Source organism: Microbacterium sp. KNMS (genome assembly GCF_053851835.1).
The window spans coordinates 1-51,872 of record NZ_JBSQBP010000016.1; the positions used below are offsets into that span (position 1 = coordinate 1).

76 protein-coding genes and 1 tRNA gene (1 of these 77 running past the window's edge) are annotated in these 51,872 nt (G+C 70.8%); 69 read left to right on the forward strand and 8 right to left on the reverse strand.

The genetic code is table 11. From position 1 onward, the window contains the following. Positions 1-95: 95 nt before the first annotated feature. Positions 96-785, reverse strand: a complete 690-nt coding sequence (gene phoU, locus ACWXWW_RS10915) for a phosphate signaling complex protein PhoU (protein WP_271173589.1) — start codon at positions 783-785, stop codon at positions 96-98. 190 nt (positions 786-975) lie between these two features. Here phoU and ACWXWW_RS10920 point away from each other — a divergent pair, with 190 nt between their 5' ends. Next, positions 976-2,166 (forward strand): sensor histidine kinase, encoded by a 1,191-nt coding sequence (locus ACWXWW_RS10920; protein WP_324014127.1) that lies wholly within the window; start codon positions 976-978, stop codon positions 2,164-2,166. Positions 2,167-2,194: 28 nt separating this feature from the next. Further along, the gene (locus ACWXWW_RS10925) at positions 2,195-2,878 is read left to right on the forward strand and encodes a response regulator transcription factor (protein WP_271173587.1); all 684 of its coding nucleotides are present in this window, start codon (positions 2,195-2,197) and stop codon (positions 2,876-2,878) included. A 70-nt stretch (positions 2,879-2,948) separates the two neighbouring features. Here the strand turns inward: ACWXWW_RS10925 and ACWXWW_RS10930 are convergent, their stop codons facing one another. Continuing rightward, complete coding sequence (locus tag ACWXWW_RS10930) at positions 2,949-3,476, reverse strand: DNA modification methylase (protein ID WP_271173586.1); 528 nt, start codon at positions 3,474-3,476, stop codon at positions 2,949-2,951. Between the two features lie 174 nt (positions 3,477-3,650). Here ACWXWW_RS10930 and ACWXWW_RS10935 point away from each other — a divergent pair, with 174 nt between their 5' ends. Both ACWXWW_RS10935 and ispD read left to right on the forward strand, forming a co-directional pair. Further along, positions 3,651-4,136 carry a CarD family transcriptional regulator gene (locus tag ACWXWW_RS10935; RefSeq protein WP_271173585.1) on the forward strand — a complete coding sequence of 162 codons (486 nt, stop codon included), beginning with the start codon at positions 3,651-3,653 and terminating at the stop codon, positions 4,134-4,136. A gap of 76 nt (positions 4,137-4,212) precedes the next feature. Next, positions 4,213-5,394, forward strand: coding sequence for a 2-C-methyl-D-erythritol 4-phosphate cytidylyltransferase (gene ispD, locus ACWXWW_RS10940; RefSeq protein WP_421075447.1), 1,182 nt, complete (start codon positions 4,213-4,215; stop codon positions 5,392-5,394). A 10-nt stretch (positions 5,395-5,404) separates the two neighbouring features. Here the strand turns inward: ispD and ACWXWW_RS10945 are convergent, their stop codons facing one another. Together ACWXWW_RS10945 and ACWXWW_RS10950 are read right to left on the reverse strand one after the other, a co-directional pair. Continuing rightward, a complete protein-coding gene (locus tag ACWXWW_RS10945; RefSeq protein ID WP_282979420.1) occupies positions 5,405-5,866 on the reverse strand; it encodes a GNAT family N-acetyltransferase in 462 nt (153 codons plus the stop codon). Between the two features lies 1 nt (position 5,867). Continuing rightward, positions 5,868-6,779 (reverse strand): DMT family transporter, encoded by a 912-nt coding sequence (locus tag ACWXWW_RS10950; protein WP_455970000.1) that lies wholly within the window; start codon positions 6,777-6,779, stop codon positions 5,868-5,870. 86 nt (positions 6,780-6,865) lie between these two features. Between ACWXWW_RS10950 and cysS the strand changes: the two genes are divergently transcribed. Both cysS and rlmB read left to right on the forward strand, forming a co-directional pair. Continuing rightward, positions 6,866-8,257 carry a cysteine--tRNA ligase gene (cysS, locus tag ACWXWW_RS10955; protein WP_455969904.1) on the forward strand — a complete coding sequence of 464 codons (1,392 nt, stop codon included), beginning with the start codon at positions 6,866-6,868 and terminating at the stop codon, positions 8,255-8,257. Beyond that, positions 8,250-9,224, forward strand: coding sequence for a 23S rRNA (guanosine(2251)-2'-O)-methyltransferase RlmB (rlmB, locus tag ACWXWW_RS10960; protein WP_271173581.1), 975 nt, complete (start codon positions 8,250-8,252; stop codon positions 9,222-9,224). The genes cysS and rlmB overlap by 8 nt, the downstream gene beginning before the upstream one ends. Positions 9,225-9,289: 65 nt before the next feature. Here rlmB and ACWXWW_RS10965 read toward each other — a convergent pair whose 3' ends face one another. Both ACWXWW_RS10965 and ACWXWW_RS10970 read right to left on the reverse strand, forming a co-directional pair. Continuing rightward, positions 9,290-10,573 carry a DUF4032 domain-containing protein gene (locus ACWXWW_RS10965; RefSeq protein WP_455969905.1) on the reverse strand — a complete coding sequence of 428 codons (1,284 nt, stop codon included), beginning with the start codon at positions 10,571-10,573 and terminating at the stop codon, positions 9,290-9,292. A 78-nt stretch (positions 10,574-10,651) separates the two neighbouring features. Then, a complete protein-coding gene (locus tag ACWXWW_RS10970) occupies positions 10,652-11,749 on the reverse strand; it encodes an ABC transporter ATP-binding protein (protein ID WP_455969906.1) in 1,098 nt (365 codons plus the stop codon). Positions 11,750-12,019: 270 nt separating this feature from the next. Here ACWXWW_RS10970 and ACWXWW_RS10975 point away from each other — a divergent pair, with 270 nt between their 5' ends. From ACWXWW_RS10975 to ACWXWW_RS10990, 4 genes are all read left to right on the forward strand, one after another. Then, on the forward strand, positions 12,020-13,009 hold the full coding sequence (locus ACWXWW_RS10975) for a DsbA family protein (RefSeq protein WP_455969907.1): 990 nt from the start codon (positions 12,020-12,022) through the stop codon (positions 13,007-13,009). Positions 13,010-13,062: 53 nt separating this feature from the next. Next, a tRNA-Thr gene (locus ACWXWW_RS10980) sits at positions 13,063-13,135 on the forward strand. Between the two features lie 171 nt (positions 13,136-13,306). Continuing rightward, entirely contained in the window at positions 13,307-14,068 is a 762-nt protein-coding gene (locus ACWXWW_RS10985; protein ID WP_455969908.1) for a RelA/SpoT domain-containing protein, read from the forward strand. Continuing rightward, positions 14,068-14,313 (forward strand): hypothetical protein, encoded by a 246-nt coding sequence (locus ACWXWW_RS10990; protein ID WP_455969909.1) that lies wholly within the window; start codon positions 14,068-14,070, stop codon positions 14,311-14,313. The genes ACWXWW_RS10985 and ACWXWW_RS10990 overlap by 1 nt, the downstream gene beginning before the upstream one ends. A gap of 87 nt (positions 14,314-14,400) precedes the next feature. On the opposite strand, the gene ACWXWW_RS10995 is transcribed toward ACWXWW_RS10990, so the two are convergent. Together ACWXWW_RS10995 and ACWXWW_RS11000 are read right to left on the reverse strand one after the other, a co-directional pair. Next, the gene (locus tag ACWXWW_RS10995) at positions 14,401-15,705 is read right to left on the reverse strand and encodes a tyrosine-type recombinase/integrase (protein WP_455969910.1); all 1,305 of its coding nucleotides are present in this window, start codon (positions 15,703-15,705) and stop codon (positions 14,401-14,403) included. Between the two features lie 224 nt (positions 15,706-15,929). Further along, the gene (locus ACWXWW_RS11000) at positions 15,930-16,166 is read right to left on the reverse strand and encodes a hypothetical protein (RefSeq protein WP_455969911.1); all 237 of its coding nucleotides are present in this window, start codon (positions 16,164-16,166) and stop codon (positions 15,930-15,932) included. A gap of 96 nt (positions 16,167-16,262) precedes the next feature. Here ACWXWW_RS11000 and ACWXWW_RS11005 point away from each other — a divergent pair, with 96 nt between their 5' ends. The 59 genes from ACWXWW_RS11005 to ACWXWW_RS11295 all read left to right on the forward strand — a co-directional run. After that, positions 16,263-16,517 (forward strand): helix-turn-helix domain-containing protein, encoded by a 255-nt coding sequence (locus ACWXWW_RS11005; protein WP_455969912.1) that lies wholly within the window; start codon positions 16,263-16,265, stop codon positions 16,515-16,517. Beyond that, a complete protein-coding gene (locus ACWXWW_RS11010; RefSeq protein WP_455969913.1) occupies positions 16,514-16,777 on the forward strand; it encodes a hypothetical protein in 264 nt (87 codons plus the stop codon). Before ACWXWW_RS11005 ends, ACWXWW_RS11010 begins: the two co-directional genes overlap by 4 nt. After that, complete coding sequence (locus ACWXWW_RS11015; protein ID WP_455969914.1) at positions 16,774-17,058, forward strand: helix-turn-helix transcriptional regulator; 285 nt, start codon at positions 16,774-16,776, stop codon at positions 17,056-17,058. Before ACWXWW_RS11010 ends, ACWXWW_RS11015 begins: the two co-directional genes overlap by 4 nt. Beyond that, positions 17,058-17,435 carry a hypothetical protein gene (locus ACWXWW_RS11020; protein WP_455969915.1) on the forward strand — a complete coding sequence of 126 codons (378 nt, stop codon included), beginning with the start codon at positions 17,058-17,060 and terminating at the stop codon, positions 17,433-17,435. Before ACWXWW_RS11015 ends, ACWXWW_RS11020 begins: the two co-directional genes overlap by 1 nt. After that, positions 17,432-18,082, forward strand: coding sequence for a hypothetical protein (locus ACWXWW_RS11025; protein WP_455969916.1), 651 nt, complete (start codon positions 17,432-17,434; stop codon positions 18,080-18,082). The genes ACWXWW_RS11020 and ACWXWW_RS11025 overlap by 4 nt, the downstream gene beginning before the upstream one ends. A 21-nt stretch (positions 18,083-18,103) precedes the next feature. After that, positions 18,104-18,367, forward strand: a complete 264-nt coding sequence (locus tag ACWXWW_RS11030) for a hypothetical protein (RefSeq protein WP_455969917.1) — start codon at positions 18,104-18,106, stop codon at positions 18,365-18,367. Then, positions 18,364-19,302: a hypothetical protein gene (locus tag ACWXWW_RS11035; protein ID WP_455969918.1), complete on the forward strand. Its 939-nt coding sequence runs from the start codon at positions 18,364-18,366 to the stop codon at positions 19,300-19,302. Before ACWXWW_RS11030 ends, ACWXWW_RS11035 begins: the two co-directional genes overlap by 4 nt. Next, positions 19,299-19,757 (forward strand): hypothetical protein, encoded by a 459-nt coding sequence (locus tag ACWXWW_RS11040; protein WP_455969919.1) that lies wholly within the window; start codon positions 19,299-19,301, stop codon positions 19,755-19,757. The genes ACWXWW_RS11035 and ACWXWW_RS11040 overlap by 4 nt, the downstream gene beginning before the upstream one ends. Then, positions 19,754-20,206, forward strand: coding sequence for a hypothetical protein (locus ACWXWW_RS11045; protein WP_455969920.1), 453 nt, complete (start codon positions 19,754-19,756; stop codon positions 20,204-20,206). The genes ACWXWW_RS11040 and ACWXWW_RS11045 overlap by 4 nt, the downstream gene beginning before the upstream one ends. After that, positions 20,203-20,367, forward strand: coding sequence for a hypothetical protein (locus ACWXWW_RS11050; RefSeq protein WP_455969921.1), 165 nt, complete (start codon positions 20,203-20,205; stop codon positions 20,365-20,367). Before ACWXWW_RS11045 ends, ACWXWW_RS11050 begins: the two co-directional genes overlap by 4 nt. Before the next feature lie 23 nt (positions 20,368-20,390). Continuing rightward, positions 20,391-20,609, forward strand: coding sequence for a hypothetical protein (locus ACWXWW_RS11055; protein WP_455969922.1), 219 nt, complete (start codon positions 20,391-20,393; stop codon positions 20,607-20,609). Continuing rightward, positions 20,606-20,815, forward strand: coding sequence for a hypothetical protein (locus ACWXWW_RS11060; RefSeq protein WP_455969923.1), 210 nt, complete (start codon positions 20,606-20,608; stop codon positions 20,813-20,815). The genes ACWXWW_RS11055 and ACWXWW_RS11060 overlap by 4 nt, the downstream gene beginning before the upstream one ends. Before the next feature lie 5 nt (positions 20,816-20,820). Continuing rightward, positions 20,821-21,318 carry a hypothetical protein gene (locus ACWXWW_RS11065; protein ID WP_455969924.1) on the forward strand — a complete coding sequence of 166 codons (498 nt, stop codon included), beginning with the start codon at positions 20,821-20,823 and terminating at the stop codon, positions 21,316-21,318. Beyond that, positions 21,315-21,587, forward strand: coding sequence for a DUF3263 domain-containing protein (locus tag ACWXWW_RS11070; RefSeq protein WP_455969925.1), 273 nt, complete (start codon positions 21,315-21,317; stop codon positions 21,585-21,587). The genes ACWXWW_RS11065 and ACWXWW_RS11070 overlap by 4 nt, the downstream gene beginning before the upstream one ends. Next, the gene (locus tag ACWXWW_RS11075) at positions 21,584-23,083 is read left to right on the forward strand and encodes a ParB/RepB/Spo0J family partition protein (protein ID WP_455969926.1); all 1,500 of its coding nucleotides are present in this window, start codon (positions 21,584-21,586) and stop codon (positions 23,081-23,083) included. The genes ACWXWW_RS11070 and ACWXWW_RS11075 overlap by 4 nt, the downstream gene beginning before the upstream one ends. Continuing rightward, positions 23,080-23,283 (forward strand): hypothetical protein, encoded by a 204-nt coding sequence (locus ACWXWW_RS11080; RefSeq protein WP_455969927.1) that lies wholly within the window; start codon positions 23,080-23,082, stop codon positions 23,281-23,283. Before ACWXWW_RS11075 ends, ACWXWW_RS11080 begins: the two co-directional genes overlap by 4 nt. Next, positions 23,280-24,791, forward strand: a complete 1,512-nt coding sequence (locus tag ACWXWW_RS11085; protein WP_455969928.1) for an Lsr2 family DNA-binding protein — start codon at positions 23,280-23,282, stop codon at positions 24,789-24,791. Before ACWXWW_RS11080 ends, ACWXWW_RS11085 begins: the two co-directional genes overlap by 4 nt. Further along, positions 24,791-25,099 carry a hypothetical protein gene (locus ACWXWW_RS11090; RefSeq protein ID WP_455969929.1) on the forward strand — a complete coding sequence of 103 codons (309 nt, stop codon included), beginning with the start codon at positions 24,791-24,793 and terminating at the stop codon, positions 25,097-25,099. Before ACWXWW_RS11085 ends, ACWXWW_RS11090 begins: the two co-directional genes overlap by 1 nt. Beyond that, a complete protein-coding gene (locus tag ACWXWW_RS11095; protein WP_455969930.1) occupies positions 25,089-25,370 on the forward strand; it encodes a hypothetical protein in 282 nt (93 codons plus the stop codon). The genes ACWXWW_RS11090 and ACWXWW_RS11095 overlap by 11 nt, the downstream gene beginning before the upstream one ends. Before the next feature lie 429 nt (positions 25,371-25,799). Then, on the forward strand, positions 25,800-26,504 hold the full coding sequence (locus ACWXWW_RS11100; protein ID WP_455969931.1) for a hypothetical protein: 705 nt from the start codon (positions 25,800-25,802) through the stop codon (positions 26,502-26,504). A 25-nt stretch (positions 26,505-26,529) separates the two neighbouring features. After that, a complete protein-coding gene (locus tag ACWXWW_RS11105; protein WP_455969932.1) occupies positions 26,530-27,507 on the forward strand; it encodes a hypothetical protein in 978 nt (325 codons plus the stop codon). Beyond that, positions 27,504-27,728 (forward strand): hypothetical protein, encoded by a 225-nt coding sequence (locus tag ACWXWW_RS11110; protein ID WP_455969933.1) that lies wholly within the window; start codon positions 27,504-27,506, stop codon positions 27,726-27,728. Before ACWXWW_RS11105 ends, ACWXWW_RS11110 begins: the two co-directional genes overlap by 4 nt. Before the next feature lie 5 nt (positions 27,729-27,733). Beyond that, positions 27,734-28,039 (forward strand): hypothetical protein, encoded by a 306-nt coding sequence (locus ACWXWW_RS11115; RefSeq protein WP_455969934.1) that lies wholly within the window; start codon positions 27,734-27,736, stop codon positions 28,037-28,039. Beyond that, the gene (locus tag ACWXWW_RS11120) at positions 28,036-28,449 is read left to right on the forward strand and encodes a hypothetical protein (RefSeq protein WP_455969935.1); all 414 of its coding nucleotides are present in this window, start codon (positions 28,036-28,038) and stop codon (positions 28,447-28,449) included. The genes ACWXWW_RS11115 and ACWXWW_RS11120 overlap by 4 nt, the downstream gene beginning before the upstream one ends. Next, positions 28,446-28,886 carry a hypothetical protein gene (locus ACWXWW_RS11125; RefSeq protein ID WP_455969936.1) on the forward strand — a complete coding sequence of 147 codons (441 nt, stop codon included), beginning with the start codon at positions 28,446-28,448 and terminating at the stop codon, positions 28,884-28,886. Before ACWXWW_RS11120 ends, ACWXWW_RS11125 begins: the two co-directional genes overlap by 4 nt. Beyond that, on the forward strand, positions 28,883-29,257 hold the full coding sequence (locus tag ACWXWW_RS11130; RefSeq protein WP_455969937.1) for a hypothetical protein: 375 nt from the start codon (positions 28,883-28,885) through the stop codon (positions 29,255-29,257). Before ACWXWW_RS11125 ends, ACWXWW_RS11130 begins: the two co-directional genes overlap by 4 nt. Positions 29,258-29,701: 444 nt before the next feature. Then, positions 29,702-30,184, forward strand: a complete 483-nt coding sequence (locus ACWXWW_RS11135) for a hypothetical protein (RefSeq protein WP_455969938.1) — start codon at positions 29,702-29,704, stop codon at positions 30,182-30,184. Between the two features lie 243 nt (positions 30,185-30,427). After that, entirely contained in the window at positions 30,428-30,694 is a 267-nt protein-coding gene (locus tag ACWXWW_RS11140) for a hypothetical protein (RefSeq protein ID WP_455969939.1), read from the forward strand. Positions 30,695-30,696: 2 nt separating this feature from the next. After that, positions 30,697-31,158 carry a hypothetical protein gene (locus ACWXWW_RS11145; protein ID WP_455969940.1) on the forward strand — a complete coding sequence of 154 codons (462 nt, stop codon included), beginning with the start codon at positions 30,697-30,699 and terminating at the stop codon, positions 31,156-31,158. Continuing rightward, a complete protein-coding gene (locus ACWXWW_RS11150; protein WP_455969941.1) occupies positions 31,136-32,764 on the forward strand; it encodes a hypothetical protein in 1,629 nt (542 codons plus the stop codon). Before ACWXWW_RS11145 ends, ACWXWW_RS11150 begins: the two co-directional genes overlap by 23 nt. 19 nt (positions 32,765-32,783) lie before the next feature. Beyond that, a complete protein-coding gene (locus tag ACWXWW_RS11155) occupies positions 32,784-34,124 on the forward strand; it encodes a phage portal protein family protein (protein ID WP_455969942.1) in 1,341 nt (446 codons plus the stop codon). 13 nt (positions 34,125-34,137) lie between these two features. After that, positions 34,138-35,343 (forward strand): head maturation protease, ClpP-related, encoded by a 1,206-nt coding sequence (locus tag ACWXWW_RS11160; protein ID WP_455969943.1) that lies wholly within the window; start codon positions 34,138-34,140, stop codon positions 35,341-35,343. Positions 35,344-35,345: 2 nt separating this feature from the next. Further along, positions 35,346-35,708 (forward strand): capsid cement protein, encoded by a 363-nt coding sequence (locus tag ACWXWW_RS11165; RefSeq protein WP_455969944.1) that lies wholly within the window; start codon positions 35,346-35,348, stop codon positions 35,706-35,708. A gap of 13 nt (positions 35,709-35,721) precedes the next feature. Beyond that, complete coding sequence (locus tag ACWXWW_RS11170) at positions 35,722-36,636, forward strand: phage major capsid protein (RefSeq protein WP_455969945.1); 915 nt, start codon at positions 35,722-35,724, stop codon at positions 36,634-36,636. After that, positions 36,636-37,019, forward strand: a complete 384-nt coding sequence (locus tag ACWXWW_RS11175) for a hypothetical protein (protein ID WP_455969946.1) — start codon at positions 36,636-36,638, stop codon at positions 37,017-37,019. The genes ACWXWW_RS11170 and ACWXWW_RS11175 overlap by 1 nt, the downstream gene beginning before the upstream one ends. Then, on the forward strand, positions 37,016-37,288 hold the full coding sequence (locus tag ACWXWW_RS11180) for a hypothetical protein (RefSeq protein WP_455969947.1): 273 nt from the start codon (positions 37,016-37,018) through the stop codon (positions 37,286-37,288). The genes ACWXWW_RS11175 and ACWXWW_RS11180 overlap by 4 nt, the downstream gene beginning before the upstream one ends. A 3-nt stretch (positions 37,289-37,291) precedes the next feature. Next, positions 37,292-37,708 carry a hypothetical protein gene (locus ACWXWW_RS11185; protein ID WP_455969948.1) on the forward strand — a complete coding sequence of 139 codons (417 nt, stop codon included), beginning with the start codon at positions 37,292-37,294 and terminating at the stop codon, positions 37,706-37,708. A gap of 41 nt (positions 37,709-37,749) precedes the next feature. Then, positions 37,750-38,250, forward strand: a complete 501-nt coding sequence (locus tag ACWXWW_RS11190) for a hypothetical protein (protein ID WP_455969949.1) — start codon at positions 37,750-37,752, stop codon at positions 38,248-38,250. Further along, positions 38,247-38,804 carry a hypothetical protein gene (locus tag ACWXWW_RS11195; RefSeq protein ID WP_455969950.1) on the forward strand — a complete coding sequence of 186 codons (558 nt, stop codon included), beginning with the start codon at positions 38,247-38,249 and terminating at the stop codon, positions 38,802-38,804. Before ACWXWW_RS11190 ends, ACWXWW_RS11195 begins: the two co-directional genes overlap by 4 nt. Further along, complete coding sequence (locus tag ACWXWW_RS11200; RefSeq protein WP_455969951.1) at positions 38,804-39,910, forward strand: phage tail sheath subtilisin-like domain-containing protein; 1,107 nt, start codon at positions 38,804-38,806, stop codon at positions 39,908-39,910. Before ACWXWW_RS11195 ends, ACWXWW_RS11200 begins: the two co-directional genes overlap by 1 nt. Before the next feature lie 22 nt (positions 39,911-39,932). Next, the gene (locus ACWXWW_RS11205) at positions 39,933-40,340 is read left to right on the forward strand and encodes a hypothetical protein (RefSeq protein ID WP_455969952.1); all 408 of its coding nucleotides are present in this window, start codon (positions 39,933-39,935) and stop codon (positions 40,338-40,340) included. Next, on the forward strand, positions 40,337-40,855 hold the full coding sequence (locus ACWXWW_RS11210) for a hypothetical protein (protein ID WP_455969953.1): 519 nt from the start codon (positions 40,337-40,339) through the stop codon (positions 40,853-40,855). The genes ACWXWW_RS11205 and ACWXWW_RS11210 overlap by 4 nt, the downstream gene beginning before the upstream one ends. 29 nt (positions 40,856-40,884) lie before the next feature. Further along, positions 40,885-41,103, forward strand: a complete 219-nt coding sequence (locus tag ACWXWW_RS11215; RefSeq protein ID WP_455969954.1) for a hypothetical protein — start codon at positions 40,885-40,887, stop codon at positions 41,101-41,103. Between the two features lie 15 nt (positions 41,104-41,118). Further along, positions 41,119-44,361: a phage tail tape measure protein gene (locus tag ACWXWW_RS11220; protein ID WP_455969955.1), complete on the forward strand. Its 3,243-nt coding sequence runs from the start codon at positions 41,119-41,121 to the stop codon at positions 44,359-44,361. Beyond that, entirely contained in the window at positions 44,358-44,852 is a 495-nt protein-coding gene (locus tag ACWXWW_RS11225; RefSeq protein WP_455969956.1) for a hypothetical protein, read from the forward strand. The genes ACWXWW_RS11220 and ACWXWW_RS11225 overlap by 4 nt, the downstream gene beginning before the upstream one ends. A 13-nt stretch (positions 44,853-44,865) precedes the next feature. After that, complete coding sequence (locus tag ACWXWW_RS11230; RefSeq protein ID WP_455969957.1) at positions 44,866-45,645, forward strand: hypothetical protein; 780 nt, start codon at positions 44,866-44,868, stop codon at positions 45,643-45,645. A gap of 3 nt (positions 45,646-45,648) precedes the next feature. Further along, positions 45,649-46,833 (forward strand): baseplate J/gp47 family protein, encoded by a 1,185-nt coding sequence (locus tag ACWXWW_RS11235; RefSeq protein WP_455969958.1) that lies wholly within the window; start codon positions 45,649-45,651, stop codon positions 46,831-46,833. Continuing rightward, positions 46,830-47,405 carry a hypothetical protein gene (locus ACWXWW_RS11240; protein ID WP_455969959.1) on the forward strand — a complete coding sequence of 192 codons (576 nt, stop codon included), beginning with the start codon at positions 46,830-46,832 and terminating at the stop codon, positions 47,403-47,405. Before ACWXWW_RS11235 ends, ACWXWW_RS11240 begins: the two co-directional genes overlap by 4 nt. A 2-nt stretch (positions 47,406-47,407) precedes the next feature. After that, the gene (locus tag ACWXWW_RS11245; protein ID WP_455969960.1) at positions 47,408-47,929 is read left to right on the forward strand and encodes a hypothetical protein; all 522 of its coding nucleotides are present in this window, start codon (positions 47,408-47,410) and stop codon (positions 47,927-47,929) included. Beyond that, positions 47,926-48,168, forward strand: a complete 243-nt coding sequence (locus ACWXWW_RS11250; RefSeq protein WP_455969961.1) for a hypothetical protein — start codon at positions 47,926-47,928, stop codon at positions 48,166-48,168. Before ACWXWW_RS11245 ends, ACWXWW_RS11250 begins: the two co-directional genes overlap by 4 nt. A 9-nt stretch (positions 48,169-48,177) precedes the next feature. Next, positions 48,178-48,483: a GPW/gp25 family protein gene (locus ACWXWW_RS11255; protein ID WP_455969962.1), complete on the forward strand. Its 306-nt coding sequence runs from the start codon at positions 48,178-48,180 to the stop codon at positions 48,481-48,483. A 138-nt stretch (positions 48,484-48,621) separates the two neighbouring features. Continuing rightward, on the forward strand, positions 48,622-48,999 hold the full coding sequence (locus ACWXWW_RS11260) for a hypothetical protein (protein ID WP_455969963.1): 378 nt from the start codon (positions 48,622-48,624) through the stop codon (positions 48,997-48,999). A 99-nt stretch (positions 49,000-49,098) separates the two neighbouring features. Beyond that, complete coding sequence (locus ACWXWW_RS11265) at positions 49,099-49,473, forward strand: hypothetical protein (protein ID WP_455969964.1); 375 nt, start codon at positions 49,099-49,101, stop codon at positions 49,471-49,473. An 85-nt stretch (positions 49,474-49,558) separates the two neighbouring features. Then, on the forward strand, positions 49,559-49,912 hold the full coding sequence (locus ACWXWW_RS11270; RefSeq protein WP_455969965.1) for a hypothetical protein: 354 nt from the start codon (positions 49,559-49,561) through the stop codon (positions 49,910-49,912). 25 nt (positions 49,913-49,937) lie between these two features. Further along, entirely contained in the window at positions 49,938-50,420 is a 483-nt protein-coding gene (locus tag ACWXWW_RS11275; protein ID WP_455969966.1) for a hypothetical protein, read from the forward strand. Positions 50,421-50,512: 92 nt separating this feature from the next. After that, positions 50,513-50,728 carry a hypothetical protein gene (locus ACWXWW_RS11280; protein WP_455969967.1) on the forward strand — a complete coding sequence of 72 codons (216 nt, stop codon included), beginning with the start codon at positions 50,513-50,515 and terminating at the stop codon, positions 50,726-50,728. Continuing rightward, complete coding sequence (locus tag ACWXWW_RS11285; RefSeq protein WP_455969968.1) at positions 50,728-51,582, forward strand: M23 family metallopeptidase; 855 nt, start codon at positions 50,728-50,730, stop codon at positions 51,580-51,582. Before ACWXWW_RS11280 ends, ACWXWW_RS11285 begins: the two co-directional genes overlap by 1 nt. A gap of 3 nt (positions 51,583-51,585) precedes the next feature. Continuing rightward, complete coding sequence (locus ACWXWW_RS11290; RefSeq protein WP_455969969.1) at positions 51,586-51,711, forward strand: hypothetical protein; 126 nt, start codon at positions 51,586-51,588, stop codon at positions 51,709-51,711. After that, positions 51,708-51,872, forward strand: partial view of a hypothetical protein gene (locus ACWXWW_RS11295; protein WP_455969970.1) — the start only. The gene runs 249 nt beyond the window's last position; 165 of the gene's 414 nt are visible here — the first part of the coding sequence; the start codon lies at positions 51,708-51,710; the stop codon falls past the right edge of the window. Before ACWXWW_RS11290 ends, ACWXWW_RS11295 begins: the two co-directional genes overlap by 4 nt.

A 51,872-nucleotide genomic window follows, 5' to 3' on the forward strand; every position in this document is an offset into this window, starting at 1 on the left:
TGGTCGGCGCCGACGTGGTCGCCACCAAGGGAAAGAATGAGCCAGAAAACGACAAAACCCCCCGCCGACCGGCGGGGCGCTTCGTCGTTCTCGGGTCAGACGCCCGGCGTGCGGTCCACGACCTCGATCTCGGGGTCGGCGGAGCCGGTCCAGTCGCCCGTGGCGAGGTAGACGATCTTCTTCGCGATCGAGACCGCGTGGTCGCCGAAGCGCTCGTGGTAGCGGCTTGCGAGAGCGGCGTCGATGACGTGGCTCGCGTCGCCCGCGAACGCCTCGCTGAGCACCTTCTCGTAGACGGTCGCGTGGAGCTCGTCGATGACGTCGTCGGCGTCGCGGATCTGCGCGGCGTAGGCGAGGTCCTGCGTGCGCAGGAGCTCGACGAGCGTGCGCGCGACCTCGACGTCGAGCTTGCCCATCTTCACGAACGTGCTCTTGAGGCCCTTGGGGATGGCGCGCTCGGGGAAGCGGGAGCGGGCGAGCTGCGCGATGTGCTCGGCGAGGTCGCCCATGCGCTCGAGCGACGCGCTCGTGCGCAGCGCGCTCACGATGATGCGGAGGTCGCGGGCGACGGGCTGCTGCATCGCGAGCGTGTCGATCGCGAGCTCGTCGACCGAGAGGGCCAGCTCGTCGATGCGGACGTCATCGGCGATGACCTCCTCGGCGAGGGCGACGTCGCCGTTCTCGAAGGCGATGGTGGCCTTGTCGATGGCCACCGTGACCAGCTCGGCGATCTCGACCAGCCGGTTCTGGATGTCCTCGAGGGCCTGGTGGAAGACTTCGCGCATCTGGCGAACCTTTCGTCGGTTTCGGGTCTCGGCCGCGCAGCGGCGGCTTCTCACACTGGCCTGTGCGCCTCGCGATTGTCATGCGCGAAGGTGAACGGCCGGTGCCCGGTCGGTGAACAGTGCGTCGGGGCGGCGCCCCGACGAGCCCATTCGTCCAGAGGGGCTCTCGGCTGCACTCTACTCTGGAGACATGGACTCCACGCAGCTCGCGCTGCTCGCGCTCGCCGCAGGGATCATCCTCGGCGTCGGCGTGACCCTGATCGTGGTGCTCGCGTTCCGCGCCAGGGAGCGGGCGCTGCGCGAGCAGAGCCTCGCGCTTCCGCCGGCGCTCACGGCCGCGCTCGACGCGATCGACGACGCGACGGCCGTGATCGACTCCTCGGGCGCCGTCGTCTCGGTCTCGGCATCGGCGACGTGGCTCGGCCTGACTCCGGGGCAGGGGCTCGAGCAGCCCGAGCTCCGCGAGCTCGTGAAGGCCGCACGCGGGCTCGGCTCCTCGACCGAGTCGCAGACGCTGCGCATCCGCCGTGGCCGGATCTCCGACGACACCCGCCTCGTCGTCGCGCGCGCGACAGCGATCGCCGACCGGCTCACGCTGCTCATCGTGCGCGACATCTCGGAGCAGGAGCGCCTCCAGCAGATGCGGCAGGACTTCATCGCGAACACGAGCCACGAGCTGAAGACGCCGGTCGGGGCGATCGGCCTCCTCGCCGAGGCGATGGAGTCGGCCTCTGACGATCCCGAGCAGGTGCGCCGCTTCGCCGCGCGGATGTCGGCGGAGGCGCAGCGCCTCGGCCAGCTCACGGGGCGCATCATGAACCTGTCCAAGCTGCAGGCCGCGGACGAGCTCACCGAGGTCGGCGACGTCGCGATCGACGAGGTCGTCGCCGCTGCCCTCGAGCAGTACCAGGTGCAGGCCGAGTCGGCGGATGTCGCGCTCGTGCGCGGCGGCGACCGCGGGCTCTTCGTGCGCGGCTCGGCGACCATCCTCGTCGAGGCGCTCGGCAACCTCGTCGCGAACGCCATCGCGTACTCCCCGCGCGGCTCGCGCGTGGGCATCGGCGTGCGCGGAACCGCGGAGGCCGTCGAGATCGCCGTGACCGACCAGGGCATCGGCATCGCGGAGGCCGACCAGCAGCGCGTGTTCGAGCGCTTCTACCGCGCCGACCAGGCGCGCTCGCGCCGCACGGGAGGCACCGGCCTCGGCCTCTCGATCGTGAAGCACGCGGTGAATCGGCACGGCGGCGAGGTGCGGCTCTGGTCGCAGCCCGATCGCGGGTCGACGTTCACCATCAGGCTCCCGCGCACGGAGGCCCCGCTCGTCGGTGCCGAGTCCGCGAAACGCAAGAGGAAGGGCGCCCGCGCGGTCGACGCCGCGTGACGAGGCGCCACGGAAGGAAAGAGAACGAATGACGCGTGTTCTGCTCGTGGAGGACGAACCCGACCTCGCCGACCCGCTCGCCTACCTGCTGCGGCGCGAGGGCTACGAGGTCGAGATCGCCGAGGACGGAGACGCCGCGCTCGCGGCGTTCCGGGACCAGGAGCCCGACGTCATCCTGCTCGACCTCATGCTCCCCGGGATGCCGGGCACCGAGGTCTGCCGCCAGGTGCGCACGACGTCGGCCGTGCCGATCATCATGCTGACGGCCAAGGACTCCGAGGTGGACATCGTCGTCGGGCTCGAGCTCGGCGCCGACGACTACGTCACGAAGCCGTACTCGGCGCGCGAGCTGCTCGCGCGCATGCGGGCGGTCATGCGCCGCTCGCTGCAGGCGGAGGCCGACCTCGACGAGCGCGTGCTCGAAGGCGGCCGCGTGACGCTCGACATCGACCGTCACACGGTGTCGGTCGACGGCGAGCAGATCAACATGCCGCTCAAGGAGTTCGAGCTGCTCGAGGTGCTCATGCGCAACGCGGGCCGTGTGCTCACGCGCGGCCAGCTCATCGACCGCGTGTGGGGCAGCGACTACTTCGGCGACACCAAGACGCTCGACGTGCACATCAAGCGCATCCGCTCGCGCATCGAGAAGGTGCCCAGCGAGCCGGTCATGCTCGTGACCGTGCGCGGCCTCGGCTACCGCTTCGAGGGCTGACCCCAGGACGCGAAGAAGGGCCGAGCGGGAGGATCTCCGCTCGGCCCTTCTTACGCCATCGGGCGTCGGGTCAGTGGCCCTCTTCGCCGTGCTCGGCGGGGGCTTCCTTCTCGCAGTCGCTCGCGCCGCCGCCGGGCACGAGGTCGGCGAACTGCTCGAGGCAGCCGTCGAGCACCGGGACCTCGGTGAGGACGCCCTCGGCGTCGCCGGACTGGAAGTAGACGGGGAGCGTCGAGCCCGCGGGGGAGTCGATCGCGTCGAGCAGCAGCGGCTCGGTCTCCTCGGTGCCGAGGCTCACGACGCTCTCGGCCGGGATCCGCACCGTCTCGCTCTCGTCGCCCCACTCGAGCGTGAGGGTCGCGGCGCTGTCGGTGCGGTTGACGAGCGCGGCGGCGAGGTTGCCCTGGTCGCCGTCCTCGTCGGCGATGATGACCGCGTTGCGGATCTCGACGGGCGCGCCCTCGGCATCGGGGACGTTCACGCCGTCCGACGCGGAGTACTTGATCGTCGTCGCCTGCGACGTGATGGCCTGGCAGCCCGTGGCTCCCAGGATGACGAGGCCGGCAAGGGCGGCGGACGCGAGTGCGCGCGTGTTCACGGATCCTCCAGATGCTGCGGCGTCGCCCGTCGGCAGACGCTCCCACGCCATTCTAAAGGGATGGCGTGCGGGCCCGTGATCACGCGGATGGCGTGGCATGCGGGCCGATGCCGCGCGAACCTTAGTGCATCGCGAGCTGTGATATCCTTGAGATCGCCGAAAGGACACAATTCTATGCTTTTTGAGGTTGGCGAGACGGTCGTGTACCCCCATCACGGGGCGGCGACGATCACCGAAGTCAAGACTCGCGTCATCAAGGGCGAGGAGAAGATCTACCTCAAGCTGAACGTCACGCAGGGCGACCTCGTCATCGAGGTCCCCGCAGAGAACGTCGACCTCGTCGGCGTGCGCGACGTCATCGGCCAGGAGGGGCTGGACAAGGTGTTCGAGGTGCTGCGCGCCCCGTTCACCGAGGAGCCGACGAACTGGTCACGCCGCTACAAGGCGAACCTTGAGAAGCTCGCCTCGGGCGACGTCATCAAGGTCAGCGAGGTCGTGCGCGACCTGTGGCGCCGCGACCAGGACCGCGGGCTCTCCGCCGGCGAGAAGCGGATGCTCGCCAAGGCCCGCCAGATCCTCGTCTCCGAGCTCGCGCTCGCGGAGAAGGTCGAAGAGGAGAAGGCCGCAGAGCTCCTCGACGAGGTCCTCGCGAGCAGCTGACGCGCGATCGATCAGAACGGCCCGGTTCACCTGAGGTGAACCGGGCCGTTCCGCGTCCGGCGGGTACCGTGGGGGTGTGAGCACCGTCACGCCGTCGCCCCGTGTCGCCGTCATCGTCGTCGCCGCCGGATCCGGCACGCGCCTCGGCGCCGGCGCGCCCAAGGCCTTCGTCGGGATCGACGACCACACGATCCTCCGGCACTGCCTGGACCGCGTCTTCGCCGCGCGGCCCGCGCAGGTCGTCGTCGTCGCGCCCGAGGAGCGGGTCGGCGAGGCGCTGACCGACGCGCAGGAGGCAGCAGGCGCGCGCCGTGAGCTCGTCTCGGTCGTGGCGGGCGGGAGCACCCGCCAGCAGTCCGTCGCGGCGGGTCTCGCCGCGGTCTGGCCCGACGTCGAGATCGTGCTCGTGCACGACGCGGCGCGCGCGCTCGCGCCGGCCGAGCTCATCGACCGGGTCGTCGACGCCGTCGAGCGGACCGGATGGGGCGTCGTGCCCGTTCTCCCGGTCGTCGACACCATCAAGCGAGTCGACGGCGAGCTGATCACGGGGGTCGTCGACCGCTCGGAGCTCGCGTCCGCGCAGACGCCGCAGGGCTTCCGACGCGACATCCTCGAGACGGCCTACCGCGTGGCGGGCGAGGAGCACACCGACGACTCGGCGCTCGTCGCGGCCGCCGGCCATCCGATCGCGTCGGTCGAGGGCGACGCGCGCGCGTTCAAGATCACGACGCCGGCCGACCTGCAGCGCGCGCGGACTCTCATCAGCCCGGCCCCAGCCGGCCCCGCCCTGCCCCGCATCGGCGTCGGGACGGACGTGCACGCATTCGGCGGCGAGGGCGCGCTCTGGCTCGCGGGCCTCGAGTGGCCGGGCGAGCCCGCCCTCTCCGGCCACTCCGACGGGGATGCCGTCGCGCACGCGATCGTCGACGCGCTGCTCTCCGCTGCAGGCCTCGGCGACATCGGCTCGCGCTTCGGGACCGACCGCCCCGAGTTCGCCGGCGCGCACGCCGCCGCGTTCCTCGAGGACACCCGCGCCTACCTGGCGGCCGAGGGGTGGACCATCGGCAACGTCTCGGTGCAGGTGCAGGCCGCACGGCCGCGCTTCGCGCCGCGGCGAGCGGAGGCCGAGGCGGCACTGTCCGCCGCGCTCGGCGGCGCGCCCGTGACGGTGTCGGCGACGACGACGGACGGCCTCGGGTTCACGGGCGCCGCGGAGGGCGTGCAGGCGTTCGCGGTCGCCCTCGTGCACCGCGCGTGAGCCGCGCGCGTCAGAGCGTGCGCGTCATGAAGGTCGAGAGCGGGTCGAGGACGTAGTCGTCGAACGGCCCGCATTCGACGAAGCCCTCGCTCGCATACAGGCCGCGCGCCGGGGCGAACGCGGCGTCGCTGCCGGTCTCGAGCCACAGCGACGCCATCCCGCGCATTCGCGCCTCGGCGATGATGTGCCGCAGAACGGCGCGGGCGACGCCGCGGCCCAGGTGCGTCTCGGCGGTGCGGAACGACTTGAGCTCGCCGCGCTCGTCGTCGAGGCGCTTGAGCGCGCCGATCCCGGCGATCTGATCGTCGATCCACGCCGACCACAGCGTGACCGACGGATGCCGCAGCCCGTCGAGATCGAGCGCGTGGACGCTCTCGGCGGGTGTGCCGGCGTGCATGCCCGCGAGGTGGATGGCCGCGAGCGCCTGGGTCGCGGGGTGGGTCAGGTCGTCGACGCGGATGTCGATGGTCATGTCAGGCCTCCAGGGCGTAGGGGCGGATGGGGCGCCGCGCGCCCCTGGCGAGCAGGACGAGTCCGATGGCGAGGGCCGCGAGCCCCGCGATGCCCAGCGGCGCGAGGCGCTCGCCGAGCACGATCACGCCGAGCAGCGCGGCCGTCAGCGGCTCCGCGAGCGTGAGGGTCGCGGCGGTCGGCGCGGGCACACGTCGCAGGCCCCACGTGAACGAGGCATAGGCGAGCGTCGTCGCGCCGAGGCCGAGCCACAGCGCCATCGCGGCGCCGTCAGGGCGGGCGAGCCATGCCAGGTCCTGAAAGGGCAGCAGTGCGGCGGCGAGCACGGCCGCGACGCCACCCGCGACGCCCATCACGGTGAGGGGCTGCCAGCCGCCGTCGAGAAGGCGCCGTTGCGCGACGGCGAACACGGCGAAGGACGCGCCGGCTCCGACAGAGGCGGCCACGCCGAGGGGCGCGGTCGCCGCGCCCTCCTGACCGCCCAGGGCGAGCAGGGCCACGCCGCCGGTCGCGATGAGGGTCGCGACCATCCAGGTGCGCCCCGGCGCGCGGCGTGTGAGCGCTCCCTCGATCGCGCCGGCGAGCACGGGGGAGGAGCCGAGGGCGATGACCGTGCCGACCGCGACGCCGTTCACCGAGGCGCCGAGGAAGAACAGCGGCTGGTACGCGAACAGGCACACGCCCGCGATCGCCATGAGGAGCAGCGGGCGCGCCTCGGGCCGCGGAGACCGGACGCCGCCCGTGCGTCGCGCCCACGCGCCGGCGACCGCCGCGAGTGCGGCGAGGGCGAGACCGCCGACCGCGACGCGGACGGCTCCCACCGCGAGGGGCGTCGTGCCGACGGGGCCGAGGGCCTGCGCCGTCCCCGTCGTCCCGAACAGGACGGCCGCGGCGAGCACGGCGAGGACGGACATCACCCTTCGGTTCTACACGCTCCGGATGACGTCCGAGTGACGCGGGCCGCCGGGGCGGGGCGGACGGCGGCCAGTAGTCTGAGGGGGTGACTCTCCGGCTGTACGACACCCGCGCTCAGACGCTGCGCGACTTCGCGCCTCTCGACCCGGAGAACGTGACGATGTACGTGTGCGGCCCGACGGTGCAGTCCGGCCCGCACATCGGGCACCTGCGGGGCGCCCTCGCCTTCGACCTGCTGAGGCGATGGCTCGCGCACCGCTACCCGCGCGTGACGTTCGTGCGGAACGTGACCGACATCGACGACAAGGTGCTCGCCAACGCGACCGAGGCCGAGCCGTGGTGGGCGCTGGCCTACCGCATGGAGCAGGAGTTCACCGCCGCCTACGCGGCCATCGGCATCCTGCCCCCGACCTACGAGCCGCGCGCGACCGCATCCATCCCGCAGATGCAGGAGCTCATCCAGGAGCTCATCGAGCGGGGTCATGCGTATGCGTCAGCGGGCGACGTCTACTTCGACGTGCGGTCGTGGCGCGCGTACGGCGCCCTCACACGCCAGTCGGTCGACGCGATGGAGGACGCGGCCGACGCGGATCCGCGCGGCAAGCGCGATCCGCACGACTTCGCGCTCTGGAAGGGCGCCAAGCCCGACGAGCCGCGCAGCGCGGTGTGGGCGTCGCCGTGGGGCGAGGGGCGCCCCGGATGGCACATCGAGTGCTCGGCGATGTCGCGCCGCTACCTCGGGCCGGCTTTCGACATCCACGGAGGCGGGCTCGACCTGCGCTTCCCGCACCACGAGAACGAGCTCGCGCAGTCGACCGCCGCCGGAGACGCGTTCGCGAGCTACTGGGTGCACAACGGCCTCGTCACGGTCGACGGGCAGAAGATGTCGAAGTCGCTCGGCAACTTCACGCTCGCGGCCGACGTGCTCGCGGCCGAGGATCCGCTCGTGGTCCGCTACGCGCTCGCGGCAGCCCACTACCGCTCGAGCCTCGACCTGACCGACGCGTCGTGGCGCGAGGCGGAGGCGGCGCTCGCACGCATCCGCGGCTTCCTCGAGCGCTTCCTGCGCGTGCATCCGCGCCCTGAGGCGGCCGAGATCCCCGACGCGTTCGCGGACGCGATGGACGACGACCTCGGCGTCCCGCAGGCGCTCGCGGTCGTGCACGAGACCGTCCGCGCGGGCAACACCGCGCTCGATGCGGGCGATGAGGCGGCGGCGCGGGGCGCGTTCTCAGCCGTGTCCGCCATGATGGACGTCCTGGGCCTGGATCCGTTCGGCGCGCTCGCGCAGAGCTCCGGAGACGGCCCGACGGCAGAGTCCCTCTCCGCCCTCGTCGAGCAGCTCATCGCGCAGCGCGCCGAGGCGCGTGCGGCGAAGGACTGGGCGAGCGCCGACCGCATCCGCGATGCATTCGCCGCGGCGGGCATCGCCCTCGAAGACACCGCACACGGAACCACTTGGAGCATCAATGGCTAAGCCTGGACGACCCGGCGCCGCGAAGGGCAAGAAGGGCCCCACGAAGGGCACGGGCGGCAAGAACCGCCGGTCGCTCGAGGGCAAGGGCCCGACCCCGAAGGCCGAGGACCGGCCGTACCACGTCGCGCACAAGCGCAAGCAGGCCGCCGAGCGCCTCGCCGCGAAGCGCGGCGGGAGCGCGCAGAAGCCGCAGCAGCGCTCGTCGCGCCCGAAGGACGACACCGAGAACGTGACCGGGCGCAACAGCGTGCTCGAGGCCCTGCGCGCGAAGATCCCCGCGACCGCGCTCTACATCGCGCAGCGCGTCGAGATGGACGACCGCGTCAAGGAGATGCTCGCGATCGCCCGGAACCGCGAGATCCCCGTGCTCGAGGTCACCCGCCCCGAGCTCGACCGCATGGCCGGCTTCGACGGCGTGCACCAGGGCGTCGCGCTCAAGGTGCCGCCGTACGAGTACGCGCACCCCCAGGACCTCCTCGAGCAGGTCGTCGACACGGGCGCGACTCCGCTGTTCGTGGCGCTCGACGGCATCACCGACCCGCGCAACCTGGGCGCGATCATCCGCTCGACCGGCGCGTTCGGCGGCCACGGCGTCATCGTGCCGCAGCGCCGCTCGGCCAGCGTGAACTCGGCGGCGTGGAAGACGAGCGCGGGCGCCGCCGCGCGCATCCCCGTGGCGATCGCGCCGAACCTCACGACCACGCTCAAGGAGTTCAAGAAGCAGGGCGTCTTCGTGCTCGGCCTCGACGGCGACGGCGACGTGTCGCTGCCCTCGATCGAGCTCGCCGACCGCCCGGTCGTCATCGTCGTCGGCAGCGAGGGCAAGGGCCTCTCGCGCCTCGTGACGGAGACGTGCGACCAGGTCGTGTCCATCCCGATCTCCGACGTGACCGAGTCGCTTAACGCGGGCATCGCGGCATCCGTCGCGCTCTACCAGGTCTCGACGATCCGAGGCGCCCAGGCGTAACCCGCGCGACGGCGCGGGTTCGCCGCGAAACGGGGCAGGCGCCTGCGGGCCCTGCCCCGGCTCAGTCAGACCAGGTCGCGCCAGTCGCGCGCCTCTCCCGAGGCCGTCGCGAGGGGCTCGGTGAGCGTCTCCGTGAGGGGGCCCATGATCGTGGCCTCGTCGCGCCGGTGCCGCAGCACGTCGCGGATGTAGCTCGTGAGCGTCTCGGCGAGCGGCACGGATGCGCCGCGCGCCTGCGAGAGATGCCAGCGGTGCTCGAGCACCTGGTGGAACACCTCGGCGGGCTCGAGCTTCGCGCGCATCTCATAGGGGATGGCGCGGACGACCGGCTCGAAGACGCGCGTCACCCACTCGTGCGCGGCGACCTCCTCGTCGGACGAGCGCGAGATCCGCGAGCGGTACTCGTCGAGGTCGTTGAGGAGACGGCGGGCCTGATTCTCCTCGGCGTCGAGGCCCGTGAGACGCAGCAGGCGGCGACGGTGGTGCCCCGCGTCGACGACCTTCGGCTGGATCGAGACGCGCGTGCCGTCGGGGTCGGTCTGGATCGTCATCTCGTCGATGTCGAAGCCGAGCTCGTTGAGCCGCTGCACGCGCTCGGTGATGCGCCAGGTCTCGGTCAGGGCGAATGACTCGGCCTCCGTGAGTGCCGACCACAGCTCGCGGTAGGTCGCGACGAGCTGATCGGCGACCTCGATGGCGTCGACGCCGATCTCGACGCGTCCGCCGGCCTCGAGGTCCATGATCTCGCCGGCGATGTTCGTGCGCGCGATGTCGATGTCGTGCGCGCGCTGGCCATCCGTCAGCCCGCCCTCATAGAGATCGCCGGTCTCGGCGTCGACGAGGTACGCGGCGAACGCGCCGGCGTCGCGGCGGAAGAGCGTGTTCGACAGCGAGACGTCGCCCCAGCGGAAGCCGACCTTGTGCACGCGCACGAGGAGGAGGGCGAGCGCATCCACGAGGCGCGTGGCGGTGTCGGGCCGCAGCGTCTGCGTGAACAGCGCGCGGTAGGGCATCGAGAACTTCAGATGCGCGGTCACGAGGGCCGCGGGGAGCGGATTGCCCTGCTCGTCGGTGCGCCCGTCGATGACCGCGACGCGGCGCACGCACGGCACCTCGAGGCGCTGCAGCGCACCGAGGAGCTCGTACTCGCGCTGGGCCATGTGCGCCGTCGTCTCCTTGACGGCGATGACCATCCCCGACAGCTCGCTGAAGCGGACGATGTGACGCGAGATGCCCTTCGGGAGCTTCACGATCGCGCTGCTCGGCCACTCGGCGAGCTTCGTCCGCCAGGGCAGCGTGAGCAGCTGCGGGTCGATCTCGGCGGCGGTGATGCGGAGCGAATCGGCCATAGAGAAGATCTTCCCCCAGAAACGGCGACGGCGCGGACGAACCCGGAGGTTCGCCCGCGCCGTCGCGCGGTGACAGCGTTACGCCGAGACGATCGCCTTGTCGAGCAGGCGCTCGCCGGTCTCCACGTCGAAGACGTGGATGTGGTCGGGCGTCGGCAGGAGCGAGACGGTCTCGCCGGCCATCGGGTGGCGGCGGCCGTCGACGCGCGCGACGATCTGCGCGTCCGAGCCCTCGACGTGGCCGTACAGGTAGCCGTCGGCGCCGAGCTCCTCGACGAGGTCGACCTTGACCGCGAGGCCCTCGCTGCCGGCGGGGCCGACGATGAAGTCCTCGGGGCGGACGCCCGCCGTCACCTTGGAGCCGTGCGCCTTGTTGAGCGCCTTCGCCTCGACCGGGACGACCTTCGTGCCGAAGCGGATGCCGCCCTCGGCGATCTCCGCGGGGAACAGGTTCATCGCGGGCGAGCCGATGAAGCCGGCCACGAAGACGTTGTTCGGCTTCTCGTACAGGTCGCGCGGCGTGCCCACCTGCTGGAGGAGGCCGTCCTTGAGGACCGCGATGCGGTCGCCCATCGTGAGCGCCTCGGTCTGGTCGTGCGTGACGTAGACCGTGGTGACGCCGAGGCGACGCTGGAGCGACGCGATCTGCGTGCGGGTCTGCACGCGGAGCTTGGCGTCGAGGTTCGACAGCGGCTCGTCCATGAGGAACACCTGGGGTTCGCGGACGATGGCGCGGCCCATCGCGACACGCTGACGCTGACCACCCGAGAGGGCCTTCGGCTTGCGGTTGAGGTACTGCTCGAGGTCGAGGAGCTTGGCGGCCTCGAGAACGCGCTTGGCGCGCTCGTCCTTGCTCACGCCGGCGATCTTGAGCGCGAAGCCCATGTTCTCGGCGACCGTCATGTGCGGGTAGAGCGCGTAGTTCTGGAACACCATCGCGATGTCGCGGTCCTTCGGCGGCACGTCGGTGACGTCGCGGTCGCCGATGAGGATGCGGCCGTCGTTGACCTCTTCGAGGCCCGCGAGCATGCGCAGCGAGGTGGACTTTCCGCAGCCCGAGGGGCCGACGAGAACGAGGAACTCGCCGTCGCCGATCTCCAGGTTCAGCTTGTCGACCGCGGGACGGGTTCCGCCCGGGTAGAGGCGGGTGGCGTCGTCGAAAGTGACACTGGCCATGGTTCTTCTCCTTCACCGGCAGGTACGTGCCGGACGATCCGTAGTGAATGGAACCGACGGTGCGAACCGCCGTAGACCCCTCGTCGGGTCTCGGCTCAGTATGCCATCGAATCCGCGCGCGTGGGGAAATCGTCTGCTGATGAGCGGATGGCGCGGGCGCGGAGACGGCGGATCTGCCGTGTCTGCCGGGGCATTTCCCAGTGACACGCTCTAGCCTCTTCGAGGTCGACCGCCGGTACCCGTGGCGGCGAAGGGGAGTGCGAGCAGGCGATGACGAACGAGAACCCGATCGTTCCCCCGGGCAGCGAGCGACGCGATGCTGTGCGGGAGAAGGCGCAGAAGGTCAAGGCGAAGCAGACGCGCGCGAAGATGCTGCGTCGAGGCGGGATCACCCTCGTGATCGTCGCGGGCGTCGCCGCGATCGCGTTCGCGGTGACGAGCGTCGTCGTCCCCGCCCTCAACCGCCCGACCCTGACACCGGAGAACCTCGAGGACGACGGCATCGTCGTCGCCGACTCCGACGACCTGTCGCCCATGGTGACGAGCTCGCTCGAGGCCACCGAGCCCGCTGAGCCCGAGGCGGAGCGCGCGAGCTCGGCATCCGCCGTCAGCATCCGCGTGTATGTCGACTACCTGTCCGAGGGGTCCGCGCAGTTCGAGCAGACGAACTCGTCCCAGCTCGCGGAGTGGGTCGCCCAGGGCGCGGCCGACCTCTCGTACCACCCCGTGGCCCTGCTCACGGCCAAGTCGAACGGCTCGAAGTACTCCCTGCGCGCAGCGGGCGCGGTCGCCTGCGTGCGCACGCACGCGCCCGAGTCGGCGCTCGCCTTCAACCACGAGCTCCTCGTCGAGCAGCCCTCGGTCGACAGCGAGGGGTACACCGACAAGGAGCTCGCCGCGCTCGCGGCCGCCGTCGGCGTCGACGACACGAAGGCCGTGCGCGCGTGCATCGAGAACGAGGACTTCGTGACCTGGGCGAGCGAGACGACTCAGCGCGTCCTCGAGGAGCCCCTGCCCGACACCGAGGACGTGCGCCTGACCGGCGCGCCGATGATCCTCGTGAACGGCCGTCCGTATCAGGGTCAGCTCGACGACCCCGCCGAGTTCGCGCAGTTCGTGCTCACGGTCTCGAGCGAGGCCTACTACTCGACGGCCTCGCCGACGCCGACTCCCGCCGAGGAGCCCGAGGCGACAGAGGAGCCCGAGCCCGCGCCGAGCGAGACCGCAGAGCCCGAGCCGACCGAGACCCCCGCGGAGTAGCGGATCCCGTCGCCGCGCGACGGTATGCTTTCCAGGTCCCCTCGGGGACCCGCGCCGGCTTAGCTCAGTTGGTAGAGCACCTGTCTTGTAAACAGGGGGTCGTGGGTTCGAGCCCCGCAGCCGGCACAGCCAAGCCCCCGTATCCCGCGTGATCACGCGGGATACGGGGGCTTTGTCGTGTCCGGAGGGCGTCCAAGATCGACCCCGTCTAAGGTCCGTCTAAGACGAGAACCTAGGGGAGCAGTCGAGCCCCGTCCGGCTGAGGGAGTCGTGCACGAGTGCGCTACGCTCGGCCAGGTGCCGGCGTACAAGGACATGCCCGATGTGAGCAAGAGCGAGATCAATCGGTGCGGTGAGTATCTTGCGGAGCTCCATAGGATGATCGCGCGAGACGACATGGACGCGATCACGGCGCATCTCGAGGTCGAGACGTATCGGCGCGCAACCTCGGTTGTAGACGCCTTCCGAGCGGCGCACCAGAGGCCACTCAGCATCACGTCCGTCGGTCTTCGCCAGTTCTACACGTCGCAGCTCGGTCGTCGACCGGTCGTTTCGCAGCGGCTTAAGCGGCTCCCTCGGATCATCCGCAAGCTCGCGAACATGGAAAGGAGTAACCTGGCTCGCCTCGAAGACATCGGAGGGACGCGCGCCGTCGTGCGCGACCTCGACGAACAGAACCGTCTCTGCGATCACATCGAGAAGCGATGGGGCGATTTCATCAAGCGTCGACGAGACTACGTGGCTGACCCAAAGAGCACAGGCTATAGAGCCCGCCACTTCGTGATCGAAAGAGCGGAGCGGCGAATCGAGATTCAAGTGCGCACGCGGTTGCAGCAACGATGGGCGAACACCATCGAGACAGTCGACTCACGCATGAACCTCACTCTCAAGGACGGTGTCGGTCCGCAAGAGATGCTGGACTACTTCGCAGTTAGTGGGGATATGCTCTACTACCAGGACGCCAACACTCAGCCGCCAACTGAGCTCGCCGAACGCCACAGCGCCGTAACAGACGCCGTCGTTGAAGCAGGTTACTTCGTCCGCAGAAGGAGAGACTGATGGCAACCGTGCACTTCCTCCTCGCTTACAGCCACAAGGAGCAGAAGCTCGTATCGCAGTACGAGTTCTCCGACGCCAAGCGAGCTACCAAGGCGTACGCTGACGCCGAGGCGAAGCACCAGAATGACTCGGACTACGAGATCGTGCTGATCGGATCGGACAGCATCGAGACGATCATGAAGACCCACGGGCACTACTTCGCTAGCGAGAGCAACGACCTCCTGTCTGAACTCACGTTCGCGTAAGACACACAGAACGGCCCCTCCCCGCTTCGTCCGGGGAGGGGCCGTTTTTTGTGGCCGAGGGGACGCGACGCACTGGGCCGGTCGCTGTCAGGCGGCCCGCTCGAGCTCGTCAGCGCGACGCTGCTCGATCGCGGTCATGACCTCATCGACGCGGTCGGGCCACAGGTGCGCGTAGGTGTTTAGCGTCTCGTTCGCGTCCTTGTGCCCGAGCATCCGCTGCACGAGCTTCACGTCGGCGCCCGCCGCGATCGCGTTCGTCGCCGCGACGTGCCGGAGGTCGTGCACCGACATCGACCCCGCGAGACCGACCGCCTTGCACGTCGGCGTCCAGACACGATTGCGCCACGCGTCGCTGTCGACCGCGAAGCCCCGCACGCTGCGGAACACGTACTCCTCGGGGTCGCGCCCCTTCACGAGCTCGCGCAGACCCTCGACAATGAAGTCGGCCAGCGGCAGCCACCGCTTCTCCCATGACTTCACCGGCCCGAGGGTGCGCTTGCCGTTCTTGTCGTGCGTCCACGTTCGGTGGATGCGTGCGCGCTTGTTCGCGAGGTCCAGGTCCTTCACCTTGAGCGCCGTCGACTCCCCGATGCGCGGGCCAGAGATCGCCTGCACCTGCACCAGCCACTCGTCGGACGGGTTGCCGGTCAGCTCGGTCGCCTGCGCTGCGAGCATGTCGATCTCGGCGTACGTGAGCGAGGGCAGATCCTCCTCGAGGTCCTGCTCGATGCGAGGGAACTCGACCTTGCGCAGCGGGTTGGTCCCGATCCACCTCTCCTCGAACGCGTACCGCAGCGGCCCGCCGAACGTCGCGCCGGCGACGTGCCGCAGGTAGGCCGGGCTCATCGGCTTCGGCGCTCGCGGCTTCTTGAGGTGGCCGCTCGCGTTGAACTCATGCACTGCGGTCCCGTCCTGCAGCTGCGCCATCCACGCGACGATGTCCTCGCGGGTGATGCTCCCGATCGCGCGCTCGCCCCAGTGGGGGAGGACGTACGTGTCGAGCTCGCGCCGGTACCGGTAGTAGGTCGACCCCTTGATGCGGGACTTCGACTCGAGCCACGCCTCGGCGACCTTCCGGTAGGTCCGCTCGCGGGCGGAGGGGTCGACGTAGCGGAGCGAGCGGATGTCGTCCTCGAGCTCCGCGACGAAGGCCTCCGCGTCGCTGCGGCGTGCGAAGAGCTTCTGCCGCATCCGCTGGCCGTCCGGGGTGGGCTCGTACCATCCGGCGATCCATCGGGAGCCCTTGCCGAACTTCGCGGTGCGGAAGTGCTCGGGGAGGGTCTTGAGCGACTTCATCTGCGCGCTCGTCGGGCTGATCTTCGTCGTCGTCCCGTCCGGCATCGTGACGGTCGCGTCCTTGACCCAGCGGTCGGTGATCCATGCTCGTGCCACGGGCTGCTCCTTTCGGCGTGTCTGGTGAAACCTCGGTGAATCCCGGGTCGGGGTACCCATGTTCGGTATTCCGGTGTCCGGGTAGTGCGCTACATTCGTCTAAACGTTCGATAGAGGGGGACGATAGATGAAGGTGAGGGCCGCGGGGGTGCAGCCGGGTATGACGCTGTGTGAGGCGATGGTCGAGGCGCGACGAGAGGGCGTCACGCTCGAGGAGTACGTGGCTAGAGTCGCCGCCTCGCTCGGGCGATGATCTCGTCCGCCGGGATGTGCAGGGCGGCGGCGCACTCGATGAACACGACGAGAGGCATGGCGCGCTCCTTGCGGAGGTAGTTCCGTGTGGAGTCGTACGGCCGTCCGATGGCCATGGCGAGTTCCTTCATCGACATCCCTGCCGCGCCCAGTTCGGCGTTGAGCTGGTCGATGATGGCGGCCTGTAGCTGGTCGTCCTCGTTGGTCATGTGTCCCACCTTATACCCATATTGACCCAACGCGCATGGTCAATTGGCCAACTCAGTTGGCTTGCGATCGGTCGTACGTCCATGTAGTTTGGCCATATGACCAAACGAAGCACCGCCGAACAGGCCGCGCAGGACGTCGCCTCGCGCATCGAGGAGCTGCGCGGCGTTGCTGAGCGCAGCGTCGCGTGGCTGTCCGAGAAGACGGGCATCCCCTACAAGACGCTCCGTCGTCGCCTCTATGGCGACCCCACCCTCTTCTCTCTCGCGGAGCTCAGCGCGATCGCCCGAGCGCTCGACGTCGAGCTCGAGGACATCCTCGCCCCCCGCCCCGCTAAGGCGGTGGCGGCGTGAGCGCGTCGGAGCGGTACCGCGAGCAGCAGATCGCGAAGCTCGACGCGATGCTCGACGCGGGCGACTACCAGGGGCTCGACCTGCAGGAGGCCACGTTCGCGCGCCTCGCCGTCGCCGCGCTCGCGGGCCTCGGCGACCTCGAGGCGGCCCGGGAGTGGGCCGAGCTCTCGTGCATGGCGAAGAACCGGATCGAGACGCTCTTCGAACGCCGCAAAGCCCGCGACGCGGAGGAGGCACGCGCCCTGGGAGTGGCGGAATGAGCAACGTCACTCCGCTCCGGATCGACGTCGCCACCGCGGCGACGCTCGAGGCCGAGGCCCCGGAGGTGCCGGGGTTCGAGGACATGCCGCCGGTCATGACCCCGAAGACGCTCGCGCAGCAGCTCGAGACGACCGTCACCACCCTGCAGCGCTGGCGCGACTCGAACGACGGCCCCGCCTACGTGAAGGTGCCGGGCACCCGCCTCATCCGCTACCTGCGTCCCGACGTCCTCGCCTGGCTGAGCACCGGCCGCGTCGAGACCAAGGGAAAGGCGAGCTGATGATGGCGATCGAGACCGTCCCGCCGATCCTGTCGCAGATCACCGGCGACAGCCCTCGCGCTCGCCGCAGTGACCCGGTCACGTCGCACGCGGCGGCCGACACGGTGACCGCTGCGGCCCGTGAGGCGTCGGAGCTCGAGGTGCTCGCGATCCTCGCCGCCGGGCGGATGACCGCTGAGCAGGTCATCAAGCGCCACGCGTACCGGGCCTCGCGCGGGCTCGCCGCGCGGAAGTGGACGGACTCGCGTCTGAGGACCGCGCTGTCGCAGCTGCGCGAGAAGGGCCTGATCGAGCCCGCCGGCTTCGGCCTCACCGAGACCGAGCACCGCGCGACCTGCTGGCGGCTCGCGCGACCGAAGCAGGGAGCGGACCAGTGAGCGTCGTCAAGATCATCCCGCGCTGGGCGGGGCACGGGGACCTCACGGTCGTCGTCGACGGCGCCCGCACCTTCCTGCGTGCCGACGACGTCGAGCGCCTGGCGCAGGTGCCGGCGTGGTCGGAGGGCGAGACGGTGCTCGGCGACGAGTGGCCGGAAGAGCTCGACGGGGTCCCGTTCTACACGCTCGAGGCCGCGATCGCGAAGGCCATGGAGCACGCCGGCAAGGAGCCCGCGCGCCTCTTCCTCGCATGGGTCGCGACCGACCTGCCCGCCTACCTCGCCCCCGACGTCCTCGCGCAGGCTCGCCGCGACGTGTCGCCGCTCATGTCGTACACCGTCGACTCCGCGGCCCGCGCGCTCGCGACCGACCCGGGCGTGCGGGTGAGCCGGCACAACCTGTTCGAGCACCTCGAGCGGCTCGGCTGGGTCGAGCGGGTCGAGGGGGAGTGGAAGCCCACCGAGACCGCCCGTGCCTCGTCGCTCGTCTCGTCGCGCTGGGAGCCGCACCCGGACCCCGCGCGCCCGAAGCACTCCCGCTACGAGCGGGTGCTCGTCACCCCGGCCGGGCTCGACGAGCTCCGCGCCACGCTGCGCACCGAAGCGGCCGCGCTCACGCCGCCGCTGACGCCTTCCCTCTTCGACTGACACCTCTAAGGGAGAGCCGCCATGGCTACCGCTACTCGTCGTGCCCGCATCCGCCGGGCGCACACCGTCACCGCCTCCGCCGCGGTGCTCTCGGTCATCGTCATCACCTTCTCCGCGGGCATCGTCGCCCACAGCGAGCAGCCGCTCGCGATCCTCCCGCTCACCGCCGCGCTCGTCGCGCTCGCGCTCGTCGAGTGGCCCGGCACCTGCGGCTTCATCGCGGCCACGTCGCTCGGCCTCGCCGCGATCGCGGTCGGTTGCGCAGCCCTGGCGGTGGCGCTGTGACCGCGGCCGCGCGCTCCTGCCCGCCGGACCACGGGCACGCGAAGACGAGCACCTGCTACCTCCACCACCGGTGCCGCTGCGCCGACTGCCGCACCGAGCACGCGAACCGTGCAGCCGAGCGCCGACGCGCGATCGCGTACGGCGAGTACACCCGCGCATGGGTGCCCGCCGGCCCCGTGCGCGAGCGCGTCCTGCAGCTGATCGCCGATGGCGTCGGCCCCGTGACCATCCGCCGCGCCACCGGCGTCAACGTCGACCGGCTCCGCTTCGGCGCAGCAGACCGCAACGGGCGCCGCTACGAGCTCGAGAAGGTCGCCCCGTACACCGCCCGCGCGATCCTCGAGTACGTCCCCGAGCTCGACGACTACGCCGACTACGCCCTCGTCCCCGCCACCGGCACCCGACGCCGCCTGCAGGCGCTCGCGGCGATGGGCTGGTCCCTGCAGTACGTCGCGGCCGCGATCGGGCACAACGCCCGCCGCATCACCTACACCGCCGAGGCCGAGCGGGTGCGCGCGAGCACGGCCCGCCTCGTGCGCGAGCTGTACGAGTGGCTGTCGGTCGCTCCGCCCGTCGCGCGCTCGGCCGCGGAGGCCGCGGCGATCGCGCACGTGAAGCGCGACGCGCGCTCGCGAGGCTGGGTGGGCCCGCTCGCGTGGGACGACATCGACAACGACCCCGACCTGCCCGTTGACGAGTTCGAGACCGACGAGGAGCAGGACCTCGAGCTCGACATCGCCGCGCTCCTCGAGCAGCACGCCGCGGGCACTCCGGCCCGTCTGCGCGGTGACGAGCTGCGCCGCATCGTCCTCGCCCTGATCGAGCGGGGCGAGCACTCATACGGCGAGATCGCCGAGCTCGTCGGCTGCGCGAGCAAAACCGTCGAGCGGATCCGGCGCGCCGACACGACCAACGACCTCAAGGAGGCGGCATGACCACCATGAACCCGACCGAGATCGCTACCGGCGCCTGGGTCATCATCGACCGCAAGGACGGGAACGGCGAGCCCCTGGACGAGCTGGACGACCAGCTCGCGCGCGTGCTCGGCCGCACCGTGAGCGAGGACGGCTCCGCACCCGAGTGGGCCGCGACACTGGTCCGCGTTGCTGGCGGCGGGCTGGTGCTCCTCCCCAGCGAGCAGCTCCGCCTCGCGTGCCTCCGCGACCCGACGGGCCTCTCAACGGGCCGCTGGCGCGTGCGTCGAGACGAGCTCGTGTCGCGAGCTGGCCGACCGATTGCGTGGCGCTGGATCTCGGAGCCGATCCCCGCTCGAGGCATCACGCAGGACGAGGCCAACACGCTCGGCGTGCGCTACTTCCCGAGGACCGCGAGGGGATGGCAGCGCGCCGTCGAGCACGCGATCTCGAAGGCCGAGGGGAACATTCGATGAAACTCGCACCGCCGACCGAGCTCGAGGTGCGTGGCCACTCGCACCCGGACGCCGACACCTGGCACATCCACTTCGGATGGCCGTCGAACCCGCTACCGATGAACGGCGCACGCGGGAACCGGCATGCGGCGACGCGCGCCGAGCGTGACGTGCGCGACCACGCCCACCAGGTCATCCAGTGGTTCGCGAAGGTCCCGGCCCTCGGCCGCTGCCGCGCCGAGCTCACGTGGTGGGTGCCCGACCGCATCGTCCGCGACCCGGACAACCTCGCCCGCCTCGAGAAGCGCCTCTTCGACGCGATCGTCCGCGCCGGCGTCGTCCCCGACGACCGCCCCGACCTCATGGACAAGCCCCGCGCCCGCATCCGCCCGATCGCCGACAGCGACGGCCTCGTCTCCCGCAAGGGCTTCACCCTCACCATCACACGCCTCGAGGAGGCCACCCCGTGATCATCATGCTGCTCATCATCATCGGCCTGATCGTGCTCGTCGCACTCGGCCAGGCCCTCACCACGAACTCCGGCACGTGGATCGACCTGCTCCGCTGGTCGCTCATCATCTCCGCCGCGCTCATCATCGCCGCGCTCGCCGCCGAGGCGGTGTCGTCGTGAACGAACGAGACACCGCTGGCCCCGTGACCGCGGTCACCGGGAAGCCGGTGGAGAACTACGAGCGCTACGTCGACCTGATCGCCGCGGCGATGGCGAACGGCCTCGCGCTGGCCACGGACCGCGGCTTCCTCCTCACGTTGGACCAGTCGTTGCCGCTTCAAGAGGCGGTTCGCGACCACGCGCGCGAGGCGATCCGTTGGCGGTTCGCGTTCGACATCGACCGGATCGAGGCCCTGGCATGACCGCGCGCGTCTCGGAGCGGACGGTGATGGCGGAGTACGACCGAGCGCTCGCCGCGAGCCCGTACCTTGCGGAGCGGATCAAGCTGGGCGCCCCCGCTCTCGCCAAGTCGGTCCTCCGCAGCAGTCGGGCTCGGTGCGAGAAGCGTCGTTCGCGTCTGCGCCGGATGGGCGTCGCGAGTGGCGGCTCGGCGGCGGTGGCGCGATGAGGGTCATGACGGTGCGCCAGCCGTGGGCGTGGGCGATCATCCACGGCGGCAAGGACGTCGAGAACCGGTCCCGCAACATCGCCGGCGCCTACCGCGGCCCGGTCGCGATCCACGCCGGTCAGAATCTCGACCTCGACGCGTTCTCGTCGCCGCTCCTCCACCGCGCATGGGTGGACGCCGGCGGGGACGAGGCCGCGGGCGGGTGGGGAGCCGTTCATCGCGGCGCGATCATCGGCGTCGTCGACCTCGTCGGCGTGCACGGCTGCTCGGGAACGCCCCTGCACGACCCGTGCTGCTACGAGATCAAGCCGGACGGCTTCACCGAGGCGATCGGCTCGGGCGCCGGCATGTGCTCCCCGTGGGCGGACACCGACAGCGACCGCCACCTCGTGCTCCGCGACCCGCGGGCGCTCGCCGAGCCGATCGCGTTCAAGGGCGCCCTCGGTCTGCGCGAGCTGGACGGCGAGACCACCGCCCGCGTCCTCGCCGGGATCGCCGCATGAGCCCGCCGACCCTCCCGAGGCCGACCGCCGCGCAGCTCCTCGCCTTCGAGGCCGCGTGGGGCGTCGAGCACACCGGACGCAAGGACGAGGCGATCCGCGCGCAACTCGGCATCACCCCGGCCCGCTTCTACGTGCTCCTGAACCGGCTCATCGACACCCCCGATGGCAACACGCACGACCCCGTGCTCTGCCGCCAGCTGCGCGACCTCCGCGCCCAGCGCGAGGCCGAGCACCGCACACGACTCCACCAGCGAAAGGACACCCCATGAACACCACCCCCGGAGCACTGCAGCTCATCACCGTCGACCCCGCCGAGCTCGGCGTCCGCGACCAGGTCCGCGGCGACGCGACCCCCGACGACGCCATGATCGCTTCCGTCCAGGCGCACGGCATCCTGCAGCCGCCGATCGTCGCGTGGGACGACGAGCAGGGCAAGTACGTGATCCTGTTCGGTCACCGCCGAGTGGGCGCCGCGATCGCCGCCGGCCTCACCGAGATCCCCGTCGTCGTCCGCGAGGGCGAGGCCGCGGCCGCGGTCGACGCGGAGCTCCTCGAGGGGCAGATCGTCGAGAACGTCCACCGCGCCGACCTCCACGCCGCGGACCTCGCCCGAGGCTGGGCGGACCTCGAGGGGCTCTTCGGGAAGACCCCGGAGGAGATCGCCGCAGCGACCGCGGAGCCCGTCGAGCGCGTGCGCGCCGGCATCCGCGTCGCGCGCAGCAAGTCGGCCTCGGCCGTCGTCGCGGAGTCCCCGGTGATCGACTTCGAGAAGGCCGCGATCATCGCGGAGTTCGAGGATCACCCCGAGCTGCAGCAGGACCTCGTACGCGCGGCCGAGAAGCGACCGGAGAACTTCAACCTCGAGGTGGAGCGCGTCCGTGCACGCATCGCGCTCGCCGAGGCGAAGGCGGACCTGCTCGCAACCGTGCCCGACGTGCCGCGCGCCCCGCTCGACCAGTACGGCTACCTCGCCCACTCCGCGGACCCGCGCGCCATCAACACGCTCTACGACGACAACGGGCAGCCGTTCACCCCGGAGACGCACGCGTCGTGCGAGGGGCACGCGGCCTACGTCTACGGGTGGAACCCGGAAGACCTCGAGCTGCGGTTCGTGTGCCTCGGATGGAGCGGCCGCGGTCACTCCGTCACACCAAGTGCGGGGGCGCTCGACCCTGAGGAGCAGGAGCGTCGCGAAGCGCTCGAGCGGGAGCGCGAGGAGGAGCGGAAGGCCGCGCAGGAGCGCGCCGCCCGCGTCGAGGCGAACCGCACCGCCCGCCGCCAGTGGATCCACGACATGCTGCCGGGGAAGATCAACCAGCTGTCGGGCGTGCAGGACTACCTCGCGCACATGCTCCTCTCCGTCGCCCACAACGGCTACGGGTACGGCATCGCGTGGGACATCGTCGCGCAACTGCTCGACCTGTCCGAGACGATCGACCCCGACTACGCCGGTCAGGACGTCGCTGACATCCTCGACGAGCGCCAGGTGGCGCCGTTCCGCATGCTCCTCGCTTCGGCCCTCAGCGTCGGCGAGGACGCCCTCGCGACCAACTACGCCGCCGACGTCATCGCGCTGTCCGCGCGGGTGCGTCACCTCAAGGCGCTCGAGAAGTGGGGCTACGCCCTGACCGACGTCGACAAGGAAGCACTCACCGCCGACGAGAAGCGGCTCGCCGAAGCCCGCGAGCTCGCCGCGGCCGAGGCCGCGGCGGAGGCCGAGGAAGCCGACGAGGACGACACCGACGCAGAGGACGACGCGGAGTGAGCGCCATCCTCAGCCTCCCGCGCGCGAAGTCCGACCTGCAGGTCGGAGATCTCGTCACCTCCGGCACCACGCGCTGGATCGTGCGCGTGATCGACCACGTCACCGGCCGCGTCGAGCTCGTCTCGTCCAACCACCGCGCCAGCGCCGCCCGCTGGACCACCACACTCGACCAGCTCTCCCGAGAAGGAGCGACCCCATGAGCACCACCGACCTCTACGCAGCCGACTTCCCGCACGGCACGCCCGCCGGCTACGACAACGGCTGCCGCAGCAACACCGCCTGCCCCGCATTCACCGAGCACGGCATGTCCTGCGCCACCGCGAAGACGAAGGCCAACGGCGACTACACCGTGAGCCGCATGTTCGCCCGCGGCGACGACGTCGCGACGATCGCCGCGCACGTCAACGGCGCCCCCGCGCCCGCCACGACTCTCGCCGCCGCGCTCGCCGACGCCCAGAAGGCGAAGGCCGAGAAGACCACGAAGGCCAAGCCCTCGAAGCCCACCCCCGCACCCAAGCCCGCACCCGCGAAGCCGAAGGCACCCGAGCCCGAGGTCGAGCCCGCGGCCGCGGCGGAGGAGCAGCCGAAGACCGCCGAGCAGGTCACGGCCGTCGCCGCGAAGCGCGCACCCAAGACCCGCGCCGCCCGCATCCGCGCCTGGGCGAAGGACAAGGGCTACGACGTCCCCGCACGAGGCACCATCGCCCGCGAGATCGTCGAGCACTACAACGACACCCACCCCGACGACCCAGCCGACATCACGGTGCCCGCCGCCGACGCCTGGGCCGGCGCAGTCGCACGAGCCACCGACACCCCGGAGGCCGACGTGCGCGCCGCCACCGCGATCGCAGCCCCCGAGACCGCCAGCGACCTCACCACCGCGCTCGCCGCGGCTCGCGTGGCCGCGGCTCAGGCGGAGGCTCGCGACGCGGATGCGAGCCCGCACGCGGTGATCCTGCCCGACGTCGTCGCCGGCGCCCGCGTGGCGATGGCCACGGATGGAGACTCGATCGCCGTCGCGATGGCCTCCGAGGACGACCCCTCGAAGATCACGGTCGCGGCCCTCCCTGCGGAGGCCAAGCCTGAGCGCCCGGACTGGGGGTCGGTCGCGGAGTCGGTCGACGTCGAGCGCGCCCGCGCGATCGCGGTCCGTCTCGAGCAGGAGCTCGCGCGCGCTGAGGAGGAGCGCGACGCAGCGGTGAGCAAGCTGCAGGCCGTGTCGAACATGCTCGCCGTCCCGTCGCCCGGCCCCGCCACCCTCGGCGTGACCGACCCCCTGCGCCTGGCGCGACGGCTCGTCAGCCGAGCCGCCGCCTACGAGGAGCTGCGCAACGCCGCGCTCGAGCGCGCCGAGAGCGCAGACAAGGAGCGCGCCGAGGCGGTCGACCGCGCGGAGGCCGCGGAGGTGGCGCTCCAGGTCGCCCTCAAGCACTGGGACAAGGCGCTCGACACGATCGCTCAGCTGCACATGGAGATCGACGAGCTCAACCTCGCGCTGGGGGAGCGAGACGGCAGCAACCCGGCCATCGTCGGCTCGTGGGCGCTGACGGGTGACGTCTCGCGCGCCCTCGCGGACGCCGGCGTTGGCGTGCTGTACCCGAATTCGGTCGAGGCGTGGTCGACGCCGGCTGTCGTGGAGCCCACGCCGGCGCCCGAGAAGCCCACCCGCATGCAGCGCTTCGCCGCGTTCCTCGGGCTGGCCGACTGATGCGCGCCGAGAAGCGCCGCGCTGGCCGCGCGATCCGCAAGGCACGCCGCGAGGCCCGTCAGCAGGCCGAGCAGATGATCGCGTCCGGCGAGCTCGGCCGCGCACTCGCGGAGCTCGCCGACGCCGTGGCAGTCGCCCTCACCGCTGCCTTCCTGCCGATGGTCCAGGGGTTCGCTGCGTTCGCGGAGCTCGCCGGTCTCGAGCCTCGCAAGCAGGACTACGTCCTGACGCCCGCTCCGGGCTCGCCCGCATCCGAGCCCTTCGCACTCCCCACATCCCGAACCGAGGTGAACCCCGATGAGAGCTGACAAGCGCCGCGCTGGCCGCGCGATCCGCAAGCGTCGCCGCACGACCGCGCGCGTACTCCGTTTCGCGCTCGAGGTGGGTGTCCGCCTCGAGCCGTGGCAGGTCGACTACCTCACCGGCCTCCTCCTCCACGAGCGCACGACGCTGCACTACGCGCGCGCTCGCCGAGGGGGCAAGTCGACCGTGCTCGAGCTCGCGCAGAAGCTCCTCGGGCACGACGCCCGTGTCGTCGTGTTCGACGAGTTCCGCGCGCGCACGGCGGTGGGCGAGTGACCGCCGCGGTGGCGACGCGGGCGCCGCTCCGCAGCCCTCGGGGTCGCCGCCTGGACCCGGTCACGGGGAAGGTCGCGATCCCGGAGCTGCGGACCGTGTACGTCGCGTACTGGCGGGAGCTGCAGGTGCTCAAGGTCGGGTCCGCGTGGAAGGACAGCCGCCTGCTGCAGCTCGAGGCGTCAGGTGCGGAGATCCTCCTCTTCGCCGACAAGGTGCCCGAGTCGTACGAGGTCGGCGCGCTCGCGGTCCTGCACGAGTGGGCCGACCCCGCATTCCGGTCGAGAGACGAAGCCGCCGCCGCCGGCATCCCCGGCGGCACCGGCTACACCGAGTGCTTCCACGTGCCCGACGCCGCACTCGACCTCTTCCTCGAGCTGATCATCTTCGAAGGATTCGACCGCTATGCCTACGGCCCCTCACCCGCCACGCTTGCTCGCCGAGCTGACCAGCGAGACGATGCTCGACCTGCCGATGTCGGCGCGGCTGCTGTGGACACTGCTGAGCTCACGGCCACAGACCACCGAACCCCAGCGCCTCAACCTCAAGCGCGTGAAAGCCGCTGCGTTCCCGTTCGACGCGGACGTGACCGTCGACACCCTCATGCTCGACGTGCTCGAGCTCGAGGAACGCGGCCTCCTCGCCACGAGCGTCGGCCCGGACGGACGCGAGCGATACCGCATCCTCACCCGCACACCCGACACCCCGGAACCCCCCTCACAGCCCGCTCACAGCAAACACATAGCGACGGTAGAAAGAGAGAGGGAGAGCGAGAGAGCACGCGAGCAAGAGCCGCCGCCACACCCCATCCGCCGGCCCCAGCTCACAGCACCCGCCCGCTACTGCGCCGACCACATGCCCCTCGGCCCAGGCCGCGAACCCTGCGTCCTCTGCGAGCAAGCCCGCCTCTCCACCCAACTCTGGCTCCAATTCGTCAAGAAGGGCCAGACACCACCCGACGACCTCAGCACACCACCCGTCGACACCTACGCCGACCGAGCACCCGACCCGGAACCGCGCTCGCCGCAGTCCGGACCGCCGTGGAGCCCTCGTCGCCGTCCTCGCTTCGACGTGCCCGACCCGCTCGACGATCCCGAGTCTCCGGACTACGTGCCGACGAGCCGACTCCCGTTCTGACCCCGACCCCGATTGGAGCCTGACGATGACCAGTGATCGCTACTGCGTCCGCGGCTGTGTCGTCCGCGACGAGCACCGTGACGAGTGCAGCACGGCCGCGGCCGAGCGGTTCCCGTGCCGTGGGTGCGTGCCGATCGTCGCGCGTGCCGGAGCCATGGTGTGCGAGCGCTGCTACCGCACGCTGAGGGGATACCTCGAGGACGCGGCGGACATGGTCGGCCTCCTGCGTTCGATCGCGGACCCGTCGAAGAGCTCGTGGAACTTCGACCGGATTGTCACCGCGGGTCGGGTCGACCTCCCGGCGCCCGTGCAGTCCGAGATCATCGACGCGTCGAACGACATCACCGTGACGCTGCGGGCGTGGGCGTACGACCTCCTCGGTGTCGAGCGCGATGGCGACCCGCGAGGGCTCGAGGCGGGCGCCGACGCGGCGGCCGCGTTCGAGGCGGTCGTAGCCTGCGCGGATATCGTCCTCGCCGAGCTCGACGCGATCGCGAACGACGCGGTGGCGGTGCTCAAGCTCTGGGCCGACGTCGCGCAGCGCAGCGAGGGTGAGCCGTCGCGGTGGACCGTCGCCGATGCGGTCGCCCGGTGGCCGCTGAACGATCGACCGCGCACCGCGGAGCAGCCGTGCCCGGAGTGCGAGCAGTACGCCGTGCGCGTGATCCCGTCGCGTCGTGCAGGCCGCCCGACGCGGTACCTGTGCCGCGAGTGCGATTGGTCGGCGGACAGCACCGACGACGGTGGCCTGTGGTCGGCGGTGTTCCGTGAGGAGGTCATCCGTGAGGAGCCCGTCGCGCACGATCCGCGGTGGATGACGCTCGCGGCCGCGGCGCGTCTTGTGAAACGCACTCCGGCGACGGTGCGCTCGTGGGCCGACAAGCTGCGCGTGCGCCGGCAGGACGGCCGCTACTGGCGCGACGACCTCGAGCCGTTCATCCCGAGCGAGCAGGAGCCCAGCGAACCGGCCGCGGATGTCGAGACGAAGGCGATCGCGCAGTGAGCGGTGGCTCGTCGACGTGGGTCGACTGGGAGGGCGCAGCGCTCGTCGCGAAGCGCTCGGTCCGGTCGATCCGCAACTGGGTTGCTGACGGCACCCTCACGGAGGCAGTCCCGGGGTCCGGGGTGTTCGACGCGAAGGCCGTGCTCGAGGCGAAGAAAGCGAAGGCCGGCCGAGTGGGTCGACCGAGGAAGCAGCCGGCGCCTGCCGGCGGAACGGAGTAGGAGCCATGACGAACACAGACACCACCGAGCGCATCGACCACGTCGCGAAGGCGAACCGGATTATCGCTGAGGGGGAGCGCGCCGTCGCGAAGGTCCGCGAGGAGCACGACCGCGGGAACTACAACCTCGCCGACGACTACGGCAAGAAGGCGATGGGTTGCTGGGCGCAGGCACAGGTGCACGCGACGCTGGCTCTCGTCGAGCAGCAGCGCATCGCGAACATCGTCAGGACCGGGGAACATCTGACGCCCTCGTGCCCCGTCGACCGCGAACGTATCGCCCCCGAGATCCGAGAGGGACTGGGGCTGTGAGCGACGTCAGCCAGGCCCTCGACGATGTCGCCCGAGAGCATGACGGTTGGTGGCCGCGCATCCGAGACGCCATCCTGTCGCGGTTCGAGGTGACGCCGAAGGCGAGATCCGCTTACGAGCGGGCCGCCGCCGCCCGTGACCGGGAGTTCATCGAGCGCATGGGGCATGTCGCAATCTCGCTCGGATTCTCGGGTGTTGGCCTCGGCTACGAGAAGGCGATCTTGCAGGCGTTCGAGTGGGTCGCTCGGCACCGCGGGCAGGAGGAAGGCGCCGCCGCGGTGCTCGCCTGCGAATCACATCGCCCCGTGCAGCACAGAGACGGCAAACCCCCGTGGTGCAACTCGTGCGGACTCACCGCCGCGGGGCACCAACCATCCAGCAGGTTCGATCGAGAGGAGACAGGACGATGAGCAGCGATCACAACCACGTCACCCGCCGCGACACCGAGGGGTGCCCGGCATGCGACAAGCGCGAGGGACGCGTGAGTCGGTCCGCGGAGCGGAGACTGGAGGCACCGCCGGCCATGCCCGACCTGTCCGCATTCCCGAGCGTTCAGCACCGAATCGAGGGCGGCAGGTTCATCTGCCCCGGCGACGAGAACGCCCGGTGCCACCGCTACCCCGGGTGCGACCACGAGCACTGGCCCTGCGAGCACGAGTACGTCGGCCACGCCGAGTGCTGGGTCGTCCCGTGGATCACGGCATCCGATCTCTGCGACTCATACGCGGGCACCGAGCACGAGCTGCTGCTGCGCGACGAGGACTTCCCCGACGGCGACGTGACGTGGACGTGGGAGGGCGACTGGGTGAGCTTCGACTACGGCACGGATGCGCAGGTGACACGATGAGCATCGAGACCGAGCAGCAGCAGGTGAAGCCCGAGGGCGAGTTCGACGGGATCTTCGAGGCACCCGTGGGGTCGCGGCCCGTGATGTCCAAGCCGCCGCGGTTGATCGCGTCGTACAAGCTCATCCGCGAGGTGCGCGACGTGATCGGCATCGAGGACGACTTGAGGGCGCGGGAGATCGCGGATTGGCTGGCCGACAAGATGGAGCGCTACGGCTCCCGGATCGCTCGGCCGGTGTTCGAGATGGATGGCAGCGGCCCGTCTTGCGCGTGGTGCACGGGGATGTGGCCGCTGTGTGGGTGCTTCCACCTGTCGGAGATGGATCTCGACGACCAGCCCGACGACCAGTCCGACGACGAGGCGGGGCGATGAGCGACGAGCTGTGCCACGGGCACCACGTATGGCGAACGAACGGGAACATCATGGAGTGTCGTCGGTGTGGGTTGATCGAGCGCGCGGAGGATGAGGGGCGATGAGGGCGTGCGTTGCACTCGATCGCCACGGGCTGCACCTGTGGTCTCCGGTCAGGCCGGGCGTCGAGCGGTGCCGCTCGTGCGGTGCGGTGCGGGAGGTCGAACGAAAACCCTTCAAACCCTTCACTGCGATCTGATAGGCTGAGCCTCGCGTCAGACTTGTAACCATCGAAAGCCCCCAGGACTCCGGTCCGGGGGCTTTCGTCGTTCGTCGGCGCACTCGCCTCGCGGACGCTCACACTCGTGCGACACCATCCACTCGCCCTCGCGCACGGACGTCGATGAGCCGCACCCGGGGCGCAGTCTTCCCACCCTCGCCCGCTCCGCCCTGAAGGAGGTTGACGTGGATCGACGCATGATCGGCTCGCCCCTCGACATCGCGAAGCCCGAGCCCGCGCACGTCGAGCGCCTGCGCAGGGCCAAGGCCTGGGCGGAAGAGAACGCGGCGCTGATGCCGGTCGGCTTCCGTGACGGGGCAGCGCACGTCATCGTGGGCGAGCGGCAGACGGGCAAGTCTCGGCTCGCGGTCGAGTGGCTGCGGTCGGCGCCCGAGGGTGTCACGCGTGTGCTCGTCACGTTCAGCGCCCAGCTCGCGGAGATCCGCAAGCAGGAGGCCGGCCTCCCGCGGAGCAGTCGGCAGGTGGTCAGCTACCGGCAGCTGCTCAACGACCAAGCCAAGCGCGACCGATCGAAGAGCGAGGCCGTGCAGTACGCGATCGACGATGCGTGCGTGATCCTCGCGGACCTTCTGGGCCTCGACGCGCTCCCGCACATGCTCACGGTGTGTGTCGCGGAGCCCTGGCAGGTCACCGACCGCGACGCCTGACGGATGGGCGTGAGCGTCTCAGAACGCTCTCTCCCCACCTCTTCGCGAAAAAATTCGAGGTCAGAGGGCTCTTTCCAGATCCCGCCCCATCCGTCTTTTTCTCCCCGGGTCAGGCAAGATTCCCCCCGGAGCGTCCCTCCCTGCCCCCTAGGACGCCCGAACGCGACGGGCATGGACGCACGGAGCCACTACGCACTCGAACGCTCTACGGGCCTCCTACGACCGCTGACGAGGGGAGGGGAAATGGCAGATCCCGCCTACGACGCCGCCCACCAGCGCCGGCGCCTCGAGCTGCTGCCGAAAGCGATCGGCACCCCGTGCCCGCGCTGCCAGGTGATCATGCTCGAGTCCGACGAGCTCGACCTCGGACACAGCACGGACAAGGCCATCGACCCGAGCGCGATCGGCGATCGCATCGAGCACGCCAGCTGCAACCGATCCGCCGGCGGCTCCCTCGGCGCGGAGCTGCGCGCACGCGCGACGCGATACCGCCCGTCCCGGAAGTGGTGACGATGTTCGACCCCGACAAGGCACGCCTCATCCTCGAGGCGGTCATGCTCGGCATGGAACCGGACCGCGCCGCGCTCGCCTTCGGCATCACCGCCGACGAGCACGCCCGCTGGATCTCGCTCGGCTCCGCTGACGTCGAGGGATCGACCGCGCTCGACACGCAGGAGACCGCTCTCGTCGCCGAATACGTGCGCGCGCTCGACCAGGCGATCGCCCAGGCCGAGCTCACAGCGCTGCGCGAGATCCGAGCCGGCACGAACGCCGCCGACGCCAACAAGTGGTTCCTCGAGCGCCGCTTCCCCGACAAGTGGGCCAAGACGCCCGCCGCCGTCCGTGCCGAGCAGCTCAAGACCGACACCCAGGCCGAGCCCGCCGACCCGCACGTCGTGGTCGACGAGGACGAGGTCGCGCGCATGCGCCGCGAACGTGAGGAGAAGCGACGTGCCCGAGGAGGAAACGAGTAGCCGACTCCTCGGCTCGCAGACTCCCACGCACCTCGTCGCACCGCCCGACGTCGACTACACCGACCTCGACGCGGTCCTCGACATCGCCGACATGGTCGGAATCAAGCTCGACCCGTACCAGGTCGACTTCCTCCGCCTCGGCCTCGGCCGCCGCTACACCGATGAGGGCGACTCGAAGTGGGCGGCATACGAGGCCGCGATCGAGCTCAGCCGCCAGAACGGCAAGTCGGTCATCTTCGAGCTGCGCGCGCTCGCGGGCCTGTTCGTGTTCGGCGAGCAGCTGGTGGTCTACTCCGCGCACAAGAGCGAGACCGCGCTCGGCGCGTACAGGCGCATGGTCGAACTCGTCGACTCCGCGCCCGCGCTGAAGAGCCGCGTGCACTCGACACCGTCCGCGAACGGCAAGGAAGCGATCATCCTGCGGTCCGAGAAGGACCCCAGCAAGCCCGGCGCGATGATCAAGTTCCGCACCCGAACCCCGGGCGGTGGCCGAGGCCTCACCGGTGACTGCGTGATCATCGACGAGGTCCAGGGCGCCACGGACGACCACATCGCGGCGCTCATGCCGTCGCTGGCCGCGAAGTCGGAGCAGGGCGACCCGCAGATCTGGTACGGCGGATCGGCCGGCGGGCCGAAGTCCACCGTCCTCGGGCGACTCGTGAAGCGCGCCGAGAAGGAGCTCGCGCGCATCGCAGCGGGGGAGGCGCCGGTCGAGCGCCGTCTCCTCATGGCGAGGTTCGCGGCCGACCTCGACGTCGACGACCCAGCCGACCCGCGGGTGATCGCACGCGTGAACCCCGCGCTCGGGCGCCGCATCTCGCTCGACTACGTGATGACCGAGTACGTCGCCATGGGCGCCGACCTCGACCCGACGCGGTTCGCAGCCGAGCGGCTCGGCGTGGGCGACTACCCGCGCACGGAGGGCGAGGACTGGGTCATCCCGCGTCGCCGCTGGGAGGCGGCGGAAGACCCCAACTCCGCGCCCGTGGGCCCCGTGGTGTTCTCGGTCGAGGTCCGCCTCAACCGCTCGTCCGCGACGATCGTCGTCGCCGGACGGCGGAACGATGGCGCGAAGCACATCGAGGTCATCGCGGAGGAGCCCGGCGTCTCCTGGGCCGCGCTCGAGCTGCGCCGCCTGGTGCAGGAGCACGACAACCTCGGTGTCGTCATCGACCCCGGCGGACCCGCGGGCTCGCTCATCGGTCCGCTGCGCGATGCCGGGGTACCGCTGATCCTGCTCAAGACCGCCGACATCACGGCCGCGTGGGGCAAGTTCTTCGACGCGTTCATGGTCGAGGTGGACGACGAGCCGCGGCCGGAGATCTTCCACCGCGGCGGCCTGGTGCTCACCGCCGCCGCGGCCGCGGCGGCGACGCGCGACGTTCAGGGCTCGATGACCTGGAAGCGCGCGACGTCGGAGAACTCGTCGGCCATCATCGCCGCGACCTGGGCCACCCACGGGCTCGACATCGGCAAGAAGGCCGAGGAGAACGCGATCTCCCGCCGCGTGAGCGCACGCGACCAGTTCGAGCCCACGGCCCGCCAGCAGCCGCGCCGCTTCCGCCCTGGGGGCGGCGGCTTCGACCCGCGTACGTCCAGCTTCTGACCCCGCGAAAGGGGGCTCCATGAACGGTCCCCGGATCCGCCAGACCACGCGCCGTGTGAGGGCGGCCTATGTGCCTTCCTCCGCGGCGACGCGGGAACGCGGCCACACGCTGCAGGACCCGAACGGCTGGTGGAAGGACCTCACCAACGAGTCCACCCCCGAGCTCCGCTGGCCGGAGTCGGTGAAGGTGTTCGAGGACATGGTCCGCCAGGACGCACAGGCCTCGAGCGTGCTGTCCGCGATCGCCACTCCCATCATGCGCACGGGGTGGCGGGTCGACGGCACCGGGTGCCGCGACGAGGTCACGCAGCACGTGGCCGCGGACCTCGGCCTCCCGATCGCGGGCGAGGCGAACAGCGTTCCTGCGACGCGCACTCGTGGCCGGTTCTCCTGGACCGAGCACCTCGGCATCGTCGTTCCCGACCATCTGCAGTTTGGGCACGCGGTGTTCGAGCAGGTGTACTACCCGCCGCGCTCCGTGCTCGACGGCGGGGATGGTCTCTACCACCTCCGCAAGCTCGGGTACCGGCCCGCGCGCACGATCTCCGCGTGGAAGGTCGCGCCGGACGGCGGCCTCATCGGCGTCCAGCAGTACGCCACGCAGATGAGCAGCGGCGGCGGCCTGATCTCTTTCGGGGACACCAGCGGCGTGACGCTGCCGGTCGACCGGCTCGTCGTGTACACGAACCGGCGCAAGGGCGGCAATTGGGCGGGCGAGAGCGTGCTGCGCTCCGCCTACAAGAACGTCATGCTCAAGGACCGCTACCTGCGCGTCGACGCGATGGTCGTCGAGCGCAACGGTCTCGGCATCCCCGTGCACACCGCCGCCGGCGGAACCGCAGCCGAGATCGAGGCGGGACTCGACATCGCGTCGGGTGTGCAGGCCGGAGACAACTCCGGCGTCTCGCTCGCTCACGGCGCGACGTTCGACCTCAAGGGCGTCACCGGCACGCTCCCCGACATCCTCGAGAAGGTCAAGTACCACGACGAGCAGATCGCTCGCGCGGTGCTCGCCCACTTCCTGAACCTCGGCAGCCAGACCGGATCGTGGGCGCTGGGCGCGACGTTCGCCGACTTCTTCACCCTGTCGATCCAGGCCGTCGCGGAGAACATCCGCGAGACCGCCACTCGGCACATCGTCGAGGACATCGTCGACATCAACTACGGCCCCGACGAGCCCGCGCCGCGGATCGTGTTCGACGAGATCGGCTCCCGCCAGGGCGCCATCCTCACCGCGATCGCGCAGCTCGTCTCCTCGGGCGTCATCCACCCCGACGAGGACCTCGAGAAGTTCATCCGGTCCACGCTCGACCTCCCCCTCGCAACCTCGACCCCGGCGGCTGCCGGCGGCGGGGCGTGAAGAAAGGCCTCCGATGAATTGGGTCAATCGCTACTGGGCTGAGCGCCCCACACCGAAGTCGCGCGCGGACATCTTCGACGTCGTCACCACGCCGTCCGCGGGCGAGAGCGGCGACGTCGCCACGATCCGCATGTACGGCGAGATCAGCTCCTACGGCTGGTACGGCGTCAGCGCGCACGACATCAGCACCGTCCTCGACGGGCTGTCGAGCACCGTGTCGCAGATCATCCTGCGGATCAACAGCCCCGGCGGCGAGGTCTCCGAGGCGATGGCGATCCTCAACATGCTGCGCGCCCACAAGGCGAAGGTCACAGCTGTGGTCGACGGCCTCGCCGCCTCGGCGGCCAGCGTGATCGCCGCCGGATGTGACGAGACGGTCATGTCGCCCGGGACGCAGATGATGATCCACTCCCCGTCGACGATCGCCTGGGGCAACGCGACGGAGATGCGGAAGACCGCTGACGTCCTCGAAAGCTTCGAGGCCACCCTGATCGAGATCTACCAGGGCAAGGCCGGCGACCAGGACTGGCCCGCGCTCCTGGCAGACGAGACGTGGCTGACCTCGCAGGGCGCCGTCGACCTCGGCCTCGCGGACCGCGTCGCCGTGGTCCTCGATGCGGGCGAGACCGCGAGCGTCGGCGACGACGACACCGATGACACCGACCTCGTCGAGGACGCCGCGCACCTGCGCGTCGCCGCGACGCTGACCCCGGCCGCGTCCGCGCCCGGAGACCCCCACACAGGAAAGGAGACGGCCGTGGCTTTCACCCCCGACCAGCTCAACACCATGCGAGCCTCCCTTGGGCTCGCAGACGACGCGGACGAGACGGCGATCCTCGCGGCCGTCACCGCCCGACCCACCGCCCCGACGCTGCCCGAGGGCATCGTCACGATCGACTCGAGCGCCCTCGAGGAGCTCCGCGCGCAGGCCCGCGCCGGCGTCGAGGCGCGCGAGCAGCAGATCGCCGAGGCCCGCAACCGCCTCATCGACGGCGCCATCGCCCAGGGCAAGTTCGCGGCCTCCCGCCGCGAGCACTTCATCGCCCTCCACAAGGCCGACCCCGAGGGCACGACCGCGCTCATCAGCGCGCTCGCCGAGAACACCATCCCCGTCGCGGAGCTTGGCTTCGACGCGGACGGCGACACCGTCTCGGCGAAGTCCGAGGAGGACCGCCGCTACAACGCCATCTACCCGACCACCAGCACCGAAGGAGCCTGATCGTGTCGAAGAGCTACCTGCCCCTGTACCGCCCGGGCGACACCGTCACCTTCGGCGTCACCGCGGCTGTCACCGCCGGCCAGCCTGTCGAGGTCGGCACGGCCGACATGGCAGTCGCGCCTGCCGCTGCCGGATCGGCGAAGGTGGTCGGCATCCCCGGCCACGACGCCGCGATCGGGGACAAGGTCACCGTCGAGGTCGGCAAGCCGATCCACGAGCTCAAGGCCAGCGGCGCCATCACCCGAGGCGACCGCCTCGAGGCCGCGGGCGCCGGGGGAGTGCGCACCCTGGCCGCGGGCACCGCGATCTTCCTCGCGCTCACATCCGCCACCGACGGCGCGCTCGTGCGCGCCATGCAGCTCTGAGAAGGAGACCGCGATGCAGACCTACCCCTTCACCCCGAGTCAGCTCGCCAGCGTCACGCCGGCCGAGCTGATCGCCTTCATCAAGTCCCCGACGCTCGTCGCTCGCCGCCTCGCGGAGATCCTGCAGGCGCAGCAGTTCCTCGGGTACTTCCTCCTGCAGGGCCGCCTCACGATCGACGGCGGCTCCATCGGCGTGCCCTCGAACGAGAAGATCCGCGCCGACCGCGGAGCCGAGCCCGTCGCCCCCGGTGCGGAGTACAAGCTCACGACGCTCTCGGCCGAGCAGTACGAGTTCTACTCCGCGATGAAGGAGGGCCTCGCGACCGAGGTGACCGACGAGCAGGTCGGTCGACTCCTCCGTCAGCCGATCGACGACGCCTTCACGTTCCTGCAGACCGAGCTCGTGTTCTCGGCGAACGAGCAGGCGCTCGGCGTCATCGCTTCGTCGGTCACCAACACGGTCGCCGCGGGCGCCCCGTGGACGACGGGCAAGCAGATCTACAAGGACGCGCTGCGGGTGAAGTCCGCCGTCCGCCGTCAGAAGCTCGGGTACGACGTCGACACCGTCGTCCTCCCCGGCGAGCAGTACGCCGAGGTGATCCCGGAGCTGCTCGACGTGCTGCCCAAGGACAGCGCGCAGGTCCTCACGGACGGCTTCCCCACGGTCGCCGGGCTCACCTGGGTCCCGGACGACGGCGACGACATCACCGCGCCGCTCTTCCTCGACCGCCGCCGCCTCGGCGGGATCGCGCGCGAGCAGATCCCCTCGCCCGAGTACCAGCACATCGGCGGCGACACGGGCGTCGAGATCGCGACCATCCGCAAGCCGGAGGCGGACAAGACCCGTCTCCAGGCGCGCAACGTCCACGTGCCGATCGTCCTGAACCCGCTCGCCGGGTTCTACCTCACCGGAACGGAGGCTCCGTGATGAGCGCCCAGCACACCGTCACCGCCGCATTCGTCAAGGTGTCGATCGGGTCGCCCTCGGGCAACCGGGTCGCCCGCATCCTCCGCCGCGGCGACGTGGTCCCGGAGGGTGTCGACAAGGCGCAGCTCGCGCACCTCGTCGAGCGCGGGATGCTCGAGGAGATCAAGCTCGAGCCGACGTCGACGGGTGCGAGCACCCGTGGCAAGCGGACCTCGACGAAGGCGAAGGACGCGGGCAAGACCGTCGCGGCCCCCAAGGCCTCAGAGCAGGAAGCGCCCAAGGCCCCCGAGCAGGAGCAGTCCACGCCTCCGGAGGACGAGCAGTCGAAGCCTGAGGGCGACGGCGAGGCGCCGCCCGCTGACGGCGCAGGAGACGCGTCGTGACGACCATCTACGTCACCAACGTCCGCACGGTCGTCCGTGTGAACGGCCAGGTCGTCGTGGTCCCGCCGTCGACGCGCCTGCCTGATGGCGTCGCACAGTCCGAGATCGACCGGCTCCTGCGCTTCGGCGTGATCCGCGTCGAGGAGATCTCGCCGGAGCCGGCCTCGGCCGCAGCCACCGTCGAGCTCGCCGAGCCGGAGGCCGCGCCCGCGCGCGTCTCCGGCTCGGCCGCGCGTGCCCGCAAGAAGTCCGAACCCATCGAGGAGTGAGCCATGACGGGGATCATCGACGAAGTCACGAAGGCGAGCGTCGGCGTGCTGCTCATCGAGCGCTCGCCGAACGTCCTTGACCGTGTCTACGGCAATCCGCCGGAGAGCGTGTTCGACGCGTTCGTTCAGCAGATCGCCGCCGAGGTGATCCCCGTCACCGGCCCCGACCCTCAAGGCGCCACCCGCCAGCTCGCTCTGCAGTGCATGGCCTACGGCATCGCGTCGTCGGTCGAGTACGCAGAGTTCCCCGAGCAGCAGGGCCCAGGAGGCGCCGGCCGCGGGTGGTTCCTCAAGCAGAAGTTCAACGAGCTGCTCGCGATGCTCCGCGGCATGCCCGGAGCGGACGGGACAGTCGCCGGCATCAGCCGCGCGACCTTCCCGCCGCCGCAGCGATACCCCGATCCCTTCCGCCCTCGCTGACGTCGCGATCGCCGCGGTGTCGTCTCTGAGAGGAGCTGCCCGTGGCCACCAAGAAGCCAGTCGAGAAGAGCACCCTACGCGCCGAGCTGAACACCACGCTCGGCAAGGACCTGCTCGACAAGGCCGCTCGCCGGCTCGAGGACCGTCCGCGGATGTTGCGGATGATCGCGGACTTCGGCCAGGAGTGGGAGCGCGAGGTGTTCGCGACCGAGGGCGCGGTGGCCGGTCGCCGGTGGAAGCCCCTCGCGGCATCCACCCCGGGCAAGACCCTCGTCCGCACGGGCGCGCTCAAGAACATGCTCACCGGTGCGCCCCGGCAGATGAAGGCCTCCGTGCAGCTCCGAGCTCCCGACTACGCGCAGCACCTCAGAGCGGGCCGCTACGGGCCGAAGTCGAAGGTCGCCAGCGGCCGACGGCAGGGCGTCGAAGGCCTCGGCGGTTCGATGCCGCGCCGCAACCCATCCCCGCACCCGCCGAGAGACCGGCTCGCCATCCTCACCAGCGACCTCCTCGGCTTCGTCACCCCGGAGGACCGCTCATGACCACCCCCGTCGTGATCGGCGGCGACGACATCGTCACCGCCCTCGAGGCGGTGCTGCGCGCCAACGTCCCGCTGGTCTTGGATCGCCTCGAGCTGGCGGAGCGTCTCGGGGAGGTCAAGACGTGGCAGATCGTCCCCGACACCGAGGCGATCAGCGCGGCGGAGATGCCCGCGATCGCCATCGTCGCCGCTCGAACCGGTGAGCCGGCCGAGCGCACGCGCGACACCTACTCCGGCACGTGGGACGTGTCGGTCGGCGTCTTCGACCGTGGCGACGATCACGCCGACACGCAGACCCGCATCCAGGCGTGGGCGAAGGTCATCCGCGTCGCCGGCACCCTCTCGCGGGCGCTCCCCGGCACGTCCATCGAAATGCGGTGGGTGGGGGAGGCCTACGACCTGCTGCAGGACAAGTCGCAGGCTCGCACGATCGCGGGCGCCGAGGTCATGTTCGACGCGCACGTCAGCGTCGCCCTCGACCTGTCCGGCTTCCGCAGCTTCCCGCTCCTCGAAACCGTCCATCCGACCGTCAACCCAACTAAGGAGACCCCCTAATGGTGCGTCCTCAGGTATCCGTCAACATCAGCGGGGAGCTCCCGGTTCCCTCGCTGCCGACCGCGACCGGCACGCTGTTCTACGTGTTCGCCGGCACGGGCGGTCCCACCGTCCCGACCCGCGTCACTTCCACCCAGCAGGCCATCGACGCCGGCGTCCCCGCTGCCACAGCGACCCTCATCGGCGACGCGCTCACGCAGGGCGTCCCCGAGGTCATCGTCGTGCGCGCCACCGCGGCCGCAGCCGAGGTCACCGAGGCGGATTGGACCGCCGCGCTCGACCTCCTCACGCCCTCCTACGGCCCCGGCCAGGTCGCCATCCCCGGCGTCTCCACCGCGGCCGCACACGCCGCCCTCCTCGCGCACGTCGCCGCCGCCCCGCACCGCGTGGCCTTCCTCGACGTCGCCGAGAACGCCGACGCCACGACGATCGCCACGGCCGCAGCCGCGCTCGCCGCGACGGCCGGCACCGAGCGGGCGGGCATCTTCGCCCCGTGGGTGTCGGTTCCCGGTGCGGGCGCCGCGCGCTCGGTCCCGGCGTCGATCATCGCAGCGGGCCTCGCCGCCCGCGGCGACGCAACGGTCGGCAACGCGAACCAGGCGCCGATGTTCGACCAGGGCCGTGCCGCGGGCAGCGTCCGCGGCGCTCTCGGTGTCGCGACGGTGTTCTCGGACTCGGACGTCGACGACCTCTACGACGCCGGCGTGAACGTGTTCCGCGACGTGCTCGGCGTGGTCACCCTCACCGGGTGGAAGTCGCTCAGCACCGAGGCCGTCTGGCGGCAGCTGAACATCGGCCGCCTCACGATGGAGATCTCCGCCCGGGTCTCCGCGCTCATGTACCAGTACCTCGGCGCGCCGATCGACGGGCAGGGCATCCTCCTGTCGCAGGTCGCGGGCGACATCGGCGGGTACCTCCTCGGCCTCCACACCGCTGGCGCGCTGTACGGCGCCACCCCGGACGACGCCTTCTCGGTCGTGTGCGACTTCTCGAACAACACCGCCGAGACCGCCGCCGCCGGCGAGGTCCACGCGGACATCGCGATCACCGCGTCGACCGCTGCCGAGCAGATCGTCATCAACATCGTCACCTCGCTCGCGGGCTGACGGGAAGGGAACAACCACCACCATGGGAACCACCTCTCAGGCGATCGTCTCGGCATCGCTCGACGGCAAGTCGCTCGGCATCTTCGACACCCGCTCCGGCGGCGAGTCCACGGCCGAGGTCTCGAAGTACCGCGCGGGCGGGACGAAGCAGCAGCAGGTCGACTCCGGTCGACCCGACATCAGCGACGTGACGATTTCGCGCCGCTGGGAGCCAGCGCGCGACCTCGAGGTCGAGCGCCAGCTCCGCAACCGCGTGGGCGTCGGCATCCTCACGATCACCGAGCAGCCGACCGACGTCGATGGCGTCGCGTTCGGCAAGCCCCGCACCTGGACCGGCGTCGTCTCGTCGGTCACGGGCGGCGACTACGACTCCAACTCGGACGACGTCCGAATGCTCACCGCGACCGCGGTGATCAAGGCCACGGCATGAACGGGAACGACCAGATGAGCGACTTCAACACGCACGACGACCGACACGAGGGCGAAGTCCCCGCTGCGCCCTCGTCCCCTCTCGCGGGCCTGCGCGCGGAGCGTGAGCGGATCGAGGCTGAGCTGCACCTCGATCTCCGGGTCCCGCGATGGGAGATCCCGGTCTACGTCCGCTACCGCTCCCCGGAGCAGGACGAGATCAAGCGCATCAACAGCAACGCGGAGAAGGCCAAGGACAAGGACGGGCAGTTCGCTGAGGCGATCCTGCTCGCCCAGTGCTGCCTCGGCGTCTTCCAGCGCGACGAGAACGGCAAGCCGATCGGCGAGCCGGGCGACTGGCCGAAGTTCGACGGCGACCTCGCCGAGATGCTCGGCAAGCCGGGCCTCGAGCGCTCGGTCGCTGTCGTGCGTGCGCTGTTCTTCACGGACGGCGACATCATGGCGCAGGCCGCGACGCTGACTCGCTGGGCGGGCTTCGCCGAGGCTCAGGCGATCGAGGAGTACGAGGGAAACTGAAGGGCCACCGGGCCGTGAAAGCGGCCGCGGTGGCCTCCATCTACGGATGGGACCCCCTCGCATACCTGGCGCTCGAGGCGGACGACGCGCGCTTGGCGGGACACATTCTCGCCGAGCGCGTTCGTCTCGAGGAGGAGCGCGACCGGGGCCGCATGGACTACCTCGCGGGTAGGACCGCCGGCCTCACCGCGCAAGCGATCACCAAGTGGCTGGGCAAGAACCTCGCGAAGCTCTCGCGTGGTCGCTGAGACGGGGGTGCTGTCATGGCTGTTGTTCTCCTGACCTTCCGCACGTCGGGGACCGAGCGGGCCGCGAAGCAGGCGCGCGAGGTCGGCACCGCGGTCGAGGACTCCGGCTCGAAGGTCGGCAGCGGAGCCAAGAAGCTCGGCACGTTCGCCGGCGGTCTCGACAAGATCGCCAGCAGCGTGCTGCCGGTCAACACGGGCCTCGGGGCCGTCGCGAGCGGGCTCGACGGCTTCGGGTCCAAGCTCGACGACAACTCGGGCAAGATGGGCGCCTGGAAGGGCGCCGTCGCTGGTGTCGCCGCGGGCCTCGCGGTCGCCGGGGCGGCGGCGTCCACGGCGCTCTACCAGGTCGGCGGAGTGTTCGACGACGTGTCCGACACGATCCGCGTCGGCACGGGCGCGACCGGGGACGCCCTCAACGGACTCACCGACGTCGCGAAGAACGTCGGCCGGAACGTGCCCGTCGAGTTCGGGAAGATCGCGCCCGTCGTCGCCGACCTCAACACCCGCATGGGGCTGAGCGGCGACACCCTCGACACCGTCGCATCGCAGTACCTCGAGGCCGGCCGCATCCTCGGCCAGGACGTCGACATCCAGAGCACGTCGGCTGCGTTCTCCGCTTTCAAGATCGAGGGCGACGCGGTCTCCGGCGCGATGGACTCGCTCTTCCAGGTGTCGCAGGCCACGGGCGTCGGGATGAACGAGCTCGCCGGCGGAGTGCAGAAGGTCGCCCCCGCGCTCACCGAGCTCGGCTTCGGGTTCGAGGACTCGATCGCCCTCATGGGTACGCTCGACAAGGCCGGTCTCAACGCCGACCAGGTCATGGGCGGCCTGTCGAAGGGCCTCGTCAACCTCGCCCGCGACGGCGAGCAGCCGGCCGACGCGTTCAAGCGCGTCACCTCCGAGCTGCAGGGCTACGTCGACACGGGCGACACCGCGGCCGCGCTCGACCTCGCCTCGCAGGTGTTCGGCACCAAGGGCGCGTCGCAGTTCGTCGGCGCGCTGCAGTCCGGCGTGCTGAGCATGGACGACCTCATGGCCGCCACCGGCGCCACCGGGGACACCATCCTCAGCGTCGGCAAGGAGACCGCCGACGCCGCCGAATCGTGGCAGCTCATCAAGAACAACGCGCTCGCCGCGCTCGAGCCGCTCGGCACCGCGATCTTCAACCTCGTCGGCGGGGCCATGGGCTCCCTCGCGACGAAGACGCAGGAGCTCTCGCCTGTGATCGCCGACGTGCTCGGCCGCGCGGTCGAGTGGTTCGGCGGGCTGGGCGAGACGATCGGCCCGCTCGTGACGCCGCTGCTCGCGCTGTGGCAGGCGTTCTCGCCGCTGTCGCTGATCCTCACCGCCATCCAGCCGGTGCTCCCGCAGCTCGGCGAGATGTTCGGGCTGCTGGCCACGACGCTCGGCGGCGCGCTGATGCAGGTGCTGCAGCAGCTCGTCCCCGCGCTCATGCCCGTCGCGACGATGCTCTCCGGCGCGCTCGTCGAGGCGGTCACCGGGCTCATGCCGACCGTGATGCAGCTCGCGCAGGGGATCGGCGGCGCACTCGTCACGTCGCTGACGATGGCGGCCCCGCTGATCACGACCCTCGCTCAGTTCGCCGGGCAGCTGCTCATGATGATCATGCCGCTGCTGCCGCCGGTGCTCGACCTGGGCCTGGCGTTCATGCCGATCGTCAACGCGCTCATCCCGCTCGTCGGGGTGCTGCTGCCCCCGCTGATCGGCCTGATGAGCGCGTTCCTGCCGGTCGTGATGGAGCTCATCCCGCCGATCCTGCAGCTCGCGGTCGGCGCGCTCGGCACCCTCGTCGGGTGGCTGACGAAGGTCGTTCAGTGGGTGTCGGTCGGCATCAACTGGATCTCGTCCCTGATCACAGGGTCGGGCTCCGCGCGCGACCAGCTGACCGCCATCTGGACCGCGGTGCAGGAGGCCTTCGGCGTCGTGTGGACGTGGATCGACACGAACGTCTTCAAGCCGTTCCGGGACGGGGTCGACCTCATCGTCCTCGGCTTCCAGAATGGTGCGAAGGCGATCGAGACGGCGTGGAACGGGATCAAGGCCGCGGCCGCGAACCCGATCAACTTCATCCTCGACACGGTGTGGAACAACGGCCTCCGGTCGTTCTGGAACGACGTCGTCGGGAACCTCGGCCTCGAGGACCTCAAGCTCCCGAAGGCCGGACTCGTCGAGTTCGCCGAGGGTGGCGTCATGCCCGGCTACACGCCGGGCCGCGACGTGCACCAGTTCTACTCGCCCACCGCGGGCTTCCTCGCGCTCAGCGGCGGCGAGGCGATCATGCGCCCCGAGTTCACCCGCGCCGTGGGTGGGCCCGCGGGCGTCGAACGCCTCAACGCGGCCGCGCGCAAGGGCCAGAAGTTCGCGGACGGCGGCGTGTTCGGCGCGATCGGTGACTTCGGAGCAGGGATCTGGGACACGATCACGTCGGCCGCGTCGCTCGCCGGGGACTTCCTCACCGACCCGGCTGGCGCGATCCAGAAGCACGTCATCGATGGCATCCTGCGGCCGCTGCTCGGGGAAGGCGGGAACGTCTTCCAGCGGGCGGTCGGCGAGCTGCCGATCATGCTCGTCGAGTCCATGGTCAGCATGTTCACCGGCGGCGGACGGGCAGGCACCGGGACGGCAGGCATGGGCTGGGAGGCCATGTGGGCGATGGTCCAGGCCGCTGACCCCGGCATCGTCATGACGTCGAACTACCGGCCCGGCTCGCGCACCGTCAACGGCGGGCAGTCGTACCACGCGCTCGGGCGCGCGATCGACCTCATCCCCGCCACGATGGAGACCTTCAACAAGGTCGCCGCGCTGTTCCCGAACGCGTCGGAGCTGATCTACACCCCGGCCGGATCGCGGCAGCTGCTCAACGGGCAGCCGTTCGCGGGATGGTCCCCGGCGGTGCAGGCGCAGCACTACAACCACATCCACCTCGCGATGAGCGATGGCGGTGTGTTCCCGATGCTCGCGAACGGCGGGCCGGTCAAGAAGGGCAAGGGGTACGTCGTCGGCGACGCCGGCGTCCCCGAGTTCTTCGTCCCCGGCGCTGACGGGTACGTGTACCCGCAGGTGCCGGTCTTCACCGGGCAGAGCGCCTCCGACATCTCGTCCTCGCTCGAGGACGTCGAGGTGGAGGTCGGCGCGACGCGTGGCGGACCGACGATCATCCAGGTTGTCCTCCCGGACGGCCGGGTGATCGCGGAGACGGTGCTCGAGGAAGCAGCTGACGAGGAGGCGCGCCTGTGACCCGCGACCTGAATGTGCGGATCACGGCGCTCCTCCCCGGCCTGCCGTACATGACGCTCAAGCTCATCGGCACGGACAAGCTCGCTGGCGGAGTCGGCGGGTGGAAGGAAGTGCCGCGGCGCCTGCGCGAGCCGATCCTCGTGTGGACGGAGCAGCCGCTCCGCACCTACACGCTCCCGCTCCGCTTCGACCGGTACCTCCCGGGATGGGAGTACACCGTCGAGGGCGAGATCCGCGCGCTGCAGGACTGGGCGTCAGCGGGTCGCCGGAAGACCGGCGAGCACAACCCGCCCACCCTCGTCAGGGTGTCCGGCAACGTGCGCGTCCCGCTGTCCGTCAACTGGGCGATCACCGGTGTCGACTGGGGCGAGTTCGTGACCGCCGACGACGGGCAGCGTATCCAGCAGGACGTGACCCTGACGCTCACCGAGAGCGTCCCTGTCACACCCGAGGGGTACGCGGAAGCTCTCCGCGAGGCCCTCAACGAATAGGGAGGTGGTGGTCGTGAAAGCATCTGCCCTCACGATCACCACCCCCTCAGGGCCCCGCCTCGACCTCGTCGCGGCGGCCACATCGGCGAAGGTCCGCACCCGCATCCTCGGCGCGTCGACCCTCACCGTCGCGCTCCCCGAGATCCACCTCGCCGCCGAGCTCACCGAGGCACGCACCGCGACGGCCGCGGGCCGCGACTGGCAGCTCGTCGCGATCCGCCGCACCGGCGCGGTCGTGCGACTCGTGTACGAGGACGCGATCGCCACGGCGCTGCGTGCCCAGCGCGGCCGCATCATGTACCAGGTCGCGCTCCCGGCATCCGACATCATCGGCCGGTACTGCGCGGAGGCGGGCGTGCCCGTCGACGTCGAGGCCGCGATCGGCCAGGTGCACGTCGAGGGCGCCGGCCGCTCCCTGCTCGAGGAGACCGACTCCTGGCGGGAGATCTCCGCGCTCGCCGACCGCCTCGGCGCGCGGGCGTTCTCCGATGGCAGGCGCCTCATCATCGCCTCCGACGCCACGCTCCTCGCCCGAGCCCCGAGCGCCCGCGTGACGAGCTCGCGCGGAGCCGTCCGCGGCCGCATCACCTTCACCCTCGACGTCGCGCAGCCACAGGACCGCGCGTCGTTCGAGGTCGACGACACCTGGACCGCTGACGCCGGCTCCGTTGTCGAGCTCTACGGCAGCGGCCCCGCTGACGGCCCCTGGCTCGTCCACGAGTGGGAACGCGAGATCCCGCACATCGCACCCGGCCGAGTGCAGCTGACACGACCCAAGACGATCGGAGTGTGACCCATGCCCTGGGAGCCGCTGCCCCTTCCCGTCGACCACAAGCAGATCGGCACGAGCATCCTCTCCGGCATCGCCGCGCGCATCCCCGGATGGCTCCCCACCGAGGGCGCACCCGAGGTCGCGCTCGCCGAGGAGATCGCCTTCCAGCTCGCGGAGGTGAACGCGGCCGCGGTGCACGCTGCGGACTACGCGGCCGCGGGCGTCGCGGCGGCGTTCGGCTTCGAGCCGATCGCCGGAACCAAGGCCGTGCTCCCGTCCGTGAAGCTCACCGCCCAACTGCCGCCGTCCGCGGGCACCGAGCCGTTCTCGCGCGCGGTGACCGTCCCCGCGGGCTTCACGATCGCCGTGAACGGGCAGGCGTTCGTCGTGCCCGCTCAGGTGCAGCGCGTCGCCGCGTTCACGCAGGTCGCCGCAGGCGAGTCCGCCGGGTACTGGCGTGGCGACGTGACGGTCGACTTCCTCGCGTACGACGCGGGCGACGAGTGGAACGTCGGCGGTGCCGGCGTCCCCGCCTCGATCCAGACCGTGTCGCCCGTGTTCGTCTCAGCCACGCTCACCGCGGCCGCGACAGGCGGCGAGGGCGCGGAGACGCTCCCGGCGTTCCTGTCCCGCTTCACCGCGTGGCTCGCGACACTCAAGCCCGGCGGAGTGCGCGCCGCCGACCTCGCCCGGTTCGCGGGCACCGTGCCCGGCGTCCGCCGCGCGCTCGCGCTCGACCGCTACGACCCGGCCAACCCGAGCGTCCCTGCTGACCGGACCGTCACTCTGATCCCCGTGAACGCGGCGGGCGGGAACCTCGCAGCGTTCGAGGTGGACCGCCTGCGCGCGGCGATCGAGGACATCCGCGAGGTCGGGTTCGTGGTCAACATCATCAACCCGACCCGCACCGCCGTCGCGGTGAACGTGACCGTGACGGCCGCGGCGACCCACGAGCCCGCCGGAGTGCAGGCCGCGGTCGCCGAGGCGGTCACGGCGGCGCTCTCGCCCGCCGCGTGGGGCAGCGGCGGCGACCCGTCGCAGTGGGTGGAGACGACGGTGCTGCGCACCCTCGACGTCGCGATCGTCGTCGCGAACGTCCCCGGCGTGGCAGCCATCGACGTGATCACCCTCAACGGCGGAACCGCCGACGTCGCGCTCGCCGGGCCTGGCGCGCTCGTGAACGCGACCGTCACGGTGGCGGCATCGTGAGCGCGTTCTCCGACCGGGTGCTGCTCGCGCTCGGCGCGGGCTTCCGCCGCAACGCGGGCCCGCTCCTGGCGCCCCTCGTCGAAGCGCTCACGGACCCGGTCGCGCGCACCGACGAGCTCGCCGGGACGACCGCCGCGGGCTGGCCGGTCGCGTTCGACCTCGACCGCACCGACCCGGCCTGGATCGCGCAGCTCGTGGGCGTCACCCCGGACCCGACGCTCACGCCTGAGCAGCAGCGCGAGGTGATCCGCACCCGACCGACCTGGCGCGCCGGCACCTACCGCGCGCTGCTCGAGTCCATCCGCACGGCGCTGACGGGTCTCAAGCGCGTGCAGGTGTCGGAACGCGACCCGAACCCGTGGCACGCGGTGATCCGCGTGTACGAGTCGGACTACAAGCCCGGCACGACGCGGGACACGATCACCGCGCTCGCCGAGCGCCACCGGCCCGCCGGCATGACCTTCACGTACGTGTTCTTCCCGCCGCACGCGTACCAGGAGGCCGAGGACGTCGCCGGCACCTACGCCGAGGCCGAAGCCACGGCCGGCACCTACGAGAACGCGGAGGAGTGACGATGGCCACGACCACCAGCAAGGGGTACCCGTTCCCCGAGCCGCCCGACCCGGACAAGCCGCGCTCCGACATCCAGGTGCTCGCCGAGGCGATCGACCAGACGCCCGGCATCCGGGCGGTCACGACGGCCGAGCGCGACGTGCTCACGAACCTCTGGCGCGGCATGGTGATCTTCAACCTCACCACGTCGCGCCTCGAGGTGAACCTCTCCGGCACCGCCGGCGACTGGGAGTGGGTCGTCAACGCGATGTCGACGCGCCCGCTTCCCGTCGCGAACGGCGGCACCGGCCTGAGCGTCGCCCCGTCCCTGCTCGTGAACCTCGAGAGCACCGAGGCCGCGTCGCCCCTGCAGAACTCCCCGCGCCCTGGCGTCAGGGGAGTCCTGCCGGTCGCGAACGGCGGCACGGGAGGGGCGGACGCCGCAGCTGCCCGCAACCAGCTCGGGGTGCCGTCCGCGCTCGACGTCGGCAACACCGAGACCGACTTCGTCGCCGCGTTCAACACGGCGCTCGCCGCGCCGTGAGCCTCGACGACCTCGTGCGCAGGCGGTCGCCGGCCGTGCCGCTCGCGCCCACCGACGCGGTCGTCACGGCGATCAGCGAGGCGGGCGTGTTCGCGACCCCGGTCGGCCAGTCCTCCGACCACCCCGTGGGGCCCTGCCGCGGGCCGCGTGCGACCGCCTCCGGCCCGATCGCGCCCGGCATGCACGTCCTGCTCGTCTTCACCTCGACGGGCCCGTGGATCGTGTCCGTCGACGAATAGGAGAGCACCATGGCAGCCACCCTCCGGCTCCCGCTCGAGCTCACGCCCGCCGGCGGCTTCCGCACGCTCGTGCAGGACAGCCCGGCCGACCTCGCCCAGTCCGTCCGGTCGCTACTGTCCACCCGGGTCGGGGAGCGCGCCGCGCTGCCGAACTACGGCCTGATCGACCAGCTCGGCTCCGTCCAGCTCGACGCCGGCGAGATCGCCTACGCGATCGCCGCGTGGGAGCCGCGCGTGCAGGAGCCGCAGACCTCCACCATCGCCACCCTGCTCGCTGACGGCACTCCGCTGTCGACGATCACCGTCATCATCTGAAAGGAGCCGACATGACACGCACCACGCGCATGCCTGAGGCCGCCCCGACGACCCAACCCGATTCTCGCGGGGGGGGGGCTTTGATGGCCGCCTTCACGTCCTCCGTCGCCAGCGAGCTCGCGTCTCGGGGATCGCGCAGTGAGTCTCGCGCAGCGGGTCTCCGAGCTGGCCACGCGCATCGGCCAGGAGTTCGCCGCTCGGTTCGGCCCAATCACCTCGAGCACCTACACCCCGGCCGCGGGGTATCCGGTGTTCAGTCGGCACATCCGGAAAGTGGGCGGACTGTGCGTGGCCACGATCGAGCTGGCGCCGGTTTCCGTGACGGGGCAGATCGAGCTCGGCACGTTCGCGTCGGGGTACCGTCCCGCGGTGCAGACGTGGGGCGTGCTGATCGCATCGGGCGGGCCGCTCGCCGGGACGGTGCGCGTCGCCGTCGACGGGTCGGTGACGGGCTTCGTGTCGGGAACCGCGCAGATCGCCCGGTTCACGGCGGTGTTCATCACGCCGGGCACCTGACCTCCGCACCCTCGATTTTCGGGGGGGGGGGTCTTCTAATGGGCCTCTCCGCACTCGACCAGCACCTCGCCTTCGGGCGCTCGCCGCGGGGAGTGTCCGGTGAGCCTCGCATCGCAGGTGACTGCGCTCGCGCAGCGGATCGCGAACGAGTTCCGAACCCGCTTCTCGCCGATCCTCACGGACGCGGCCGTGATCATGCCGGGGGCGGCGTATCCGCCCGCCGGCATTCGCGCGCAGAAGATCGGGAACGTCGTCACGCTGCAGGCCATCTACTCGACGGCGATCAGCCCGGCCGCGGGGGAGAACCTCTTCACCCTGCAGCCCGGACTGCGTCCGCCTTCGCGGCAGGCCGGCGTGGCGTACTCGCCGAACTTCGTCCCGACACGCGGAGTGTCCGCATTCGGGGATGGCATCGTGCAGGCGAACGGCTCCGGCACGATGTCGGCGATCTCGCTCGTGATCATCACGACGTAGCCTCCGGGTACCCCGATTTTCGGGGGGGGGCTTCTAATGGGCCCCACGCGTCTCGGCGCGCTCGTCTCGCGGTTGGAGGCGTGCGGTGAGCCTGGCGTCGCGCGTCGCCGAGCTCGCGACCCGCATCGCTCAGGAGATCAAGCCGCTCAAGGACCGGCCCATCGTGCAGACGGTGAACATCGTGCAGACCACGTCGGTGAACACCCGGGCTCGCGGCACGGTCACGCTCACGACGCCGATCGACGGCACCCGGCCGTGGCTCGCGACGGCCTCGCCGATCGGTATCTCCGTCTCCACGTCGGTCATGCCCATCGGCACGGTCTCGCACCCGGGCGGAACGAAGATCACGCAAGTCGACCTCGCGACCACCGCGCTGATGACCTCGGCCGGCGACATCACGTGGTCGGTCCAGGTGATCGGGTACCCCGCGCCGGCGTAGCGCTCGCCGCGATCGGGGGTGCGCGGTGAGCCTCGCATCTCAGATCACGGCGCTCGCGCAGCGGATCGCTGGCGAGCTCAAGTCGCGCCCGGGTCAGCTGATCGGCACCACGGCGCAGCGCCTCGCGTACCCGCACACGCGCGAGGGGATCGTCTGGTTCGACACCACGCTCGGATTCGACGTCGAGTACGTCGGCGGCGTGTGGCGGGCCCAGCTGCCCGTGACGCAGCGGTTCAACGCGACGGTGACACCGACCACCGCGTGGAAGTCCGCGTCGTTCAACCTCACCACGGCGCTCGACACTGCGCGCGGTGTCACCGGGACGATCGGGGCTGATGGTGTCTCGTCGACCTCGTCGATGGTCGTCGGCACGATGCACCGCTACGTGCCGACCGACACACCGGTGCTGACCTCGGTGACGTTCCGCTACGCGTCGATCCCCTCGAACCTCGGCACAGCGACCAACGTCCTGTTCTTCGTCACCGGGTTCCCTCACGTCGAGCAGTAGCTCGGCGCCATCCATCCATCGAGAAGCCGTCCCCGACCTCGGGGGCGGCTTCTCGCGTTCCCGGGCCCGAGCGGCTCGAGAGAGGAGCCGTCATGGCTATCAAGCGCGTGCAGCTGCCCGCGATCCCCGAGCTCGCGACCGAGGCCGAGACCGACGCGCACGGCGCGGAGTGCGACCGCCTCATCCGCGAGGCGCTCGCCGACACCGACCGCGTGATCGTCATCTACCCCGACGGATCGGACGACCTCGCGTACCTCGAGGACGGCGAGCTCGTCGTGGAGGGCTACGAGGACGGGGAGGACGCCTGATGCCCGCCCTCGTCTGGCCGGACGGATCGAGCGTCCGCCCCACCGTCACGTCGTTCTACGGCCCGCGCACGCACCCCGTCACCGGTCGGCCCGCGACGTTCCATCACGGCATCGACCTCGTCGGGTTCGAGCGCGTCGTCGCGCCGTGCGACGGCATCATCACCCTCGCGCGTTACAACGGCGGCGCGGGCAACGAAGGGCGCATCCGCCGCCCGAACGGCGACAGCATCCGCCTCATGCACCACGCGTGGCTCGCCGTCCGCGAGGGCCAGCACGTCCGGCAGGGCGAGTTCATCGGCCTGATGGGCACGACCGGCAACAGCACCGGCGTGCACTCCCACTTCGAGATCCGCGACCCCGCGTGGAACTCGCTCGAGCCGATCGCCTACATGGCCGCGGCCAACGCAGAAGACCAGGGCGCATCCGCGCCGAACGCGAACAAGTCCGAGGAGGACGACATGCACGAGAGCAAGAGCCTGACCCTCAAGCAGGGCCTCGACGGAAAGCCCGGGCAGGCCTGGCCGATCCAGCTGCAGAAGGGCATGCACAGCTTCGCCGAGACGGGCGCCGGACAGTCCGAGGAGGGCACCATCGTCCTCGACCTCGTCTTCACCGGCCCGGCCGAGCGCGAGTCCGCGTCGGTGTGGGCGATCTACGAGGAGAAGCAGGCGGACGGCCACTGGAAGCAGATCGCCGCGCGCGACAAGGTGATCCTCCACGGCCGAGGCCAGTACGTCGACATCTACAGCTTCGGCGGCGCCAAGCCCGTCCGCGGCCGCATCATGGTCGACAACGCGGAGAACGGCATCCAGCTCGCGAAGGTGTCGTACCGCAAGCGCTACACGCGAGGCTGACCCATGGTGCAGCGCCAGGCCGTGGCCCGGGGAGCAGCGCTCCTCGCGGCCGCGGCCCTCACCGCGTGGGCGCTCGGGATCGCCGGAGCCGCGCTCGTCGTCGCCCGATCGTACGGAGCCCGGACGTGAAGTCCGTGCGCCGGGTCTGGGCATCCATCAGCGAGCCCCGGCACCTCAAGCTCGCCTACGCCTTCGTCTACGCCGTCACGCTCGGGACCGGCATCGCCACGCTCCTCGACCCGCCCAACAGCATCGAGGGCGTCCTCGGCGCAGCGCTCACCGTCGCATGG

Coding starts and splice junctions, on each gene's coding strand:
- phoU (WP_271173589.1), bottom strand. CDS start 785: ATGCGCGAAGTCTTCCACCAGGCCCTCGAGGACATCCAGAACCGGCTG.
- ACWXWW_RS10920 (WP_324014127.1), top strand. CDS start 976: ATGGACTCCACGCAGCTCGCGCTGCTCGCGCTCGCCGCAGGGATCATC.
- ACWXWW_RS10925 (WP_271173587.1), top strand. CDS start 2,195: ATGACGCGTGTTCTGCTCGTGGAGGACGAACCCGACCTCGCCGACCCG.
- ACWXWW_RS10935 (WP_271173585.1), top strand. CDS start 3,651: ATGCTTTTTGAGGTTGGCGAGACGGTCGTGTACCCCCATCACGGGGCG.
- ACWXWW_RS10945 (WP_282979420.1), bottom strand. CDS start 5,866: ATGACCATCGACATCCGCGTCGACGACCTGACCCACCCCGCGACCCAG.
- ACWXWW_RS10950 (WP_455970000.1), bottom strand. CDS start 6,779: ATGTCCGTCCTCGCCGTGCTCGCCGCGGCCGTCCTGTTCGGGACGACG.
- rlmB (WP_271173581.1), top strand. CDS start 8,250: ATGGCTAAGCCTGGACGACCCGGCGCCGCGAAGGGCAAGAAGGGCCCC.
- ACWXWW_RS10965 (WP_455969905.1), bottom strand. CDS start 10,573: ATGGCCGATTCGCTCCGCATCACCGCCGCCGAGATCGACCCGCAGCTG.
- ACWXWW_RS10970 (WP_455969906.1), bottom strand. CDS start 11,749: ATGGCCAGTGTCACTTTCGACGACGCCACCCGCCTCTACCCGGGCGGA.
- ACWXWW_RS10975 (WP_455969907.1), top strand. CDS start 12,020: ATGACGAACGAGAACCCGATCGTTCCCCCGGGCAGCGAGCGACGCGAT.
- ACWXWW_RS10990 (WP_455969909.1), top strand. CDS start 14,068: ATGGCAACCGTGCACTTCCTCCTCGCTTACAGCCACAAGGAGCAGAAG.
- ACWXWW_RS11000 (WP_455969911.1), bottom strand. CDS start 16,166: ATGACCAACGAGGACGACCAGCTACAGGCCGCCATCATCGACCAGCTC.
- ACWXWW_RS11005 (WP_455969912.1), top strand. CDS start 16,263: ATGACCAAACGAAGCACCGCCGAACAGGCCGCGCAGGACGTCGCCTCG.
- ACWXWW_RS11015 (WP_455969914.1), top strand. CDS start 16,774: ATGAGCAACGTCACTCCGCTCCGGATCGACGTCGCCACCGCGGCGACG.
- ACWXWW_RS11020 (WP_455969915.1), top strand. CDS start 17,058: ATGATGGCGATCGAGACCGTCCCGCCGATCCTGTCGCAGATCACCGGC.
- ACWXWW_RS11030 (WP_455969917.1), top strand. CDS start 18,104: ATGGCTACCGCTACTCGTCGTGCCCGCATCCGCCGGGCGCACACCGTC.
- ACWXWW_RS11040 (WP_455969919.1), top strand. CDS start 19,299: ATGACCACCATGAACCCGACCGAGATCGCTACCGGCGCCTGGGTCATC.
- ACWXWW_RS11045 (WP_455969920.1), top strand. CDS start 19,754: ATGAAACTCGCACCGCCGACCGAGCTCGAGGTGCGTGGCCACTCGCAC.
- ACWXWW_RS11060 (WP_455969923.1), top strand. CDS start 20,606: ATGACCGCGCGCGTCTCGGAGCGGACGGTGATGGCGGAGTACGACCGA.
- ACWXWW_RS11065 (WP_455969924.1), top strand. CDS start 20,821: ATGACGGTGCGCCAGCCGTGGGCGTGGGCGATCATCCACGGCGGCAAG.
- ACWXWW_RS11070 (WP_455969925.1), top strand. CDS start 21,315: ATGAGCCCGCCGACCCTCCCGAGGCCGACCGCCGCGCAGCTCCTCGCC.
- ACWXWW_RS11075 (WP_455969926.1), top strand. CDS start 21,584: ATGAACACCACCCCCGGAGCACTGCAGCTCATCACCGTCGACCCCGCC.
- ACWXWW_RS11085 (WP_455969928.1), top strand. CDS start 23,280: ATGAGCACCACCGACCTCTACGCAGCCGACTTCCCGCACGGCACGCCC.
- ACWXWW_RS11090 (WP_455969929.1), top strand. CDS start 24,791: ATGCGCGCCGAGAAGCGCCGCGCTGGCCGCGCGATCCGCAAGGCACGC.
- ACWXWW_RS11095 (WP_455969930.1), top strand. CDS start 25,089: ATGAGAGCTGACAAGCGCCGCGCTGGCCGCGCGATCCGCAAGCGTCGC.
- ACWXWW_RS11105 (WP_455969932.1), top strand. CDS start 26,530: ATGACCAGTGATCGCTACTGCGTCCGCGGCTGTGTCGTCCGCGACGAG.
- ACWXWW_RS11115 (WP_455969934.1), top strand. CDS start 27,734: ATGACGAACACAGACACCACCGAGCGCATCGACCACGTCGCGAAGGCG.
- ACWXWW_RS11125 (WP_455969936.1), top strand. CDS start 28,446: ATGAGCAGCGATCACAACCACGTCACCCGCCGCGACACCGAGGGGTGC.
- ACWXWW_RS11130 (WP_455969937.1), top strand. CDS start 28,883: ATGAGCATCGAGACCGAGCAGCAGCAGGTGAAGCCCGAGGGCGAGTTC.
- ACWXWW_RS11140 (WP_455969939.1), top strand. CDS start 30,428: ATGGCAGATCCCGCCTACGACGCCGCCCACCAGCGCCGGCGCCTCGAG.
- ACWXWW_RS11145 (WP_455969940.1), top strand. CDS start 30,697: ATGTTCGACCCCGACAAGGCACGCCTCATCCTCGAGGCGGTCATGCTC.
- ACWXWW_RS11155 (WP_455969942.1), top strand. CDS start 32,784: ATGAACGGTCCCCGGATCCGCCAGACCACGCGCCGTGTGAGGGCGGCC.
- ACWXWW_RS11160 (WP_455969943.1), top strand. CDS start 34,138: ATGAATTGGGTCAATCGCTACTGGGCTGAGCGCCCCACACCGAAGTCG.
- ACWXWW_RS11170 (WP_455969945.1), top strand. CDS start 35,722: ATGCAGACCTACCCCTTCACCCCGAGTCAGCTCGCCAGCGTCACGCCG.
- ACWXWW_RS11175 (WP_455969946.1), top strand. CDS start 36,636: ATGAGCGCCCAGCACACCGTCACCGCCGCATTCGTCAAGGTGTCGATC.
- ACWXWW_RS11185 (WP_455969948.1), top strand. CDS start 37,292: ATGACGGGGATCATCGACGAAGTCACGAAGGCGAGCGTCGGCGTGCTG.
- ACWXWW_RS11195 (WP_455969950.1), top strand. CDS start 38,247: ATGACCACCCCCGTCGTGATCGGCGGCGACGACATCGTCACCGCCCTC.
- ACWXWW_RS11200 (WP_455969951.1), top strand. CDS start 38,804: ATGGTGCGTCCTCAGGTATCCGTCAACATCAGCGGGGAGCTCCCGGTT.
- ACWXWW_RS11205 (WP_455969952.1), top strand. CDS start 39,933: ATGGGAACCACCTCTCAGGCGATCGTCTCGGCATCGCTCGACGGCAAG.
- ACWXWW_RS11210 (WP_455969953.1), top strand. CDS start 40,337: ATGAACGGGAACGACCAGATGAGCGACTTCAACACGCACGACGACCGA.
- ACWXWW_RS11220 (WP_455969955.1), top strand. CDS start 41,119: ATGGCTGTTGTTCTCCTGACCTTCCGCACGTCGGGGACCGAGCGGGCC.
- ACWXWW_RS11235 (WP_455969958.1), top strand. CDS start 45,649: ATGCCCTGGGAGCCGCTGCCCCTTCCCGTCGACCACAAGCAGATCGGC.
- ACWXWW_RS11245 (WP_455969960.1), top strand. CDS start 47,408: ATGGCCACGACCACCAGCAAGGGGTACCCGTTCCCCGAGCCGCCCGAC.
- ACWXWW_RS11255 (WP_455969962.1), top strand. CDS start 48,178: ATGGCAGCCACCCTCCGGCTCCCGCTCGAGCTCACGCCCGCCGGCGGC.
- ACWXWW_RS11280 (WP_455969967.1), top strand. CDS start 50,513: ATGGCTATCAAGCGCGTGCAGCTGCCCGCGATCCCCGAGCTCGCGACC.
- ACWXWW_RS11285 (WP_455969968.1), top strand. CDS start 50,728: ATGCCCGCCCTCGTCTGGCCGGACGGATCGAGCGTCCGCCCCACCGTC.
- ACWXWW_RS11290 (WP_455969969.1), top strand. CDS start 51,586: ATGGTGCAGCGCCAGGCCGTGGCCCGGGGAGCAGCGCTCCTCGCGGCC.